This window comes from Acinetobacter sp. YH12136 (genome assembly GCF_013418545.1).
GTDB lineage: Bacteria > Pseudomonadota > Gammaproteobacteria > Pseudomonadales > Moraxellaceae > Acinetobacter > Acinetobacter towneri.
In genome coordinates, this window is sequence record NZ_VPBV01000016.1 from 1 (window position 1) to 56,331 (window position 56,331).

Consider the following 56,331-nt stretch of genomic DNA (forward strand, 5'->3'; position numbering starts at 1 on the left):
AGGGTGGATGCGGTAAAGGTCGCCCTAAGAAGCAGAAAGCAAGCGAAATCCGTGAGGAAGTCGCCTAAGAGCTTTGCTTTTAGAATCCCCCACTTGAGTGAAAACGAAAGTGGTGGGAGTATGTCAAACCATCTGCAACTAATATTAATTCTTCAAGATCTTCTAATAAGCCTGTCTGAGCTGCCTGAGAAGACTTTAAGCATGTGAGTATATATTCAACTTTAATATCGTGTGATCTTTTGCCATTTACTCCTTCTTTAGTTGCACCAATGCCAGTATATTTGGGCTCAGGAAAATGGGAGCATAATTTTCTTGCTTTAATTTCATCTTTTTCTTTAAGAGCTTCCATTAAACATTTCATAAAATTTTGCTGAGTAGTCAGAGCAGACTTGGAATGTATGTTCTCACAACGAGTTAAATAATAACTATCAATGTATAAGCGAGTATCTGTTTCCAGATTAGGGTCAAAGAAGTCAACTTCAAGTAAATTTTTATCTACCTTAAAGTGATTGAGGAATGTTGTCATTGTTTATTTCTCCTTTAATATTTATTTAAAATATCATTTAATTAGGAGTAGTGGGTGGTTTTTTTGATCAATTTGCGACAGATATTGTCGCACACATTTCAACCTCTTTTTTTGATTTAGTAAATTTATCCCTCGAATCTACATTGATTTTTTGACTCTATCTTGGCTCATAGATTGAAATAATTTTGTGCAAGACCCTGCCAGATATGGTTAAATGCCATCATTTTATTGTGTTTCACTCTGAAAGGAAAAATCATGCGCGCGTACAACTTCTGTGCTGGTCCTGCAGCATTACCGACTGCCGTACTTGAAAAAGCTCAAGCTGAAATGCTTGACTGGCATGGCAAAGGTCTTTCGATCATGGAAATGAGCCACCGTAGTGCCGACTATGTTGCCATGGCTGAAAAAGCGGAAGCAGACCTGCGCAAACTCATGAATATTCCTGAGAACTACAAAGTATTGTTCTTGCAGGGTGGTGCATCGCTACAATTCTCTGCGATTCCATTGAATTTGTTGGGTAAAAACAACAAGGCAGATTATATCCACACGGGTATTTGGTCTGAAAAAGCCTTAAAAGAAGCGCAGCGCTATGGCGATATTCATGTCGTTGAAGCGGGTATTCAGATTGAAGGTAAGCATGCCATTAGCGAACAAAGCCAATGGAACTTATCTGCCGATGCTGCCTATGTGCATTATGCAGATAACGAAACAATTGGTGGTTTGCAGTTTGCCAATATTCCAGAAACAGACAAACCGTTGGTATGTGATTTCTCATCAAGCATTTTATCTGCACCTTTAGATGTATCTAAATTTGGTCTGATTTATGCAGGTGCGCAAAAAAATATTGGCCCAGCAGGCTTAACCATTGTGATTGTACGTGAAGATTTGCTTGATCAAGCCAAGCCTGAAATTCCAAGCATTTTGAAATATTCAGCACAGGCAAAAAATGATTCCATGGTGAATACACCTGCAACTTATGCATGGTATTTGTCTGGTTTAGTGTTTGAGTGGTTATTGCAAAACGGTGGTGTAGATGCGATTCATCAAGTTAACCTAGAAAAAGCGAAATTATTATACGGTTATATCGATTCAAGCGATTTCTACGCGAATCCAATTTATAGCGCAAACCGTTCAATTATGAACGTTCCGTTTACTTTGGCTGATGCCGCACTGGAAAAACAATTCTTGCAAGAAGCTGAAGAAAACCGTTTGTTGAACTTGGCAGGTCACCGTTCTGTAGGTGGTATGCGCGCAAGTATTTATAATGCAGTGCCATTAGATGGCGTACAAGCTTTGGTTAACTTTATGGATGACTTTGCAAAACGTCACGGTTAATTGATAGTAGTAAAAAGCAAAAACCCAGCTGAATTAGCTGGGTTTTTTTTTATAGAAATAGGTGAAAAGTCATAGAGGCTTGTTGATGAGTGAAACTCAGAACACAAAATAGTGTAAGCCGTAGGCGGAGAGCAGCATGCCTAATGCAAAAAATAGGCAAGACATTGGGTCGAGCTGATAGCGTTGCTCAAGTTGATGTTCTACATGCTGTAAGTTTTCTTCTTGCACGATTTTCATAGATATTATTTTCCGATGATCTATTTATCGTTAAATATTTAAATACGGCTATATTTTTAGCATAAAAAATTGATTAAATAAAGTACTAATTTTATTTTAAATATAATATCTGCCAATAATGAATTAATTCTGTGTTGATTTTTAAAATCCGCACCACTCAAGGCTTTCAGATTATCTACGGTGCTTGGTGCAGATGTTTGGGTTTTAAAATAACTTATCCACATATTCGATTTAAAATATGGCTGATTTTGAATTTATAATAAATTTAAAGCTGTGGATAACTGCGTTTTTTTGAATTTAAAATGCTTAAATAAGCATCAATATATTCATACTATCAATAGCACGCTTTTAACAATCAGAAATTGATTATAAGCCATCAGTGAAATAAGTATTGAAAGTTCCTTCTCCCTGAGGAGAAGGCGAGGATGGGGGGATGATGAATATGAATTTATTATTTAGACAGCTACTTTGAGGTTTATTTTTAATAAACTACTGTTTTATATTGTGAATATTGGCTTGAATCCAAATATTGCCACGAATGTATTGTCCAATTTCAAAGTTTTGGTGCGCAGGATTTTTAGTTGCAAGACGAATTAAAATCGCAGGCTGATTTTCATCATGAATTAGAGTGACATCATAAACAGTATAGGCTTGATTCATGAATTCAAAACTGGTTTTACCAACAACATTGCCCTGAAACCAAGCTTCATCTTCCTGACCGATATTTTCGCCATATAAATATGCGACCATTTTAGAAAAATCCACCGTTACAGGTGCTTTGTCATCTTCGGACTTAGGTTGCCATGCGTCAATTTGTTCTTGCAGATTGGCAGGTGCAACACCATCATTGGCTGCTAAAATATCATTCAGCGCACGATGGTGTTTAATTGACGCAGGATCATCGACCACCAATTGTTCGCCTTCAGCAACAGCTTCAAGTTCATACGCCCATGCGTTTAAATGCACCCAGTAGGTTTGATCTTTTTGGTATTGTTGATGGTTGACGCTGTATAAACTGTCAAAAGCATAGACAATACTGTTGTTGCCTAAATTGAGTCGAAGCACCGCTTGAGTGTTAGATTTGCAGCTAATGATACGTTCAATTTTAGCTTCAACTTTGTAAGGACTTTCAAAGCAAGGGAAAGCCGTTTTTACAGCTTGTGGTTTGTTATTTTCAACCGCAATCACTTGTGTCAATTGAATTGCCTCTTTGCTTGGGCCTTGAATCAGCCATGTGCTTTGATCCATTTCTGCTTCTTGGCGGCATAAACCCATTGGCATAATTGGTGCATCTAGAGCCAGTCCTAACCATTTTGGAACTTCGGTGCAGGGTTCATCCGTGAGTAAATTCCAATGTTCAACATGGCTGCCGAAGTTCTGATCTTCAATGCGGATGATTTCTGGTCTATTTTGATTGTTCATAAGCACTTTGAGATGTTGGGTTCTTTTCTTTACTCTTAGATCGAGGGTTATTTCGATTTTTCAAGTCTTTGGCTGAAATTTCATGTAATGCCACTGCATTTGTACAGATTGTGGACAGCGATGCAGCAGAAACAAAATCACATCCATCTACACTTTAGCATGCAATTCTGAGCATTTTAAACATACTGCAATGTAATGAGTTTGATACACTAGTCGCATATTATTATCAGGGTTGCACAGTGCTGCCATTTAAACTTTGGGTTGATGCAGATGCATTACCTAAAATTCTAAGAGAAGTCATTTTACGTGCTTCAGATCGTTACCAACTTGAAGTCACTTTTGTTGCCAATCAATCGGTCGGGATTACGCCTTCGGTACGGATTAACTCTATTCAAGTGATGCATGGTGCCGATGCCGCCGATCAGGAAATTGTAGATCGCATGAAGGAACACGACATTGTGATCACGCAGGATATTCCACTAGCGGCACAAGTGATTGAAAAGGGCGGAATAGCGATTCATCCACGTGGTGAAATTTATACTGTTGCCAATGTGAAAGCGCGTCTGCATTTGCGTGATTTTATGGATACTTTGCGTGGTGCAGGCGTACAAACAGGTGGGCCAGCACCTATTTCAGAACGTGATAAACGTGAGTTTTCAAGTAGTCTAGATCAAACCATCCAAAAGCAAAAACGTAAAACTGCTTAATACGAGTCACGCATGCCTTCTAAAACCAATATTATGATGACCTATGCCTTATTGGTTTTCATTTGGGCAACAACGCCTTTGGCAATTGTCTGGAGTGTGTCAGATTTACACATGCTTTGGGCTTTGGTGCTACGTTTTTTCATTGCTTTGCCCTTAGCTATTATTTTATTGCTGCTGTTAAAAGTGAAATTTCCACATCATCTACAAGCGTGGCATAGTTATTTGGCAGGTTCGTTTAGTCTGATCGGTTCACAAATTTTCACCTACATTGCCACCGCTTATTTAAGCTCAGGCATTATCGCCCTGATGTTTGGTCTGACCCCCATCATAGCAGGTTTGATTGGTCGTTTTGTGTTTCAGTTGCATTTGGCACGTATTCAATGGATCGGAATGACAGTGTCCATTTTAGGGCTTGGCATCATCTGCTTTGGCGGCGAAACACAGCATGTGCATCCTCTGGGTATTGTTTTAATGCTGTTTAGTGTATTGACCTACACCATGTCTATTTTCTGGGTGAAAAAAGTTAATGCGCAAGTTGAACCTGTAGCACAGGCAACTGGCTCGATTTTGGTATCAACCATTGCGGCTTTATGTATTGTGCCGTTTATTTGGCAATATGTACCGACTAGTTTGCCGAGTCTTAAATCTATCGCAGCTTTACTTTATACCGTGATCATGGCTTCTTTGATTGCAATGTTCTGTTATTTTAAATTGGTGCAGAATATTCAGGCGACCACCTTATCTTTAACCACCGTCATGACGCCAATGATTGCTTTGTTGATTGGTGCTTTACTCAATCAAGAAGCTTTATCGGTCATGGTATTTGTGGGCGCTTTGGTTTTATTGTCAGGCTTAGTGCTGTATTTTTATCGTGATCTTAAAGCAAGTCGGGCATTGGCTCAGAAAATCAAAACACCATCCTAACGATATGCAAAGATGGCGTTATCCACGTGATTTTATATACGCGAACATGCAGAAATGATTTATTTTATATGGGTTTAGAGTTAATGTTTTTTAAATTTTAATCTAACTAACTTTATAGTGAATAGTATTAAAGATAGAGCTAAGGAAGTTGATATGCTAAAAACTCCAATCCATTTCCATGGAATAGGAAATCCTTTTATTAGATATACAATTCCTGTAAAAGTGACAGATATCGTATAAACAATAGAAAAAGAAATTAGATAAATCAAAAGGGTTGGCAGTTCAACCCTTTTATCATTTTTAGCAACATAATTTGCTAATTCTCCACCAAGCATACCACTTAGAAAAGCAAAGATTAAATTATCCATATGATATTTCTGGTATTTTATTTCTTAGATTATGCTTGTTTTAAAGCAACGGCTTCTGCAAGTTTGACGCGATCTTGAGGGTGTAGAGTAATAAAATACGCCCCAGTACGATATTGTCCATTTTCTTCTTCACGGCTGTAAACCACTTGCGCGGTTGCGGCTATATGGAAAAAGTTTTCAGGATGGCTGAGCGTGACATGAATATAACTGCCCGTGTTTAATTCACGTTCACTATAAAAACTGAAACCACTTTCTGAAAAATTGACCTGTTCAGGGATAGGTAACATGCTTTGTACAATTGCATCGTATAAAGACCCTGTAATAAGGTTTAATTTTTGGTTGAATAAGGATAAGATTCGAGCAATTTGTTGATCTTTTTCAGTTAATTGTTCTAATTCGTAGTTTAATGCATGATCAAATTGATCTAATTCTGCGAGTAGTAGAAAATAACGCGGTAAAACAAAATTAGCATCGTAAGGGTCGTTCAGCGCAACATCGTCAGAAATGATCTGGTAATTGATTCTCAGGGCAGCATCAATTCGTGACATGACACGACGTTCAGACGCGACGCTTTGATGCTGTAAATTTTCCATAATGTATTACCTCGGACTTGATGGTATGTTTAAACCAATCTCGCTATATATAGGGTTGAGATATACGCGCGCTCGGCGCAGTAACCACTTTATTTCTTTTATTGCCTTAGTTTCGATGATCGGTCTAACTTTGGGTGTTGCCGTCCTCATTACCGTACTTTCGGTGATGAATGGTTTTGATCGTGAATTAAAAAATCGTGTCTTGGGCATGATACCTCAAGCCACTGTTTCATCAACACAAATTTTAACAAATTGGCCAGAACTTGCAACGAAAGTTGAGCAACATAAGCATGTTGTTGGTGCTGCACCATTCACGCAATTGCAAGGCATGTTGACCGCACAAGGGCAAGTGTCGGGCATTATGGTCACGGGAATTGAACCCGAATACGAAAAGAAAGTATCCATCATTCAAAACCACATGGTTGCAGGCAGTATCGATAATCTGCAAAAGGGTGAGTTCGGTATTGTTTTGGGCAAACAAATGACCGATGCCTTGGGTTTGGGTTTAAACGACAGCATTACCTTGGTTTTACCTGAAGCGACGCCATCACCTGCAGGGGTTGTACCGCGTTTTAAACGCTTCAAAGTGGTCGGTATTTTTAGTATTGGTGCAGAAGTCGATTCGATGATGGGATATATCGCCCTGAATGATGCTTCGACTTTGCTGCGTTTACCCGATGGTGCGCAAGGTGTACGTTTAAAACTGGATGATATTTTTGCTGCACCACAAGTATCTCGAGATATTGTGCAAGAGCTACCTGCCAATTTTTATGCTTCGGACTGGACTTATACTCACGGCAACTTGTTTAGCGCCATTCAAATGGAAAAGGCAATGGTGAGCCTATTGTTATTCCTAATTGTTTTGGTGGCTGCATTTAATATCGTGTCGTCTTTGGTGATGGTCGTGACCGATAAAAAATCGGATATTGCGATTTTAAGAACTTTGGGTGCATCACCAAGCACGATTACCAAAATTTTTATGGTGCAAGGTACGGTCATTGGGGTTATTGGCACGGTTTCAGGTGCAATCTTGGGGATTATTTTCGCGTCCAGTATCAGTGGCTTTATTGCATGGTTGAATAATGTATTAGGGCTAAACTTATTTGATGCCTACTTTATCAACTACTTACCTTCATATTTAAGATGGCAAGATGTGGTGGTGATTGTGAGCTTGTCATTAATTTTAAGTTTCTTGGCGACGATTTACCCTGCATTACGTGCCGCGAAAATTCAACCAGCAGAGGCATTGCGTTATGAGTAAGATTGTTCTGGAAGCCAAACAAGTTTCTAAACACTTTACCGATGGCAAAACCACTGTTGAAGTGATTCGTGGTCTAGATTTACAAGTTCAGCAGGGGCAGTTTGTGTCGATTGTCGGAGCGAGTGGTTCGGGCAAAAGTACCTTATTGCATGTGTTGGGTGGTTTAGACCGTCCAAGCACAGGCGAAGTATTTTTACATGGGCAGCGTTTTGACAATTTAGGCGAAGCTGAACGCGGCTATTTGCGTAATCGATACCTCGGTTTTGTTTATCAGTTTCACCATTTATTGCCTGAGTTTAGTGCGCTTGAAAATGTGGCAATGCCGTTAATGTTACGTGCAGGCACAAATTACAAAGAGGTGAAGGCACAGGCAGAGTATCTGCTTGAGCGAGTCGGTTTATCGCATCGTTTAACCCACAAACCGGGTGAGCTTTCTGGAGGGGAGCGTCAGCGTGTTGCGTTGGCACGTGCATTAGTAACAAAACCCGCACTCATGCTTGCCGATGAACCCACTGGAAATTTAGACCGCAAAACTGCAGTTAAAATTTTTGAATTGCTGCGTGAATTACGCAGAGAGTTTAATATGGCGATGTTGATTGTGACTCATGATGAAGAGTTGGCAAAATCTGCCGATACCATTTTGCACATGCAAGATGGTGTTTGGGTAGATGCTTAAGGGGCATAGTTCGTAAAGCCACTCAAAAGCGATTGCGTTTAAAACAGTAATTGCTGGAATAAGATTGTTTTGTTGAAGCCCACTTCGGTGGGCTTTATGATGCATGCCAATAAAAATAATAAGTTTAATATTCATGCTGCAATTGATGGGACTAGCTTGGGTGATTGGGATCGCCTGTGTCGGAATACGCTCTTCTTCTTTTTCAATACATACACTGACTGCCATGCCCAGCGCAATGGTTTTACTGATTCTATGCTGTGCCATCGTGCAGTATTTGTTGCAAGCTCGCTTATCTTCAATCTATTGGAAATGTTTGAATGTAGGCGTAGCAGGTGTTTTGAGTTTTGTTCTTGGTTTGATCTATGCCGATACGCAGATGCAGCAGCGTTTGCAATGGCGTGAATTACAACCTGAATTTGCCGAAGTCGTGGTTTATGTCAGACAGTTAAATCAACTGAATGACAACAGCATTTCACAAAAGATCGAGGTGTTAAGCCGACATCCTCAAACAGTGACCTGGTTAGCGACTTTAGCTCAGACCCAAGTATATCATGGGCAAAATTTAGAACTTGGACACTATTACAAATTAAGTGGAAAAATTCGCCCTGCACATAGTTATGCCACAGCAGGGGCATTTGATGTAGAGCGATGGTATTTACAACAAAATATCATGAGTGGTTTTCGGGTGGAGCAGGTTCAACTCATTCCGTCAGAACAAATTTATGCCATGGGCTTTACACAACATTGGCGTGCACAACAAACGTTATGGGCAAAATTTCGTTTATGGATTGAACAGCAGCGTTATCAAATTCGTTTGTTTATTCAGCAGCAACCTTTGCAGCATCAAGGTCTCATCCTTGCACTTCTTACAGGAGATAAAAGCTTATTAGATTCAGAAACCGAAGCACAGTTTCAGCGTTTTGGAATTAGTCACTTATTGGCAATTTCAGGACCGCATGTGCTGATTTTTGCATGCATGCTATGTTGGGCGTTGCATCAGCTTATTCGGTGTTATCGTCCGCATTGGTATTTGTGGATGCCTAAACAATATTTGCTCATGTTGCCATTTTTAAGTTGTGTATTGCTGTATACCGCCTTTGTTGGTTTTGAAATTCCTGCCTTAAGAACCTTGCTCATGTGCAGTCTCGTTACAGCGATGTTGGTGATGAAGCAGAAGCTTCAAGGTTTTGCCTTACTTATTTATAGTGCTGCATTATTGCTATGGTTTGATCCTTTAAGTGTGCTGTCTGCTGCTTTTTGGTTGTCATACGGGGCGTGTTTTATTCTGCTACGTATTTATCAAAGCCTGAGTGAGCAACCTCGTATAGGCCTGAATCGTTGGCAGCAACTAAAACATGCCAGCAAAATTTTAATTGAATCACAATGGAAAATTTTTATTGCCTTATTTCCTTTGGTGATTGTGTTTTTTAAACAAGTGGCGTGGATTGCACCGCTTATTAATATCATCGCAATTCCATTGATTGGTATGCTGATCGTGCCTTTAGATATTTTGGCAGGAATTTGCTTTTTTATTTTTGAACCCTTGGCGTCAATACTGTTTCAATTGAATGATCTAGCTGTGGCTTTATTCGGCTTGATTTTTCGGGAGATGGAAACTGTTTTTGCACCACGGCTACATACTTTGTCGATGTCTGCAACGGTGTATGTTTGTCTTTGTTTAGGCTTATTTCTGCTATTTTTACCACAATCGGTATTGCCTAAAACTTGGGCAATCTTATGTTTTGTTCCACTGATTATAGTCGATAGCCAACGACAACCATTTGAATTAACAGTACTCGATGTGGGGCAGGGACAAGCTTTATTTTTACGTTCAGGTCATTACAACATGATGATTGATGTGGGCGGTTCTTATGATGAAAGTAAGTTTAGTATTGGACAGCAAATTTTACGTCCATTTTTAGCGGTGCATGGTATTAAACAACTGGACTTGGTGGTTTTAAGTCATTTAGACCAAGACCATAGTGGTGCATTTCCTCATTTGCAAAATGAAGTCAATATTCAGCATGTCTTTGCCAATCAGACCGTAGATGTGGCAGTAAATAGCAAGTTTAATTTGTGTCAGCAAGGGCAACAGTGGTCTTTACCACATCAGGTACAGATACAAGTTTTATCTCCTAAACCGAGTCAATTACCCTATGCCGCACAGCAACAAAATGAGTTGTCATGTGTGTTGTATATTTCAGTGCCATCCGCACAGCCATATCAGCATTTTTTAGTGATGGGCGATGCAGGTTGGGCAACTGAATATCAATTATTGCAGGAATATCCTGATTTAAAAGTAGATGTGTTAATTTTGGGTCATCATGGGAGTAAGCACAGTTCTGCCTATGATTTTTTAGCACATTTTAAACCCAAATTGGCCGTGGCATCTGCAGGTTTTGATAATCGTTATGGACATCCTAGTTCTTTAGTTCAGCAACGCTTGGCTGCGCTCAATATTCCGTTCATGAACACCATACAACAGGGCAGCGTACGTTTTTCTGTAGATGCACAACAGCGTATGCTTATACAGCCGTATCGGCAGCAGAAATTGTGGTTGCAGCGTTAGTTTGGTTCTGTGTCTGGGCACGTACAGCCTGCACATCTGCCAAGGCTTCTTGCACAGGTTTATGATAGACCCCGCGTAAATCTGGATGGGCTTTATAGCGTTTATAACTCCAGTGATAATGTGTAGGATAACGACGGATCAAATCTTCAATTGCACGGTGAATAATAGCTGTCCCTGCATTGGCATCACACTGATAAATGTGCTCATCTATCGCTTCGATATACATATCAAAGCCTTGATCTGCATTTCTTAACGCATATAAGAACAAAGCTTTTGCTTTAGTTTTCTGAATCAATTTGGCGCTTAAATTACTCGATTCCAACGGAATACCAAAAAAAGGAATCATCTCACCACCTATATTTGGGGTATGGTCTGGCAAAATGACAGTGGTTCCGCCTTGTTTGAGTGCTTTAAAAATTTGACGTACCCCAGATTCATCTGTTGGGACTAAATGTGCCTGTTCACGGCTACGTGCTTGGCGCACAAAATCATCTGCCGCAGGATTTTTGACAGGTTTATACATGATGGTCATTTGCGTATATTGAGCGATCCACGCATTCATAATTTCCCAAGTGCCAAAATGCGGCACAATTAAGACCAAACCCTTTTGTGCAGCCAGTGCATCTTGTAATAGTTCTAAACCATGTACCTGATGGATTCTTTGAATATTTTTTTGATTGCTTGATCCCCAAATATGAAAAAACTCAAAATAAGAGGTCAGTTCGTTACGAATTGCTTGCTGGGTAATCTGTTCGCGTTGTTGTGAGTTCAGCTCAGGAAGCGCAATTTGTAGATTGAGTTGAATGGTTTGAGAGGTTTTACTCAAACGCAGTGTATTGACCAAAAAAGCCAAAGATTTTGCAAAAAAACGCGCAACTGTTAAAGGTTGTCGACTGACAAAATCAAGCAGGCGCGATAAAGCCATTGTCGGTGCAGGTTCGGTCATAACGACAGCATCAATTGATAGAAAGGATAAAGATGTAAAATATTATAGGAGAAAATACAGGCTTTAGACAGTTTTTGCCAATTCCGCGTATATAATGGAGCAAATTTACTATTTTTTGGATTGTTTCATGTCCGATTGGCCACCAAAACCACAAAATGAATCACAACAAATATCTCCACAAGCACAGCAGCCAACAGGCAATGAGTGGAAACTATTAGAAAAAGCTGTTTTGGCTTCAGTTGAAGAACAACGTCGTGCACGTCGTTGGGGAATTTTCTTTAAGTTTTTAACTTTTGCTTATGTCTTTTTACTGTTGGTGATTATGGGGAAAGGGTGCAGTACCACGACCACGAATCCATCGGCAGCGAGTCCACATATCGCGGTGGTGGATATTGTTGGCACAATTGCATCTGACAAGCAAAGTGTGAACAGCAATGACACCATCAAGTCACTGAAAAAAGCCTATGAAAACAGCAACAGTCAGGCGGTGGTGCTAAATATTAATTCTCCGGGTGGTTCACCTGTGCAGTCAGATGAAATCTGGCAAGAAATTCAATATCTGAAAAAACAGCATCAAGGGAAAAAACTCTATGCCGTGATTGGTGATACTGGCGCTTCAGGTGCGTATTACATTGCTTCCGCTGCAGATGAAATTATTGTCAATCCATCAAGTTTGGTGGGTTCGATTGGTGTAATTATGCCAAATTATGGGCTGAGCGGTTTAATGCAGAAGATGGGTGTGGAAGATCGTACTATGACCTCAGGTGAAAATAAAGCCTTATTGTCGATGACACAACCTGTTGATCCTGAACAGAAAAAACATGTGCAAGCCGTATTAGATAATGTGCATGGCCACTTTATTCAAGCAGTGAAAGATGGACGCGGCGCGAAACTGAAATCACAAGATCCTGCGATTTTCTCAGGTCTGTTCTGGACAGGTGAGCAAGCCGTGACTTTAGGCATTGCCGATAAGATTGGCAGTTTAAATAGCCTGAAGCGTGATTTAAACCTAGATAAAACAGTGAACTATACCATTGAACACAGTCCTTTAGACTCTGTGTTGGGTCGTATGGGTGCAGCAGTGGGAGAGGGCTTTGCCACTTCTTTATCTCAACATATTCAGACTGAGCAAAACGCGAAATTACAATGAAACCACTGATTCATTTTGCGCATGCCAATGGCGTGCCATCGAAGGTTTATCAAAAACTGTTTGATTTACTTAAAGATGATTACGATGTGATTTACGTCCCTTTGTTGGGGCCAGATAAGCGTTATCCGATTGATAATCATTGGCAAAGCTTAACCCAACAAGTGATTGACAGTGTTGTACGTCAAGCTCAGGGACGTAAAGTGATTGCGTTGGGGCATTCTTTAGGTGCAGTGTTGTCGTTTCAAGCCTCTTTACAACGCCCTGAATTATTTGAACAAGTGATCATGCTTGATCCACCTTTAATTATGGGTAAAGCATCGGTGTTTTTACATTTTGCCAAAATGTTTAAGCTTAAAGCAGTAGATCAACTGTCGCCTGCATCTTTGTCTTTGCGCCGTCGTGATCATTGGGAAAGTCGTGAGCAAGCAGCAGACTTATTGCGTCCGAAAGGTTTTTATCAAGATTTCGATGCCGATTGTTTTCAGGCTTATATCGAGCATGCTTTGACTGATGACCATGTGCGAGGCGGAGTACAATTGACCATTCCAAAAATGGACGAAGTCAATATTTTTAGAACCAATCCCTCACTGTGGTGGTTGCCGCAAGCAAAACTGCAAGTGCCGACAGAATTGGTGATTGCAAAAAAAGGTCCGTTCTTAAAAGCAGGTTTCCCACAAATTACCGCCAAGAAATTCAACATTGCTTATCAGGTGGTTGAAGGTGGACATATGTTCCCTTTAGAAAAACCTGAAGCGACGGTGCAGTTGATTAAAGATTTGATTCAAGCACAGCAGAGTAAAGCTGCTTCTGTTTAATTCAGTCTGAACCAAATACGAACCATAAAAAACGCCTGATCAACAGGCGTTTTTTCGTATATATCAAAAGCTACATACTTAAAGAATATTTAAAAATTGCAAAACTGCACAGGTTGTTGTATCAGTTGTTGGCGATACATCACACCTTGCGCAGTGTGCTGAATGGTTCCGTTACAAATCCATTCAACCACTTGCGGATAAATCAAATGCTCCAACACATGCACACGGTTCGCCAAGCTTTCGGCATCATCGTGGATGTTTACTTGCAACACACCTTGTGCCAGTGCTTGACCTGCATCTAATTCAGCAGTGACATAATGCACGGTACAACCATGTAAAGTATCGCCTGTATTGAGTACACGTTGATGGGTGTGCATGCCTTTATAATGCGGCAAGAGTGAAGGATGAATGTTGAGCATTTTACCTTCCCAAGCGTGCACAAATTTGGCACTTAAAATACGCATAAAGCCCGCAAGCACCACCAAATCAACATCCCATGCAAGTAATTGTTGATGCATGACATCATCAAATAATTCACGACTCGGATATTGTTTGTGCTCAATCACTGCAGTTTGAATCCCTGCTTGTTGAGCGCGTTGTAAAGCATAGGCATCAGGCTTATTGGAAATAACCCCAACAATTTGCCCTGAAAGATTGGCATCTATCAGGGCTTGTAAGTTACTTCCGCTGCCTGAAACGAGGACAGCTATTTTGATCATCTGAGTCAAATCACGCAAAAATTACGCGAATTTTTTCATCTGCGCCTTCAACGGATTCGGCGTTGTCTTGAATACGACCCATCTCCCAAGCTTTTTCGCCAAGGCTGTTGAGAAGCTCAACTGTTTTGTCTGCATCGTTGGCATCTACAACAACAACCATACCTACACCACAGTTAAAGGTGCGATACATTTCAAACTGTTCTACACCGCCTTCACGTTGTAACAATTTGAACAGTTCTGGCCATTCCCAAGATGATTCGTCAATCACTGCTTGCGCACCATTTGGCAATACACGTGGTAAGTTACCTGGTAAACCGCCACCCGTAATGTGCGCCATAGCATGCACATCAACTTGTTTGCACAGTTCAAGCATTGATTTGACATAAATGCGTGTTGGTTCCATGGCAACGTCAGCCAGTGGACGACCATCAACCAGTTGAGTTAAATCAACATTTTTTACGTCTAAAATTTTACGAAGTAAAGAGTAACCGTTTGAGTGTGCACCTGAAGAAGCGACACCAATCAGAACGTCACCAGCTTTTACTTTAGAGCCATCAATAATTTTGCTTTGCTCAACCACGCCCACACAGAAGCCTGCAAGATCGTAATCTTCACCTTCATACATGCCTGGCATTTCAGCAGTTTCACCACCTACAAGCGCACAGCCTGCAAGCTCACAGCCTTTACCAATTCCTGTAACAACATTGGCTGCAACGTCTACATTTAAGTGACCTGTTGCATAGTAGTCTAAGAAGAATAAAGGTTCAGCACCGCACACCAGTAAGTCATTTACACACATTGCCACCAAATCTTGACCAATTGTGTCATGGCGGTTTAGGTTCAACGCTAAACGTAATTTAGTTCCTACACCATCTGTGCCAGATACGAGCACAGGTTCTTCATAACCTTTCGGAATTTTACAAAGTGCGCCAAAGCCGCCTAATCCACCCATCACTTCAGGACGAGTCGTGCGCTTAGCGACAGATTTGATACGATCGACTAACGCGTCGCCCGCTTCAATATCGACACCAGCATCTTTATAGCTTAAACCAGTGGTTGGGTTAGAAGTTGAGTTGCTCATAATGAAGTCTCCGCATTCGCGGGGCGATTATACCTGAATATACGAAACTCTTATGTTATTTATGCGCTAAAATGCTATCTTTATTCAAATATTTTAACTTCTATAACGAATAAACTGAAAAAAGGCGAATTTCTATGGTCGATCGTACCTTGCGTCGCATTTTTATCCTGTCTGGGATAGTTCTGCTCCTTTGGGTGCTGTACTTATTAAAACCGGTTGTCATTCCTTTTGTTGTTGCATTTTTCATGGCTTATTTATTTAGCCCATTGGTTGAACAATTTTGCAAAGTCGGTTTGCCACGTTGGCTATCTATCAGTTTGGTTTTTATTGGGATTGGCATCGCGCTGACTTTGGCAGTTTGGTACATCATTCCTTTGGTTTGGAAGCAGTTGATGATTGCGCGTGACAGTATTCCTGTCGGTATTAACTGGATCAATTCGACCTTCTTGCCGTGGGTATCATCCACTTTCAATATTGAAGAAATGGAAATTGATACCTCGCACATGAGCAGCATCGTCATGGATTATGTGCAAACCAATTATAGCGCCGATAGTATTCAAGCCATGTTATTGCGTGTCGCACAGTCTGGTCTGAATTTTATTCAAATTGGCGGCACCGTGGTGCTGATTCCAATTATTGCTTTCTATTTCCTACTCGACTGGCAGCGTATGCTCGACAGCCTGCGTCGCTTAATTCCGCGTCCTTATGAGCAAAGCACGTTGGCTGTGGTACAAGAATGTCACAGTGTGTTAGGCGCTTTCGTTAAAGGTCAGTTTTTGGTGATGATCTTGTTGGGCGTCGTTTATGCGACTGGATTGCAACTGATTGGTTTAGAAGTCGGCTTGATTATTGGGATGGTTGCGGGACTTGCTAGTATTATTCCGTATTTAGGTTTCGCTGTAGGGATTGTTGCAGCCATTATTGCCACTTTCCTACAATTTGGCATTGACTGGATGCAATTGGTTTTAGTCCTTGTGGTCTTTATGATTGGACAGGCGGTGGAAGGCTATATTCTACAACCGTTTTTATTGGGTGATAAAATCGGACTTTCGCCAGTCGCGGTGGTGTTTGCTGTTTTAGCAGGTGCACAACTGGCTGGATTCATGGGTATGTTGATTGCTTTACCTGTAGCAGCGGTGATTGTGGTTTTACTGCGTCATTTACGTGATTTTTACGAAAAAAGTTATTTGTATGGGCAGCCTGTGGTGGTGTCTGAAGATGGTGCATCGGGTGACATTAGCATTGATACAGCACAAGTTCATATTGATATTGAGCTTGATCCTCAGTCAGCAAATTCACTGCAACAGACTGAAAAATCAAGTAAGATAAAGCCCTCAGATCAGCAAAACTCCTAGGTGATTACAATTCTATGCGTCAACTGCAGTTAGATATCGAGCCTCAATTAGATGCACGGATCAGTGATTTTTCTGGTCCGGGTTGGGGGCATGTGATTGATGCAGTTCGACAGCTTCATGCAGGATTGGTCAATCGCTTTTATGTCTATGGTGGTGCGGGCACAGGCAAAAGTCATTTATTGTCTGCAATTTGCGATTCCTATTTAGAAATTGGCAAATCAGCTATTAAAGTATCTTTACTTGAATTATTGGATGCCCCAACAGAAGCAATTACCTCTTTAGACCGTTATGATTTGGTTGCTTTAGACGATATTGAAGCGATTAGTGGTGTACCACATTGGCAACGTGCGGTGTTTCACTTAATCAATTACAGCAATGAGGTTGGTGGTCAGTTGGTGTTTTCATCACGTTTTGCACCGATTGAATTAAAGCTTGAATTGCCCGATTTGCAATCACGTTTGACGCAGGCAGTGAGTGTTAAAGTGCCTTCAGGCAGTTTGTATGCAGACCGACAAGCTTTAGTGAGTTCCGTGTTAGAGCGTCGCGGGATTATCATCGACCCACAAATTATTGATTACTTATTGTTACATGGCCCACAGCAGACCTCGATTTTGCTGCAAAGCCTTGAACAGTTGGTGCAATTACTTAAAGGAGAGAAAACGAAATTAAGTGGCGCAAACCTGCGTCAGATTTATGCTTTAATTGACGAATATCGGTAAAAATTAAAATTACTTGAGAATTTGCGCAAGCTATGCCAAATTATTCGGAAAATAATTCGAAGTTGCAGGGAATTTGCAACTAAAGAAGAAAAAAAACAAAGAAAATTACAAGGAGTACGCTTATGCTCAAGCAGAGCATCGGCATTGGTATGCTGTTTATCGCAGGTCATGCATATAGTAGTAATATCATTGTCACCACCACTGCTGACACCAAAGCAGATGATCAACAATGTTCTTTGCGTGAAGCCATTGAGTATATTAATTTAGGCATGCCTGAAGAAGGCTATTTGGGCTGTGGCGGCAAAAATGCCTCAAGTGTGATTTTATTAGAAAAGAAAGCCGTCTATCAAATTGATACTCAACTTAAAATTACAGAAAACCTTGAAATTAAAACCACCTATGACAGTAGTCTGAATGATAAAACTGCCCCAGGTTTGAATAATGCCACGATTCAGATGCGCGGCAATGAGCGAATTTTCCACATTGAAGATAGCAAGGATCGTTTCTTAAAAGTTTCTTTAAAAGAATTAACTTTACAGGGCTGCGGTGAGGAGCGCTGTCGTCAGCAACAAGGTGGTCTGATTTATAATAATGAACATTTAATTTTAGACTATGTGAAACTGAGTCAGGGTGTAGCCAATCAAGGTGGGGCAATTTATAACCTCGCACAAATGACTGACGAGAAGATCCCTGCAGGTTTTATTGAGATCAAAAATAGCTTGCTTGAAGCTAACCAAGCGCAGGAAGGTGGCGTCATTTATACGCAATTCCCCCGCTTTGTGATTACAACTTCAGTATTTAAAGGCAACAAAACCATATCAGTTGCTTCAGCCAATCTCTATTCTGCAGCAAGTTTGGCAGATGAAGAAATCAAAGCCTTTCCTAGTATGGGGAATATGATCGCGAGCAGTACTTTTACTGCAAATGAAGGCTATGTCATGAATGTGCTGGATGATATTGGTGTCAATAACATTAGCTTGATTGGTAACAGCCGTGGTGTGTATCTCAACGCACCTTTGGGTAAAGCCTATATTGCCAATAGTGTGATTTTGGGTAATCCACATCCTGTCAGTGTCAATACTGCAGCAAACTGTGTGCAAGCAGGTTCAGATGCAACAAGATTGCAAAATAATTTAGTCGGCGCAGGCTGTGGAGCAGGCGATAGCAACTATCCAAATACGCTATGGACTGCAAATTCGGTGCTTGCAGGTAATCTGCTTGAAGGTGCATGCCAAACCCTCAGTCAAGATAAAACGGCACTCTTTTGTCCATATCAAGTTCCTGAAAACTCATTCTTGGGCTTTATGCGCCCACGCGTATTGCTCAGTTATAACAGCCTGAAAGATTCTGTGGTGTTGAATCAGGGGCAATTACAACTGGGGGATAATACGGTAGTCGGTTGTGCTGCTTCAGATCAGCGCGGTAAAAACCGTCAGTCAGATATTACCTTATGTGACCGTGGTGCAATAGAGGTGATGGTTCCTGAAACTATGGGGCTTATAGGTCAAGATATTTTGGCGGGTCAAATTGCTAAAATGTCGGTGAGTGATTTGTTGGGTGATAGTGATTTGGTGCCTAAAGAATTTTGTGATCAAGTCTATCCAAACAATCCGACAGGCCAAGCATGGCAAGCAGGTTGTGTGCAAATTGAGCAACTCGATACACGTTCTAAAGGAAAATTGACCGTAGATGAGTTGGGGAATTTGGTATATACCCCAGATTCTGCTTGGCATGGTGCAGATGTCTTTAAAATTAAATTAGTTACCAGCACCACACGCTTTAACAGCACAACACCTTATATGGAAGTGAAAGTCCAAGTTATTCAAGAACATGAAAATCGTATGGAAAGCGATAAAATAAAAGTTTCTGGTGGTGCATGGAGCGCTTACGGATTAATGACTTTATTGGGTTTGTTGGGTTTACGCCGTAGAAAAGCATAAAGGATGAATATGAAAAATAATAAAAAAACACTATTAGGGATAATGGTGCTGTCTGCTATGTCGCTTATGGCAGCAGATAATCGTGTGATTCAGGTCACGACCTTTGAAGATCAAAATGGTGAAGACTTAAGCAAATGTTCATTACGTGAAGCGTTAGTTGCGGCCAAGCAGAATATTGCGTTCGGTGGATGTAGCGCAGGCAATACCAACCGTGGTGCAACCGATATGATTCAGTTGCAGGCTGGGGAATATATCTTAAACTCAGAATTACGCCCGCAATCTATGGTGCGTATTTATGGGGCGACAGCGGTCGACTATAACCAAGTAGATCCAATTACACATCGTTATCCTTCAATTGCACCGTTAAAAACCACTATTAATGCACATGGCAATAGCCGCATTATCAATACTTCAGATACCCAAGCCAGCGTGGCGCTATACGATGTCATTCTAAAAAATGGGAATGCCCATGGTGGTGGTAATGCAAACCCTGCAGATGCAGGCAAGGGTGGTGCATTATTTGTGGCAGGCCCATTAGCTGCGAACAATGTCGAAATTCAAAATTCGCATGCAGAACAAGGTGGTGCAATTTACGTTGTTGCTCATCAAGCGGAGCGTCAAGTCAATTTAGAAAATGCTTATATCCATGCGAACCAAGCCAAAGTAGGTAGTGTGTTGGCAATGGATTGTAGTGCCAACTTGGTCAATACACGCTCTATGGTGAAAATTGACCGCAGCAGTATTGTGAAAAATGGTGCTGCAAATAGTCTTAGTACTTTTGATCTTTGCGGCCAACCAGATCTTGCGTTGACTGCCAGTACGATTGCACAAAACCAAGCTGATACCAGCAAAGGTCATATCTTTAACTTAAGTAATGCAGAAAATCATCCGCTTAGCACTTTGTCACAGGTGTATTTGCAAAGTAATACCATTGTTGAAAATAAAGCATTGAGTACTTTGTTTTATGACAATTATCCACGTATTGTCCTCTCTTTTAATATGTTGGCCTTTAACCAAGGTAAATCTTGTCGTTATGCATTCCCTGCGAGCTTAGAGCAGGCGCGCAACATCAACACAATTCGCAATGCCTTATTCGCAATGGGATCAGCGACAGAGCAAGGCGAGTGTGATTTGCCTGAAACAGCAAATAGTTCTTATGATGGTGCTAAAAATTTGGATTTGACAGGGCTTAGCTTTGATCAAGTATTGCAGCCCTTGCAAGAACCATCTGCTTATAATTTATTCCTGCCGTTGTATTATCCAAAACTTGGTTCAGACCCTGCGAAAGATTTGATTGATGTAAACAGCATGGGGTGTAGTGATTATGAACAACGTGGTTTAGCGCGGGTGAGTAATGCAACTTTAACTTTAAATCCTGATGCAAAAAATACCTGTGAAATTGGCTCTGTAGAAGTGATGCGCTTAAATGCAGCCGATATTCAAAGCTTGCGTAATGTCTCTTATGAAAGTTTATTTGCCAATTATCAGCAACAAATTGACCGTATTCAGTCTGCGATAGATCAAAGTAAAGATGCTGCATCTTCGGTCGTTTCTCAATCGCGTACTGATTTGAAAACGATGCAGGATTTGTTGGCGAATACCAAAGCTAAGCAGCAATATCGTGCCATTTATGTTGATCCATTTGCGATGGCATTAAAGCAAGATGAACCAACTGCAGATGGGAAATTTGTTCAGTTAAGACAGCTTAATTCTGACAACTTTAGCATTAGCACTGAAGTATTGGGGATTGGTGCAATTTCGGGTTCAGGTACCACATTTAGTACCGATAAATTGACCCAAGATCCACTATTCAAATGTGAATGGGATGCACAGTTGCAACGGATTGTGATGTATCGACTGAATGATAAAGTCACAGAAGCAACCGATTCAGCGTATTGTAAATACACCATTACCTCAAAATTAGACAGCAATTTGCATTCTTCGGGCTTACTTGAAGGTAAATTTAGCAATATTGCCCCAATTGCAAAAGATGATCGTGTACGACTTGAATATGGTACAGACCTCAAAGTGAGTTTTAATCCATTGCTGAATGATAGCGATGCAGGCGATGGTTCTATCAGCACTTTGAAAGAAAATACCAATAAGCCTGCATTCTATAAAGATAGTACAGGACAAGAACTGGCAATTCGTTTTACACAAGTACCTTCAGGTGTGGTACTTACGGCAGATCGTCAAGCACCTTGTCCTGGGGATTATGCACGTGAAATTTGTTATGGTGGCAATATTCAGGTTCAAGTACGAAATAGCTTTAGCCCATTTGATTATGAGCTGAAATACACGATTTTCGATCATGAACTGGAATTATCGCCTGAAGCGACCATTACTTTAGAAAATACAGCGAAAAATACCAATTATGAAGCCAGTGGTGGCGGTGGGGGAAGCTTAGGTTTCTGGGGTATGTTTGGTTTAATCGGATTGGCGTTCTATCGTCAACGTCCAAGAAAATCGTAATCTACCGACTCTTTATTGCAAAAGCCTCATCTGTTTTACACGATGAGGCTTTTGTTATTGGTGACTTCAAGTACTTTCTATTATCCATGAACAGATAAAATTAGTGACTCATTGCAGGCTGTTGATATTTAAGAATGTATTCTTGACGAATCAAGGGCCGTTGTTCAGGTGTTGCTCGTTGCAAGCGTTGTCCTAATTCACGACGTTCTTGCGTACTCATTTTTTGCCAAGTTTCACGCATTTTTTGCTTTTCGCTATCAGGCAGTTGGGTAAACCAATCCATCCGCTGCTGCAAAGCCAAGCTTTTCTCAGCAGGAATTTCTTTTAAGTTTTGATAGCGCTTAATTAACGCCAATTGTTCTTCTTCAGAAAGAGTTTCCCAGGTTTCTGAAATTTGCGTATCTGCATCTTTGGAAAAAATCCAAAAACGCTCAAACCCTGCAAAACTGGTTTGTAAAAAACTGAGCGCACAACACGCAATCACAATTCGTTTAGCTGCCATGTGGAACTTTGTCCTCACCCAACACCATTAACATTTCTAAATCTTCCACCATTTGTGGAGAAAGTTTAGGAACAGATACAGCTTGATTCTGCGGCTGTGTGGTCATTTCCATTGAATTTGGCAAGACCACAAAACCTGCAATTGCCGCAGCCAATGCAAAACCTGACATTTTCCAAAGCCCATAGCGCGATGTTTTCTTGTCTTGAATATTGTCCAAGACATGATTCATGACCGCGGCTTTGTCTTGATGGTGGCGAGCCAATCGATCAAGTTTAGATGTCACTTGTTTTAAGAAATCATCTTGTTTCATTCTGATGATCCTCCCAGATACGGATTCATATGTGCCAAACTGTTGCGTAAAGCTTGAATAGCACGGTGATAATGCGTTTTTACACTGCCTTCAGTGCAGTTCATAATTTGTGCGGTGGTTTGCGTATCAAAACCTTCCCAAGCACGTAACATAAAAGCTTGTTGTTGCCGCACAGGAAGCCCCGCAATTGCTGCCTGAATTTCTTCTACAGTCACAGCTTGATCTAAAAACTCTGCAGGATTGAGTGCTTGCTCATCGACAATATCAAGTTGTTCAACATCGTCATCATCTAAACTGATTTTTTTGAACCATGAAAACGGTTGAGCGCGGCGAGCTTCTTTACGACGCCAATCTTGTAATTTGTTATTTAAAATGGTGTAAAACAGGGGATACCATTCCTCTGTGGCTTTGTCAGCATAAGATTTATGCAAGGAAATAAAGGCTTCTTGCACTAAATCCATAGCAATGCCGTGCTGTCCTTGCGTTGCACTTTCCATCATCACTAAGGCACGCCCCGTTACGTCTTGCATGAAATTCTTCAGACGTTGCTCAGCCGTACTCTTAAGAGCACTCAAATTTTCCGAGTGTGACGACTTCGGGTTTAAATCCATAGAGATGGAAAATCCTGTCATTGGATACCCACCATTATTTTTAACATCATATTTTTATAACGCTAAAAACAATGGTTTGGTTGACATTGCAAGTTATTATTTTCAGTCTAATCTATTTTTTTTGCAGGGCTAGTCTTTTTAAAATAAATTAACCATTTACAGACGTTGGCGTACCATTTCAAAGAAACAGATTGAGCCTGCAATTGCCACATTCAAAGATTCCTGTCCACCTGGTTGTGGAATACTTACCGCTTCTGCATGCTGTAAGGCATAATCGGACACACCTTGACCTTCATTGCCTAGAATCCAGACGCAAGCCTTACGCAGATTTTTGGAATAGAGACTTTCTGCATGGTGTGAACTGGTCACATATACAGGAATCTGAAATTGTGCTAAGACATCTTCGAGTTCAATATTTTCAAAGGTATGCAAGCTAAAGTGTGCGCCCATGCCTGCACGTAACACCCGTGGCGACCAAAGTGAGGCAGAACCTTTGGTACAAATAATTTGTTCAATACCTGCTGCTGCTGCAGAGCGCAATAAGGTGCCGACATTACCCGGATCTTGCACATTTTCTAAAATCAGTGTGTCTGCTTTAAAGTCTAAAGCTTGGCTTGAACTTGGCACGTCGACAATGGCTAAACAGGCAAGGGAAGTGCCTAAAGTGCTTAAATCTTTATATAAAGATTCGCCAATGACAAAGACCACGCCTGTGTATTTAGCCAAAATACGCTCATAGTCAGGATGGCTTAGTGCATGTTCGGTGGTAAAAATCGAATTGATTTTTTTATTTTCATGTAACCACGCCAGACACAAATGTGTACCTTCAAGTACCGTTTGTCCCTGTTTTTTGCGATAGTTATTTTGTTCAATTAAACCACGTAAGTGTTTAATTTTCGGGTTATCTTTTGATTCTAAAAAAATCGTAGGCATGCGATAAAATCCACAGCAGTCAGCGAATGGCCGACTGCTGTTGTTAAAAATTATTGATGGTAGCTGCTGACCAAATCGACTTCATTTTTTGAGCCAATGATGACAGGCACACGTTGATGTAGGTCTGTGGGTTGGATGTCTAAAATACGCACACGACCTGTGGTTGCCGCACCGCCTGCTTGTTCCATGAGCATACTCATTGGATTGGCTTCATACATTAAACGTAAACGACCTGCTTTTTTCGGGTCTTTTAAGTCGTATGGATACATGAAAACCCCGCTACGGCAAAGGATACGGTGAATATCGCCCACCATACATGCAACCCAACGCATGTTAAAGTCTTTTTCGCGTGGCCCAGTTTTACCAGCCAAAAGTTCATCAATATAGCGTTTTACAGGTGCTTCCCAATGGCGTTGGTTTGAAGCATTGATCGCGTATTCTTTTGTATCGGCAGCAACTTGAATGTTGTCTGCAGTCACCAAAAACTCTTGGCTTTCTGGGTCAAAGGTAAAGAATACCACGCCTGCACCAACAGTGAGCGCCATCATGGTAGATGGGCCATACAGGACATAACCTGCAGCAACTTGTTGTGTACCTGCTTGCATAAAGTCTGCAGCTTGGGTCACGGCATTTTTTGCAGGTAAAATTGAGAAAATGGTACCCACACACATATTGATGTCGATGTTGCTTGAACCATCCAGTGGGTCAAATAACACTAAATATTGACCATTTTCCTGAGCAGGAGTGAATTCGTCTAATTCTTCCGACGCCAAACCACCCACATTAGGATGTTTTTGTAACGCATCAATTAAATAATCATTTGAAATAACATCTAATTTCTTTTGTTCTTCGCCTTGTACGTTTTCATTTTGTGCACTGCCTAATACGCCCGCCAATGCACCTTTTTGTAATGTTTGGTCAATTGTTTTGCAAGTATTGGCTATAGTTTCAATTACTTGAGCAAGTTCGGGTGTTAAATTTCCAGTTTGTTGTTGTAGAAATTGGGAAAGGGTGCGGTATGACATGACTGGAAAACTCCGAATGACTGCAAAAATGAGGATAACAATATGCTGCAATAGTTTAGATGAGAACGCGTTAAAAGAAAAATTAAACTCGACTATTTGCTGTGATTTTACCCTTGCAAGTCCTGCAGAAAGTGCTATGTTGATGTGAAGGATTTAATTTGAGATAGGAGCACAGATATGACAACGTTAAAGTTTGATGCGACTCCAACGCCAAGCGAAGGGATTAGTTTAGACGATATTTCTGAGGACAAGATGAAAGCCGCTTGGAAAGATTACGAGTCTAAACCTGAATATAAAAAGTTTAACAAGCATGATTTGATTGAATCTATGCAAACTGCAAAAGCTGATGCCGAGTCGGAATAACTGAAGCAAAGCTGTATTTCTGCACTTATCTGTTAGTTTTTAAAATATTCGTTCGCCCAGTTTTTTATGTCATAAAAAAGCGCCCTTGTAATAAAGAGCGCTTTTTTCGTATTGGGGAAACACGTTCTAAACGAGTTTTTCCCAAACAGCAAATTATTATTTCAATAATGGTGGAACAGCTTCGTAGTTAATTTCTACGCGACGGTTTTCTTTCCATGCATTTTCATTATGTCCAGGGTTGACTGGCATTTCTTTACCATAGCTCACTGCTTCAAGCTGACCTGCGTTAACGCCGCTGGTGATTAAGAAGCTCTCAACCGCTTTGGCACGACGCTCGCCTAAAGCCATGTTGTATTCGCGTGTACCGCGTTCATCGGTATGACCTGTAAGCGCTACTTTAGAGTTGGCATTCGCCATTAGAAACTGTGCATGTGCTTGTAGGGTCTGGTAATCATCATTAGATAATTCGCTGCTGTCGTAGTCAAAATGCACCACGCGCTTTGCCAAGAAAGCTTTGTTGGCTTCGGTTACACCTTTGGCAGATGCACCTGCAAGGTTTTGTGCATTTAAAGCTGCATCTTCACTCAAACCTTGGGTGTTGACTGTAGTTGCACCACTTGGTGTTTGACCTGCTTGTGAGTCAGTCGTTGGTTTGCGGTTTGCACAACCTGTCATCACTAAAGCCGATGCCAAAACAGGGAGTACCAATAATTTAACTGCGTTCATCCTCATCTCCATGAAGCTTGATTTTTGGTTTTAAAACAGAACTGAAAAGTGTTTACCTTGCGGGTACTCATTATTTTGGTGCCCACGCAGGTTCACGCACTTCACCTTGTTCACTAGGTAAGTTCATGCGGAAGCGACCGTCTAAAGACATAATTGACAATAAGCCACGTGCGCCTTCGCGCGTTGCATACACCACCATTTGCCCATTTGGTGAGAAGCTTGGCGACTCATCCAAACTGGTTGGGGTTAAAATATTGGTGATATTGGTGTTGATGTCTTGAATTGCGACTTTGTAATTACTGCCACTTGGGCGATGCACCAATGCCAGTTTACGACCATCGGCACTGAGCGTACCACGTGCGTTAAATGCACCGCGGAAGGTTAGGCGTTTGCTGCTGCCTGTGGCAAAGTCATAACGATAAATTTGTGCGGAACCACCACGATCTGAAGTGTAAATAAATGATTTACCATCTGGTGCATAACGTGCTTCGGTATCAATCGCACTGTCATTGGTCATGCGTCGCAGTTCACGGGTGCTTAAATTCATTTGATAAATTTCTGGATTGCCATGCATGGATGCGGTAAACAACATACTTTGACCATCTGGTGAGAAGCTTGGAGCACCATTTAAACCACGGAAACTGGCTAATTTTTCACGCTGACCTGTCGCCAAATCTTGCACATAAATAGCAGGGCGTTTGGTTTCAAACGACACATAGGCAATTTTTTTGGCATCTGGTGTCCACGCAGGCGATAAAATAGGATCACGCGAAGTCAAAATGGTTTTAGGCTGTTCACCATCAGTATCGGCAATTTGCAGGGTATAGCGTTGTTCAGGTGTTGCAGGGTTGCGCAGTACATAAGCAATGCGTCCGCTAAAGTCACCTTTAATGCCCGTGAGTGCTTCATAAATGGCATCACTGATCATGTGTGCAGCAGAACGTACGCGTGACGCAGGCACGCTTAATAATTCATTCAATAAGTATTGCTGTTTTTGCACATCATAAAGTTGGTAATGAACTTCATAACCGCCTTCTGCAGTGGCTTTGACATTTCCCGTCACCACATAAGGTACACCTGCGGCTTGCCATACAGCTGCATTTGGATTGTTCATGCTTGCAGTTGCAGCAAGGTTTTTAGATGAACTGGTGAATTTGCCTGAACGGTTTAAATCGTTTTCTACAATAGGATAAATACTTTGATCATTGCCAAACGGCACAATCGCAATTTTAGGTGCTTCTTCTGGTGCTTTGGCAATTTCTAAATGCAGTTGTGCAAAAGATTGTGTGCTTAAAACTGGGCTAAGCGCAGTTAAAATAGCAAGACAAAGTAGGTGTTTACGCGTTGTTTCCATCATTCGCTATTTTCTCAAATCAACATAACTTTTTTGGATGTAATTGTGGTACATAATGGCATGCTTTAGCAGGAATGAAAGCATGAATTTATAATAAAACTGTTATAACACTGTGAAAATTTAAATTTATTTATACTCGTAAATATTTTGAGAAGGAGTTAGCCGAATAGATGTTACTCGGCTAACTGGTAACTTATTGTGCCGTAAAGGTAGAGGTGAAGCTACGTGCTTCGCGTCGTGCATCTGGGTCTGATGGCATTGGATAAGGTGCAGCAGCACGAACGGCAGCTTCTACACTGGCTTTCATATCAGGATCGCTAGAATTAACCACGACAGACTGAACTGCGCCACTGTCACTTAAAGTCACACGGGCAGTTGCACGTTGACCTGAGGAACCTGCTGGGGTATCCCACGCTCGTCTAATTTTATTTTCAAAATCACGTTTAGCTGTGGATGCAATACGTCGTACTTCTGCCTTTTTCTGAGCGGCTTCTTCTGCAGCTTGTTTGGCAGCTGAAGCTTTGGCTTCAGCGTCGGCACGCGCCTTCGCTTCGGCATCAGCTTTGGCTTTTGCATCTGCAGCAGCTTTACGTTTTGCTTCGGCATCTGCTTTGGCTTTTGCATCTGCGTCAGCCTTACGTTTTGCATCGGCATCAGCTTTGGCTTTTGCATCTGCGTCAGCCTTGCGTTTTGCTTCGGCATCAGCTTTGGCTTTTGCATCCGCTGCAGCTTTACGTTTTGCTTCGGCATCAGCTTTGGCTTTTGCATCTGCAGCAGCTTTACGTTTTGCCTCAGCATCTGCCTTGGCTTTTGCATCTGCTTCAGCTTTGCGTTTTGCTGCTGCATTGGCTTCGAGTTGACGTCTTTCTGCCGCTTCTGCTTTTTTCAGGGCTTCGGCTTCTTTACGACGTACAGCATCTGCTTCAGCACGTGCTTTGGCATCGGCTTGGGCTTTTGCTTTAGCATCGGCTTCTCGTTGAGCACGTTCTTCAGCGCGTGCTTGTTGTGCTTTTAAGCGTTCAGCTTCTAATTTTTGTCGCTCGGCAATTTGTTTGGCTTCAGCAGCTTGTCGTTCTGCACGTGCTTGAGCCTCTGCCGCTTGTGCTGCTTTTTGCGTATCAACTTGAGGAGCGGGTGGCGTAGGAGAAGCTGCAGGTGTCGGAATGACAGGTGCAGGTTCAAGAACAGGCTCAGCAGTTTGAGTAATTTGCTCTGCTACATTTTCATGTGTGGTTTCAGCAGATTCAGTTTCTAATAAGGGTTTTAAATCTTCTGGTTTAATCAGTACGGTTTTAATGGGTTTAGGTGGCTCAGGTGCTTTACTCATGCCCAAATAAAGCAAGCCAACCACTGCGATAAGGTGGACACCTACGGTGAACCCAATCGCGATGGCTTTTTGTTGAAAAGGTGGCTTTTTAAAATCTTTCATAAATTACTTTAAAGGCTCGGTCAGCAATCCAACTTGGGTTAAACCCGCATCTTGTAAGTCAGACATTAACGCAATCACATCACCATAAGGGCGTGTATTATGACCGCGAATAACAACCTGAAACTCTTTGTTTTCAGCTTTGGCTTGAATTTGAGCATCGGTCAAAATTTGTTTCAGTTGGGCTAATTCCAAAGGTTCGGCTTTGTGTTCTTTGTATTCTAAAAAATATTGCCCATCTTTATTTAAAGTCACCAAAGCAGGGGCATCTTTCGATTCAATTGGATTACCATTGGCTTGAGGTAAATCGACTTGAATCCCACTGGTAATCATCGGTGCAGTAACCATAAAAATCACCAATAACACCAACATGACATCAATATAGGGCACTACATTCATGTCACTTTTGAGTGGTTTCTTAATGCGCTCGAAGCGTCCTGAGCGTTGAATGGCCATTAGTCGTGATCCTTAGTATTGCCTAAAGATTGACGTTGTAATAAAGCCACCATTTCTTCGGCAAATAAAGCACGATCAGAATAAACCGCTTCACCTTTGGCGGTGTAATGGTTAAAAGCAAGTACTGCAGGAATAGCGGCAAATAAACCAATGGCTGTGGCAATCAGGGCTTCGGCAATCCCAGGTGCGACTGTTGCTAATGTGACTTGATCGACATCTGCCAGTCCAATAAAGGCATTCATAATACCCCAGACGGTACCAAATAAACCCACGTATGGCGCAACCGAACCAATGCTGGCCAATGCACCTAAGCCTTGTTCAAGTTGGGCTTGGTCGCGACTTAAACCGACACGTAAGATACGCTCTGTGCCTTCAATGGTTTGTGAAGCATGCGCTTGGCGCTTTTTCAGTTTTAAAAACTCACCTAAGCCTTGATAAAAAATATCTTCTAAACCGACACGTTTTGAATTGAGCTGTGCGTTGTTGTAAAGCGTATTCAGTTCTGCACCAGACCAGAAGATTTTCTGGAAATGCTGATCCTCTGCCTGTGCTTTTTTATAGCTCATGTGTAACTTGGCAATCAGATACCAGCTGTATAATGATGCTAAAAGTAGCGACAGCATTACCAGCTGAACAACAGGACTAGCTTGTAAAATAAGATCTGATACTTGAAGAGATGATTCGAGTTGTGTTGCCATAGTTACTACATGTGCCAATTCATTTTTTTAATCTTGTCCTAATTCTTTCAGAATAAGGCTACGAATTTCATCTGGCAGACGACGTGGTTTCATATCTGAACCAAGACAGGCCAATTCAACCTCGCCAGATGCAAGCATGATTTCACCACGATAAATATTTTGTTGCAATACAAATGATGACGCTTTACACGAAACTACACTTGCTGTAACAGTAATTAGGTCATCCATTAAGATTGGACGTGAATATTTCACGTTAATTTTATGCACGACAAAGTTGTAATCTTGTTGATGCCAATAATGATCAACACCCGATGCACGAAGCCATTCGGTACGGGTACGTTCCATAAAGCGAATATGGTTGGCGTGGTAAACAATGCCGCCTGCATCAGTATCTTCCATATAGATACGAATTTTAAATTCAAATTTATTCGCCATGATGATGTTCCGCTTCAATGTTGCAAAGTTGTTTGATAAGCAATACTTATAGCTTACGCCGTGTCTGTGAAATTGACGTGAATCGGGGCTATAAGTCAAGCTGTGTATAGCGTGGCAGTTTATCATTCTCAACGCTTCGTCCAATGGCACAAGATTTCAAACATGCTTTTAAGTTAAAATTAGCTGCCTGCCTGATACATGCAGATGATCCACCCCAATGAGCAGCACATGAGCCGTTTAGTTAAATTTTTTGTGGTAATTGCCATATTGTATTTGTTGTGGATGACGCTGTTCCAGCCAGATGGAGGAATTGCGGATAGCACAACCTATCAGTCATCGCAGCAAGTGCATCAATTTAAAGACTATACCATTCAAGCTTTGGAAACCTATGAAGGTGAGTTTCGGGTATTGTCACGTGAAAATTATAATTTTGGACGTGAAGCCGAACTTAGCCCTGTCGATTTTGCTTTGGGATGGGGCGAAATGGCCAAGCCTGAAGTGTATAAACAGTTGTCTATTCGTCAAAGCAACCGTTGGTATCATTGGCGTTATGAACAAGCACCACCGATTCCTGTGCAAGAGATTGCAAGTTTGAGCGCTAATACGCATTTAATTCCTGCCACACCCGCGATTGCGACACAGTTAAAACAGATTGATGAAGATGATTTGATTTATTTGAAAGGTAAATTGGTTGAAGTTACTGCCGCAGATGGGTGGCAGTGGCGCAGTTCTTTAAGCCGTCATGATACAGGGGCGGGCGCGTGTGAATTAATGCTTGTTGAAGATGTGCGTATTATTGAAAATTAGGGTCTATCTACAGACCCAATTGACCTAAATATTTAATAACTTAAAGGGAGATAGCTCCCTTCAAGCTATTTTTTCCTTTGAGCTATTTTTCTTTTGGCTCTGGCGGTGTCATCCCAAATTGTAAATACGCCATATTGGTCGCAATACGCCCGCGAGCGGTTCGCATTACATAACCTTGTTGAATTAGGTATGGTTCAATTACATCTTCCAAAGTGCCAGAGTCTTCAGCCATAGCAGCGGCCAAAGCTTCCACACCTGCAGGCCCACCATCAAAACGCTCTAATAACATTGATAAATAACGACGGTCTAAGGTATCTAAACCATCTTTATCGACATTCAGCATATCTAGCGCACGTTGTGCCATCTCTTGCGTGACTTCACCTGTGCCTTTGACCTGCGCATAGTCACGAACGCGACGCAATAATCGGTTGGCAATACGTGGTGTACCGCGCGAACGACGAGCGACTTCATTGGCTCCTGCATCGGTCATTGGCACATCCATTAGACTTGCCGAACGTTTGACAATATGGGTCAAATCTTCAACCGAGTAAAATTCCAAACGCTGCACAATACCAAAACGGTCACGCAACGGTGAGGTGAGTAAACCTGCGCGTGTGGTGGCGGCGACAAGGGTAAATGGTGGCAAGTCCAGTTTAATGGAGCGTGCTGCAGGCCCTTCACCAATCATGATGTCCAGTTGATAATCTTCCATCGCTGGATACAAAATTTCTTCAATCACAGGTGAAAGACGGTGAATTTCATCAATAAATAACACATCGCCTTCTTCAAGATTGGTCAGCATGGCGGCTAAATCGCCTGCGCGCTCTAAGACAGGCCCTGAAGTAGATTTAAGATTGCCGCCCATTTCACGGGCAATAATATTGGCGAGTGTGGTTTTACCTAAACCTGGTGGTCCAAAAATCAGGGTGTGGTCCAATGCTTCTGCGCGTCCACGGGCTGCACCAATGAAAATTTCCATTTGTTCACGCACTACAGGTTGCCCAATATAGTCATCGAGTGAAGTGGGGCGAATGGCGCGATCAATTTGATCTTCGGGTTTTTCAGAACCACTGATTAGACGGTCTTGCATATCGTGTTAACTAATCTCTTGAGCTGGGCATTTTGATGCTGCATGCACAGCCTCAAAGTATGAGTTGCGTTTAAATGCCTTTGCGAAGGCATGATTTTACTTTTGAAAGATCAAAAGTAACAAAAATCTTATGTTGAGTTGAGGGTATATCCCTATACCCCAACTCAACGGGCGACATCTATGTCGCCAGTCATGTATCCAATATTGGAAAGATGAACTTACGCTAGGTTTGTTGGCATCTTTTATTTATTCATCGACTTTAATGCTGCACGGATAATATCACTGGCTTCGGTAAAATCGGCCTTGACTGCATTAATCAGTTTTTGTGCTTCGGCAGGTTTATAACCTAAAGACTGTAAAGCGGCTTCGGCTTCGGCAACAGCAGAATTGCCCGTAAAATGGATTTGAGTCGCAGTGGAATTGCTGCTGCTGACTTCGTTGGACATGGCTTTAAAGCGATCACGCAATTCAATCATCAGGCGTTCAGCGGTTTTTTTGCCCACACCTGGCACTTTAATCAGGGTGTTAATATCTTCATGTTCTACGGTGTGAATCAGTAACTCGACACTCAAGGTCGATAAAATACCCAGTGCCATTTTCGGGCCGACACCATTGACTTTGAGTAAGGTACGGAAAATGGTTTTTTCTTGGGCTTCTAAAAAGCCATATAACAATTGAGCATCTTCACGCACAGCTAAATGCGTCCACAGGGTAATTTTCTGCCCCTTTTGTAACTGGCAAAATGTGGTGAGTGGCGTGTCAATTTCATAGCCCACACCATTCACGTTCAGTAACACGGTTGGTGCTTCTAAAGCCAATACTTCGCCAATAAGACATCCGATCATATTTGTGATTCACTGATTAATTTAAAATAAGTTGCTGTTCGCATAGTAGAGCGCATTTTCACAAAAGGCAAAATCTGCGCTTAAATCCTACTACTATTTATATACAAGTATTGATATGCAAATTATTCATTACAGCAAGCCGACCTTATTGCCTTGTAATTCTTGCGATAAGTTATAGGCTTGGTGATCTGAAAACTTAGAGATAATATCCAAGACTTGCATAATATTGTCATAGTGATTATGCGCAAAATCTGCCCCTGAGCGTTGCAAGATTGACATTAAACGCTGCTCTTTAAAACTTAGGGTTTTATGTGGCGTGGTGAGTGGAATAAACGCATCCAAAATGTTTTGTAAACTTTGATGCGCAATAATTTCCAGCCCTGCCTTTTGTGGATGCTCGAAAATTTTCTCACGGGCTAAGTCTTTGGCGCGATTAATACCAATTTCAATATCTGCCGAGCAATATTGTAAAAGACTGCCTTTGAGCTGTCCCATCAGAATTTCCAAATGGTGTTTGGCAAATGCTGTAGTGACTTCATCGACCAAACGCTTCATGACCCGACCACGCAAAGCGGCAATTTTTTGTTGCCATGTGGTACGTGCCATCGCCAGTTCTGCTGGAATACCGTAGTCACCAATCAAGTTTAAAAAGATCGGTTCAACTTCTTCATAGCTGAGCATGTTTAAGATAATGCCATCTTCCAAATCAATTAAGGCATAGCAAATATCATCTGCTGCTTCCAATAAATATGTCAGTGGATGACGGCAATAGTGATAATCGCCCAATTGAATCAGACCAAGCTGTTCTGCAATTTGTTTGAGAATTTCTTTTTCGGCTTGGTAACAACCAAACTTATCACGTTGATTGGCAGGGCGGTTGCCTTGTTCGGCAATGGTTTTGGAGAGCCATGGATATTTTAAATAAGCGCCTAAAGTGGCATAGGTTAAACGCATGCCGCCATCATTTGGATGATAGTCAATTTTGGTGAGTAGACGTAAACCTTGTGCATTGCCTTCAAACTGACGGACATCAGCTTCTTCTTCATCGCTGAGTTTGGCGAGGAAATTGCCGTGTGAAGCATCATCAAACCATTCACGAATGGCATATTCGCCTGCATGCCCGAAAGGTGGATTACCAATATCATGTGCCAAGCAAGCAGCTTGAATAATCGCACCGACATCGGCAGGGGAAATCCACATAGGCAAATGGTCTTTGATTTTTTCTGCAGCCAGCATCCCTAATGAACGTCCAATACAAGACACTTCTAAAGAATGGGTCAGGCGAGTGTGAATACCATCGTGTTGAGTCAGTGGATGGACTTGGGTTTTACGGTTTAGTTGTCTAAAACTTTGCGAAAAAATAATACGGTCATAATCTTTATGAAAAGGGCTGCGCGCCTGTTCTGTACTTTGTTTTTTACTACCAATTCGAACTGTGGAAAGCAGTTCTAACCAACGCATTTGAGTCATTTATCATTATTCACTATGTGCTTGTTTTGCATCATGCCAAAAAAATGACAAAAGCTCTAGGGGCGTGCGACATGGCTTGTCTTTTTAAATCTAAATTCATACAAAATGGGGGATAAGTTTGTGGCGAAGCGTACTTTAAAGTTTTTTTGGGGAACTGTATAAATTGAGGATTGGATGATGCGTATAGGTTGCCAAAATAGCAACAATGCTCAAATTTTTATGCTAATTTCTAATTAATTGTGAAATGGATAGCGAAGTTTAAATATGCTCAAACTGATTTACTATGTGCCTGAATCTCATCTTGAAGAAACTAAACTGGCGGTTTTTGCAGCGGGTGCAGGTGGAATTGGCAATTATGAACATTGTGCATGGCAGGTTTTAGGCACAGGGCAATTTAAGCCTGTCAAAGGAGCAAATCCGTTTATTGGTGAGTTAGATGCTTTGGAACACGTTGCCGAATGGCGCGTGGAAACCATTGTACCTGAGCAAAATGCTCAGGCAGTCGCAAAAGCGCTCAAGGCAAGCCATCCTTACGAAGAGCCTGCCTTTGAGTTTATGCAACTTTTAGATATTAATTTTTAAAGACTTAAATACCAATTTTTAAAGAAAAATAGAATTGTACGATCACTCATATATGGATTGGGGCAAATATAAGTTGCGTAGATAGATTTTACTTTTCACGGGCGAAAAGTAACAAAAGCCCTCTGTTAGACTGATGGTACGTCCTGTACCACAGTCTAACGGGCGACATCCTTGTCGCCTTATCACGAGTCAAAATGTGGCTAGGTTTTAAAATACAGTTGAAATATTAGGGTCTGTTGACACTTCTTCTATGTTTGCGACGTGAGAGATATATCTCGCAAGGTTTTTTAGCTGATATAAGGCATGGGGCAGGAAATTTAGTTATTCTAAATGACTGACTCATAACGCAATAGCAGCAAAAAATATGCTCGTCCCTTTGCGCAGCAAACAAAGCAGCGCTTTGTTCTTGCTCATGTGGCTAAAACTTTCTCAGATTACGTTATGAAACTTGGCAATAGTCTCGCTATTCCTTGCGTTTCATGCCTAATCTGCTCAGTTTTAGCCTACAGCGCAAGCCATTTATGAAATGTTAACAGCCCCTAGACTTTCTGAATAAACAGGTCACGGTCAAAACGGTATTGCGGGAAAAAGACACCATCTTCGGCACGTTCACCTGCAGCAATCACCATCACTGGAAATTGTTGTTCATTCAGTTTTAAGAGTTTGCGTACCATCGGCTCATCAAAACCTTCCATCATACAGCTATCAAAACCGTGTGCGCGAAGGGCCAAGACCATATTTTCACAAGCGAGTGCAGTGGTTTTACTCGCCCAAAGTTTGGCATCGGCAGGGTTAAATGCAGTTACAGGTAATTGTTTATCTAAACTACGTGCAATTTTGAAAGCGACTTTCTTAAAGTTACCTACTGCGTTTAAGTAGCCAGTCATGTAGTTATAAGGAATAAACTTGTAATATTTTTTGACTGCTGCAGGTGCTTCAGGAAAAGGAAACTCGCTGATGTTCTTTTTTGCCATTTCATCAACACGGTCTGTGCGTGCAATACACACAATTAGCTCTGCTGCAGTGCGAGCAGCAAGCTGTCCTAAGCAGGCTTTAACCAGTTGTTTCTTCTTGGCAGGGTTTTGCACCACGACAAAAGTCCACGGTTGTAAATTAGATGAGTTCGGTGCCAATAAAGCCATATCTAAATAATCATCCAACACTTCAACAGGAATGGCTTTGTCGGTAAATTTACGCACCGAACGACGGCTTTGAATGACTTTTTTAAAGTTTTCTATATCAATATCTTGTGGTGCAGGCTCAAAATAACGTTCTTTTTTTTCAGCTTTAACATCAGCTGGATTTGGATTAGACATTACAATTTTCCTCAATTTTTTAATGATTGATAGCACATTGCAGAATATGGGGGCGAATAAAGAAAAAACCACATTCAGCCAAAATGAATGTGGTTTTAAAACGTCTAGTTTACTTGAAATGGGTGTAAGTACATTTCAGCTAAACAGCGCTTAATTAAATTGGCTGAAATCAGGTTTACGTTTTTGCATAAAGGCCTGCACTGCTTCCATCATTTCTGCTGAGCCGACACGTTGCATAAAAATCTCTGCTTCATGGTCAATCCACGCCACAATTTCATTGACATTATGTTTCATGAGGGCTTTAGATTGTTTAAGTGATGCCAATGGTAAAGCTGCCAATTGTGCTGCTTTTTGTTGCGCCGTTGCATAGACATCGGTTTCAATGCTATTAACTAAATTTGCCGATAATGCCGTTTCGCTATTGAATTTTTGTGCAGTTAGCAACAGTTCAGCCGCTTTGTGATAGCCTGCTTGTTCTACTAGAAGTTTGCTTGATGCACCTTCAGGCGATAAGCCCAAGCTCACAAATGGAATTTGGAATAGGGCAGTATTGTCGCTATATACCAAATCTGCATGTAATAGAATTGTGACACCAATGCCAATTGCCACCCCACGTACAGCTGCAATCAGCGGTTTAGAAAACTTAGCTGCAGATTTTAATAAGATGAATGGAGGGCCTTCGGCAGCAGGTAGTTGTCCTTTAAGTGCAGCAGACTTCATAAAGTCTTGCATGTCATTGCCAGCACTAAAATCTGCATCTGTGCCACGTAAAATTACACAACGTACTGCGTTGGACTGATCTGCTTCATCTAAGGCTTGTGCAATCCACAAATACAATTCACCATACAGCGCGTTTTTTGCTTCTGGTCGGTTGATGGCTAAAGTCAGTACGCCATTGTCTAAATTCGCATTCAAATGTGGGTGAGGTTGTTGAATACAGCTCAGTGTCATCGTACTATCCTTGCTTTGATTGGTTTGAATTTATGGCTCATTATGTCGCAAATTCGCAGCGCTGGCACAACTCATGAGTTCATAAAAAGTTAGTGAATGATGAGATTTGCGTTCCTAATTCAATGTGAAATTTATTTAGAATTTGGGGTTGTTCATTTAAAAAATGAATAAGCAAGGCGGAATCTTAACGTCTATTAATTCTATTTTAGGATTAACCTTCGGTTCGACCTACTTTTGTTTTGGCAAAAGTAGGCAAAACCATTTGTCATCCACGAAACCTGCCCAATTATTGTTTTTGATTTATTATCTTGCAAAAACAATAATGAGTTGATACCACGCAGGTTGTGGATGACATTTCCGCGTATCAGATAACATCATGTTGTTATCAAAATTAGGATTGGCGTATTTATTATGCAATATACGTTTGATTATTTGGTTTTCATTGGCCGCTTTCAGCCATTTCATTTGGCGCATTTGCAAACCATTCAAATTGCGTTAGCACGTAGTCATTATGTGATTTTGGCATTAGGTTCTGCACAAAATGAGCGCAATTTAAAAAATCCGTTTTTAGCCAAAGAACGTGAGCAGATGATTTTGTCTAACTTTTCACCTGAGATGCAAGAACGGATTAAGTTTGTGCATGTCGTAGATGTCTACAATGATGAAAAATGGCAAAAACTAGTCAAATCTTTAGTCGGTGAATTGATTCAACCGCAAGATCGTGTTGGTTTAATTGGGCATTTTAAAGATGACTCGTCTTATTATTTAAAGTTTTTCCCTGAATGGGAGATGGTAGAATTAGACAGCTTGCAAGATGCCATGTCTGCTACGCCTGCACGTGAGGCTTATTATCGTGGGGAAATACAGCCTAATTTTTTCCCTCAAGGCACAATTGATTTCTTAACCGCATTTCAAAACACGGAAATTTATCGTCAATTACAAGACAAATACCAGCAGCAGGACAGCAGTAATTTGACGGAGTAATCCAGTTTTTAAATGAAAAAGGATGATTGAAAAAGCTTTCAATCATCCAGAACATTGTGTTTTTTTAGAGGCTGAAAATTAAGCCTGTAAAGCGGTTAAATCCGCAAGCACTTGCTCGGCATGTCCTGCAGCTTTGACTTTACGATATTCTTTCAGTAATTGACCTTGATGGAAAATAAAAGTAGAGCGTTCAATGCCCATAACTTTTTTGCCATACATATTTTTTTCTTTAATCACATCAAACAACTGACACAATACTTCTTCTTTATCGCTAATCAAGTTGATGCCTAAAGATTGTTTTTCGGTAAAGTTTTGATGGGCTTTGACTGAGTCGCGCGAAATGCCAATGATGGTGGTATTAAGCGCATCAAATTGTGGCTTTAGCGCAGTAAAATCGACAGCTTGTGTGGTGCAGCCTGGGGTAGAATCTTTCGGGTAAAAATACACCACTAACCAATCTGTACCAAGTTCGGTTAAATTGACTTCGCCTGTGGTTGCAGGAAAAGCTTGATTTGGTAATTGAATTGTCGTGCTCATATTTTTCTCCAAAATCATGCACATAAAAAACTAGCCACATAAAGTGGCTAGTTGAAATTGTTAAGAAAAATTATTTTTTCTCAGCCGCTTTCATTGCTTCTTCAGTTAAGGTTTTTAATTTACCTGTAAGCTGAGGACCAAAACAAGTTTGCAAATCTTTATTTTGCTTTTGTACAAAAGCTAAAGTCGCAGGGCTCTTTTTCTGGTTAATTGCGCTTTGAATTTCCCATTTTTGAGCGTTGGTTAATTTACCATCTGCTTCTACTGCACAAGTACAATATTTGCTTACTTCAGCTGTAGTCAGTTTTTTGCCTTTTGCAGTTTCTTCTTTACAAACATTAATTAAAGCTGCTTTTACATTGGTGCTTTTATATGCTTGTTGCAACTTGTCATTATTTGCGTGTGTCGTTGTTGCGAATAATGCAGCAACAGACATAATCGCAGAAACTATAATGTTTGATTTTAAATTTTTCATACACTTTACCTTGTTATGACGGTATATAACGCGTTGGGTCTGCAACACCGGCATCGGCAAAACCTTGTTTGCGTAAGCGACAGCTGTCACATTTACCACAAGCACGTCCTTGGTCATCTGCTTGGTAGCAAGAAACCGTTTGACTATAGTCTACGCCATGTTCAATACCTAAGCGAATAATATTTGCTTTGGATAAATGTAACAAAGGTGTCTCAAATTTTAACGGTTTGCCTTCTACGCCAACTTTGGTTGCCAAGCGTGCCATATTGGCAAAAGCATCAATAAATTCAGGACGACAGTCAGGATAGCCCGAATAATCTACCGCATTAATACCAATCACAATTGCTTCTGCATCAAAAACTTCGGCAGCTGCCAAAGCATAAGACAGGAAGATGGTATTACGCGCAGGCACATAAGTCACAGGAATACCTTCTTGCTCATGATCAGGTACTTCAATGCTGTGATCGGTCAGGGCAGAACCGCCCAAGTTGCCTAAATCAATATTAATCACACGATGCTCAATGCCTGTATTTTTAGTCAAGGCACGTGCAGCATCTAGCTCTGTAGTCGAGCGTTGACCATACATAAAACTAAGTGCAATACATTCATAACGCGCTTGTGCCCATGCCAAACACGTGGTTGAGTCTAATCCACCAGATAACAATACAATGGCACGAGGGCGCATAATTGAACTCCAAATTTTAAAATATAGCGATAGAACTTGAGCAAAAGTGTGAAGATTGACGTCAATACGAATGGGGATTCGTGAGGAGATTAACGACCTGTTTCATCATTCCAAAGCAATTTATGTAATTGCAATTGGAAACGAACAGGGAGATGGTCGGCTAAAATCCACTGTGCCAAATCACGTGCAAGTTGTGGCAAGGCGACTGCACCTTTTTCGACAGCAAATGCAGGGGAGAACCACACTGTATCGACTTTTTTATGCAACTGATATTGCTCAACTTGCTGCTTCGCCCAAAGATAATCGTCATGATTGCAAATCACAAATTTGATTTGATCATGTGGGTTTAAAAAATCTAAATTTGATAATAAGTTGCGTGACATTTCACCCGATGCAGGGGTTTTTAAATCCAGCACCTTCGACACACGGTTATCCACTTTAGAAATATCTAAAGCTCCACTGGTTTCCAAAGACACTTCACAACCTAAATCTGCCAAGCGTTGCATGAGTGGCAGTGCATTCGGTTGAGCCAGAGGTTCACCGCCCGTCACACATACATACGGTGTTTTAAATTCTAGCGTGGTTTGGATGATGTCATCTAAAGATTGACGTTCGCCACCTTCAAAAGAATAAGTGGTATCACAGTAATGGCAACGCAATGGACAACCCGTTAAACGAATAAACACGGTTGGCAAGCCCGATGTATTGGCTTCGCCCTGCAATGAATAGAAAATCTCCGTAATGCGTAAACCCGCAGACGGATCAGAAACAGGAATAGCGGAAGATCGCAGCGTACTCATAATATTCATCACAGTATATAAAAAACAAAAATCCCTACGATCATTGCTGATCGTAGAGATGCTGAAGACTGAAAGGAAATTAGTCTTCGCGTAATAAATCGTTCAAGCTGGTTTTTGCACGTGTTTTGGCATCCACCTTTTTCACGATGATAGCCGCATATAGGCTGTAAGTGCCACACTTAGATGGCAAGTTACCTGATACGACAACAGAGCCAGCAGGTACACGACCGTAGTGGATTTCGCCCGTTTCGCGGTCATAAATTTTGGTCGATTGACCAATATAAACGCCCATAGAAATGACAGAACCTTCTTCCACAATCACGCCTTCAACAATTTCAGAACGTGCGCCAATGAAGCAGTTGTCTTCAATAATTGTTGGATTTGCTTGAAGTGGCTCAAGTACTCCACCAATACCTACACCACCCGATAAATGCACGTTTTTACCAATTTGTGCACATGAACCTACCGTTGCCCATGTATCAACCATGGTGCCTTCATCTACATAAGCGCCAATATTGACATAAGATGGCATTAACACCACATTTTTGGCTTGGAATGAACCTTTACGTGCAACTGCTGGCGGTACAACACGCACACCTGCTTGTTTGAATTGCTCGTCAGTCCAACCTGTAAATTTCGTGTCTACTTTGTCGTAGAAACGCAAATCGCAAGATTCAATTGGCTTGTTATCATTGAGTTTAAAAGATAACAAAACTGCCTTTTTTAACCATTGGTGAACGATCCACTCACCATTAATTTTTTCAGCAACGCGTAATGTGCCGTTATCTAAACCTGCAATTGCTTGTTCAACTGCCTGACGAATTTCAGAGGGACAATCTGCAGCGCTGAAATTAGCGCGGTCTTCAAATGCTTGTTCAATGATTGTTGAAAGCTGAGACATCGATGTTCTTACCAGAAAAAAATTTTCCAAAGATTTTACACTATATTGAGTGAGGAATAGATAAAAATTGGAACAGATTGGAATTTATCCTTAGTAAGATAAACAAGTTAAGTTGCGCGCTAAATTGTTGAAGTTTTGAAAATAAATGCTTTTGCAATAAACAATAAAAATAAATTTGTATCAAAAGATAACATAAACCTAGCAAATCTTGCATAAATACTGAGCGCAATAAGCTTTATAGTTTTCACATGAAAAACGAACGAATGAAAATTCAAAAAAGCTTTAGTTTGAGGAGAAACACAATGAAAACTTTACATACAATTTTAGCCGCTTCGGTATTGGCAGCAGTTGCAGGTTCTGCAATGGCAGATACAGCTGTGGTAAAAGATGGCTATGCGTTTGATCGTAACCAATTAATTCCAACAGGTGTACGTGCTGAAGTAGGTACAACTGGTTATGGTGGTGCATTGCTTTGGACTGCAAACCCGTATGTGGGTTTAGCACTGGGTTATAACGGTGGTGATATTTCTTGGTCGGATGATGTCAAAATTGATGGTTCTGAATATGACCTAGATATGGATAACAACAACGTTTATTTAAATGCTGAACTTCGTCCATGGGGTGCAAGTGCTAACCGTTGGGCACAAGGTGTTTATGTAGCTGCGGGTGTAGCTTATTTAGACAATGATTATGGTCTTGAGCGTCGTGTTCAACCAGGTGAGGCCTTTAAAGTAAATAATACTAACTTTATCGCTGATCAAAATGGCAATGGTGTCGATATTAAAGGTCATATGGAATATAAAAATGACATCGCACCTTACTTAGGTTTAGGTTTTGCTCCAAAGATTAACAATAACTGGGGCGTGTTTGGTGAGGTTGGTGCATATTATACAGGTAATCCAAAAGTATCTTTAACAGGTAGTGGTGATGCTTTGACTGGCGGTCAAGACTTCCAAGATGCCTTACGTGCTGAAGAGCGAAAAATTGCCAATGATGACAAATACGAATGGATGCCAGTAGCGAAACTAGGTGTAAGTTACCACTGGTAATATCCATTAGTTTTAGCTAAACCTTAAAAAACGAGCTTCGGCTCGTTTTTTGTGTCTTAAAAGCGATGTGCTAATTTCAAGTGATAAACCCAAGCCTCACGTTGTTCGAGTGAAGAAAAACTTGAAATTTGAGTGATCAATGACTGTGGTTGTACCGTGTCTGGCTTGGTAAAGTGCAAATAATGCAGACCTGCAATCATAAACGTTTTGGGGTTAAAGTGATAAACTGCGCCCGTACCAACACCAACATAACCATCTACAGGGTTTAAACTTGAGGCAGGATTACCTGCACCAGAATCCCATAATCCTTCCACCGCAGTGATCCACTTGGGTGACCATTGATGGGCAAAACCCAAACGCGTAGACCATTGATTCTTTTGATAATCAATCAGGTTGAACTGATTACCTAGTCCTTCAGATTGCAGAATTGCTGCAAATTGAGTGGGTTGAATTTTAAAATATTGCCAATTGACCCATCGCAATGATCCATACAGAAAATTTTGTGCAGGTAAACCTGTGTGAAAATCTAAATTCACCGATTCAGGTGTCTGAATTTCAGTTGCTTGTTGTGGTGCAATCTCTAAAGGAAATCCCCAAATACTTTCGCTTGCATTGGTACTGTGCTTGATTTTAGAGCGATAGGTAATTGCTGTATTAAATGCATATTCAGGAATTTGGTAGCTTACACCTGCCAACCAACCCCACGCATGGTCTTTTGGAAAATGTACGTGATAATCAAAAAAGGTATAGTCAACTTGTGTACCAATTTTCAGATCACCTGAAAATGACTGGTAACTCAGACCTGTAAAGAGGTTCCAATGTTGTGTGGGTTGATAGCCAATAAGCGCTGTAATATTTCTTGAGTCAAACTTAATATCTGCATTTTCTATAGGTAAAGGTTCGCCTGAAAGAATAGGACTATAGTGATAATCCACATCAACAAAATAAGGTTGGTCAAATAATAACGCCACAGAAATTTGTGGATGTGGTTGTAATTTTAATGCAGCTTGGATGAAGTGTTGATTATTGACTAAATTGCCTGTTGAAAAATCTTGAACGCCTAATTCGGCAATATTTTGTTGATGCTGTACCTGACCTGAAATATTGGTATCCACGTGTAGCAAAGCGACTTCCGCATAATTTCCTTTTTCAAATAATGCATGTACCGATTGACCGCTACGTTCTAAAGCGGCAGCAGAGGCATAACCTAGCGGCAGGACACACAGCAATCCAACAAAAATGTGAAATTTCATGTTACGTCCTTGGTCTAAATTATACAATTGTGTTTAAAATCAAATTACGTTTTTTATTATTGATTATATTTTATTCATGTTTCTGATAAATTAAAATCATTATTTTGATTATTTCTAGGCATTTAGATCAGCAAGAATTTTGCCAGAGAACTAAAAGAGAGCCTAGGCTCTCTTATGCATTATTGTTTTATTCTTCAGGATAGGCGATACGTTTTAAAGCTTTAATATCGGCATTCGGTGCACATAAAGAAATAAACTCATAGCCATAGCCACGTAGTAAATGTCCTTTGCGAACCGCAATCCATGTGGTGTTTACCCCAAAAATATCGGTCTGGATTTGTTTTAGACGGTAATCGCGTTCTGCATCGTATGCCACATTGTTTACCACGCCTACGCCCATGCCCAATTCAACATAGGTTTTAATGACATCTGCATCAAGTGCAGACATAACGATATTGACATCAATTCCTGCATCGGTAAATGCTTTGTCAATTTTAGAACGTCCCGTAAAGCCGCCGTGATAAGTGATGATTGGATATTCTGCCAAATCGGTCAGGCTAATCTCAGTTTTACTGGCTAAAGGATGATCTTGCGGGGTAATAATGCTGTGGCGCCAGTCATAATAAGGCACACTTGCCAAGTTCTCTTCAGTGGTTAGAGATTCGGTTGCAATACCAATATCGGCTTCACCTTGCAGCAGCATTTCGGCAATTTCAACAGGGCTGGCTTGTTGCAAAATCAAATGTACTTTAGGGAATTCTTTCTTAAACAAATTCACAATAGGCGGCAGCACATAACGCGCTTGGGTATGTGTAGTCGCAATGGTGAGCGTGCCTTCATCGACTTTATTAAAGTCATCGGCAAGGCGTTTAATGTTATCTGCATCAACCAACATGCGTTCGACAATACTCAGCAAAGCTTGTCCTGGCTCGGTTAAACCTAGTAGACGTTTGCCTTTGCGCACAAAAAGCTGCACACCAAGCTCATCTTCAAGGTCTTTAATGTGCTTACTCACGCCCGATTGAGAGGTGTATAGTGCTGCAGACGCTTCGGTTAAATTAAAGTTTTGCCGAACGGTTTCTCTAATAATTCTAAGTTGTTGGAAATTCATAGTGGTGCAACCCTAAAAAGGATGGAGCGGGTTAGGCTCCATCTTGATGTCCTTATGCGACTTGATTTTCAAATAAATGTAAAGTGATTACACTTAACCAAACCGTTTGATTTGGGCGGAATTGGTGCAGTTTCGCTTCATCTGCGGTGAGTGCAATTTCAATCAAATTCCCTTGACGATCTTGCAATTCTGCAACTACTTTACCAGCAATCCAAACCTCACGTAAGAAGGTCGCTTGAATGGTATTTTCCTGTGGTTGGGCATGAATATGCAACTCATCTGGACGTGCAAATGCAATCACTTTGCCTTGAGGCGCATTCGGTTGATTGAGAAGCTGTACGCGATCTTCACCAATTTGCACAATCCCTTGATGATGTTGTCCTTCAAAACGGTTGGCTTGACCTAAGAAGTCAAATACAAACGGAGTTGCAGGCTGTTCATACACTTCACGCGGTGAACCAATTTGTTCGACATTACCTTTGTTCATGACAATAATTTGATCGGCAACTTCGAGTGCTTCTTCCTGATCGTGGGTCACGAAAATTGAAGTGATGTGTAATTCATCATGCAAAGTTCTTAACCAACGACGTAATTCTTTACGCACTTTGGCATCAAGCGCACCAAAAGGTTCATCCAATAACAATACGCGTGGTTCTACCGCTAAGGCACGTGCCAAAGCAATACGTTGACGTTGTCCACCCGATAATTGTGCAGGATAACGGTCTGCTAAAAAGCTTAACTGTACCAAGTCGAGTAAACGCATAACACGCTTTTTAATCTCGGCTTCTGAAGGTCGGGTTGCACGTGGACGTACCCGTAAACCAAATGCGATATTGTCAAATACGGTCATGTGGCGGAATAGGGCATAGTGCTGGAAAACGAAACCGACTTGACGTTCGCGTACATGCACTTTGGTTGCGTCCTGACCTTCTAAAATCACTTGCCCACGATCTGCCGATTCTAGCCCCGCAATAATACGCAACAAGGTGGTTTTACCACAGCCTGAAGGCCCAAGCAGTGCTACCAATTGACCATCTGGAAAATCGAGGGAGATGTCTTTAAGTGCATGGAATGCACCAAAATTTTTTTCAATATTTTTAACTTGAATACTCATGCGGTCATTCCTTAAGAAACAGTTGAATCTTCATTGCGTTGGTTTTGCTTTTCTTGGCGAATTTCAACCCAAGTTTTTAAAATCAGGGTCACAATCGCGAGAAGTGCCAAGAGAGAGGACACCGCAAACGCAGCACTAAAGGTATATTCGTTATAGAGAATTTCGACGTGCAGCGGTAGGGTGTTGGTTTCTCCGCGAATATGCCCCGATACCACAGATACCGCGCCAAACTCACCCATTGCGCGGGCATTACACAGAATCACGCCGTAAATTAACCCCCATTTTATGTTTGGCAAAGTGACTTTCCAGAAGGTCTGCCAACCCGATGCACCTAATACAATCGCAGCTTCTTCTTCCTCTGTGCCTTGCGCTTCCATTAAAGGAATCAATTCACGCGCCACAAAAGGTACAGTAATGAAGATGGTGGCAATCACAATTGCAGGCACGGCATATAAAACTTTGATGTCGTGTTCCATCAACCAGCCGCCCATCCAGCCTTGTGTGCCAAAAATCAGGACTAACATTAAACCTGCAATCACAGGAGAAACTGAAAAAGGCATATCAATTAAGGTGATGAGAATTGACTTGCCACGGAAATTGAATTTCGCCACTGACCACGCTGCGGCAATACCAAATACCACGTTTAAAGGTACGGCAATGGCTGCAGTGAGTAAGGTTAATTTCACTGCCGATAAAGTGTCAGGATGCACCAATGCTTGTGCATAGACACCAATGCCTTGTTTAAAGGCTTCTACAAAAACCAAAATCAGCGGCAAAATCAGACAGCTTAAGAAGAAAATGAAGGCAATTGCAATCAGGGTATAGCGTACCCAAGTCGGTTCACGTGTTGCATCGCGTGATTGTAGTTTTTCAGCCAAAGCATTGCTGTTGGTATTTAAACTCATCGTGCAGTTCTCCCTGTGCGACGACTTGCCCATGCTTGTAATAAGTTAATTAAGAACAGCATGACAAAAGAAATCAGCAACATCACCACAGCAATTGTGGTTGCACCTGCGTAGTCATATTCTTCTAAACGAGAAATAATCATTAAGGGTGCAATTTCAGTTTTAAATGGTTGGTTACCTGCAATGAAAATCACCGAGCCATATTCACCCACGCCACGCGCAAATGCGAGGGCAAAACCTGTAATCAGTGCAGGCAATAAAATAGGGAAAATCACTTTGGTGACAATTTGAAAGCGGTTAGCCCCTAGCGCAGATGCTGCTTCTTCCAACTCGGTTTCTAAGTCACTGAGTACGGGTTGCACGGTACGCACAACAAATGGAATACCAATAAAAATCAGGGCAAGGGTAATCCCGATAGGGGTATACGCGACTTTAATGCCTAATGGTTCTAAATATTGTCCAATCCAGCCAGTCGGTGCGTATAAAGAAGTCAGGGCAATACCCGCAACTGCAGTAGGCAATGCAAAAGGTAAATCGACCAAAGAATCTATAATACGTTTGCCCGGAAAGCTGTATCGTACCAAACACCATGCCAATAATAAGCCGAAGACGACATTAATAAAGGCTGCAATGAGCGCAGCGCTAAAACTGAGTTGCAAAGATTTTTGGATACGTTCTGAACTTAAAATTTCCCATAAACCATCCCAACCGATACCCAGCGATTTAATAAATACAGCCGATAAGGGAATAAGAACAATTAAGGATAAATACGCTAGGGTAAAGCCTAGAGAAAGACCAAATCCTGGCAGCACTTTGGATCGCTGCGACATGATGACTCCTCAAAAGAGAGAATGAGTGTTTGAAAACAAACAGATAAAAGTAAAAGATAAATTCGGCACAAGCATAATTTGCGAAGATTAAATTGCAAATTTGAATAAATACTTGTTGTTATCAGAAATACTGATATGTGATTGCATATTTTCTGCAATCAAATAATCATAAATTTCAGGAAATGCCCCAAAGCCTGATGCAACATTAATATGACCCACTTGTCCTAAATTAATCGGTGTTAATTGCCATGCTTGGGCAAGTGCCTGTGCATCTGCAAAACTTAGCCACGGGTCATTTTCACTGATCAATAAGCGTGTCGGTACAGCCAATTTAAGTTGCTGAAAATAAGCCGAATAATTGCTTTGGCTGTGTTGTGCAAAACCAGATTCACCAAAACGGGCAGGGTTAGCAGGTGCAACCAAAACCACATTTTTAATTTTCGCCTGCAATTTAGGTTGCTGTGCTAAGGCTGCCACTGTGGTCAGACAACCAAAGCTGTGCGCCACAATTTGAATATCGTTCTGAATCGGGGCAACTGTTTTGACAAATTCAGCAACCCAGTTCTGTAAAATTGGGCTATTCCAGTCTGACTGTTGTACACGCGAGCAAGACATGAGTTGTCGTTGTAACCAAGATTGCCAGTGCGCATATTCACTGCCACCTACACCTGGAACAATTACGGTATGAATCATGTCGATGCTCCTTCGCATATTTCAGCCTGAAATAATGATCTGAATAACGCTTGAATATGAATTGAACCCATCATTTTCAGCTTTGGCTGTGATCACTTGGATTCAAAACTCAGTAAGATAATGCTGTAAAATTCATGTTTTAAATAATCTGCAACAAGGATAACGAGAGTTTCTATGCAAAAAAAATAATTAAAAATGAATTTTATATGAATAAAAGAGATATATGTGAATCAGGTAAAAATGCGTTTGTGAAAACACCCGCATTTTTCAATTTGGGTGTTTTCAGCTAGAGCTTTGGTATGATTTACCTTTCGGAGTATTATTTGGTTTGGTTGGCTTTGATAATCTGATCGAAAATGCCATCATTTTCAAAGTGTTGCTTCTGAACTTTGCTCCATCCACCAAACTCTTGATCAATAGTCACCAACTTCAATGGTTTAAATTGCGACTTATATTGTGCCAACACCGTAGCATTACGTGGTCGGTAATAATTCTTCGCAGCAATGTTTTGACCCGCAGGCGAATAGAGATAGTTTAAATAGGCTTTGGCTAAGTGTTGATTGCCATCTTTTTGCACATTTTTCTCTACAATCGCCACAGGCGGTTCAGCCAAAATAGATAGAGAAGGCGTGATGATCTCAAATTTACCCGGTTGTTCACGCACGGCTAAATAGGCTTCATTTTCCCAAGCTAACAAAACATCACCAATGCCACGTTCTGCAAAAGTGGTGGTTGAGCCACGTGCGCCTGAATCCAATACTTTGGTTTGTTTATAAATTTGGCGAACAAACTCTTGCGCTTTAGCATCATTGCCCGCAGGTTGATGTTTTGCCCATGCCCACGCTGCCAAATAGTTCCAGCGTGCACCGCCAGATGTTTTTGGATTTGGAGTAATGATTTCCACACCAGGTTTGACCAAATCGCCCCAATCTCGAATACCTTTCGGGTTGCCTTTACGCACTAAAAATACAATTGTGGATGTATAAGGGGGCGAGTTGTGCGGAAATTTCTTTTGCCAGTCTTTAGGTAATAGACCGCGTTTGGCAATTTCATCAATATCGGCAGCCAGTGCCAAAGTCACGACATCGGCACCTAGACCATCAATCACCGCACGTGCCTGTTTGCCCGAACCGCCATGTGATTGTTTAAAGTTAATGTTTTGCCCGGTGGCTTTTTTCCAGTACGCACCGAAATCTTTGTTAAAGTTATCGTATAATTCACGGGTTGGATCGTAGGAAACATTCAGAAAGTCTTTTGCAGAAACGCTCAAGGTTGTTGCCGAAAGTACTGCCGCCAGTAGTCCAATTTTCAGTTTTGTAAAGTTCATGTTTGACCTCAGGTATTAAATCTGTTGTTGAATGAGGCAAGCATATCGGTAGTCTATTTGCTGAAAAAATAATTTAAAATGCGGTGAATATCAGTAAATGATAAATATAAATTTCTTCATTGTTTTCTATATTTAGAGATAAATAACGAGTACTTCTTCCATGCAGTGTTATAAAAATGCCAAGCCTACCGAGCAGATTCATGTGTTAGATCGCGCGTTTCATTATGGTGATGGATGCTTTAGCACTGCACGTATTCGCCAAAATCAAATTGAATTACTTGACCGCCATTTGGCGCGTTTGCAATATGCTAATCGCCAACTTTCTTTAAATGCCAATCTTGAGTTAATCACTGAAACGCTGACACTTTTAAAGCAGGCGCATGGTGAATTAAACGGTACTTTAAAGATTGTTTTAAGTCGTGGTGTGGGGCAGCGAGGTTACAGTTTGCCTGATCATCCTGCCGATGTTTGGGTGTTTTTCTATCCACAAGTGCAAGCATCTTTAGATATGGCATATCATTATGACATCATTCAAAGTGGCGTCTTGACTCAAGCGATTGGACTGAGCATGCCGAATTTAGTTGGGCTGAAAAGTCTAAACCGAATTGAACAGGTATTGCTCAAACAAGAAGCCGATCAAAAAGGCTGGACAGAAGCTTTGGTTACTGATGTACAGGGCAGTGTGGTTGAAGGTGTGAGTAGTAATTGTTTCATTCGTATAAACAATACATGGATTACTCCGCAACTTGGTTATAATGGCGTGCACGGTGTCATGCGGGCAGAAATTTTATCGCGCATGCAACAACAGAATTTGCATTGTGAACAGCGTGATATTCATGCTGCGGAAATTGCGCAGATTCAAAGTCTGTTTTTCTGTAATGCTTTAACGCCCATGAAAATTGTCAGCCATTTAGGGCAGCAGGTTTTAGATGTGCAGCCGTGTGTGGAATTATTTAAGCAACTTCAACTGAATCAGATTCATTCTTATGTCTAAGCGCCCATCAAAATCTAAAAAGAAAACCAAAACTATGTGGTCTAAGCGTGCTATTCAGGGCACGCTTATTTTTATACTTGGACTGTTTTTGGTCATTGGCATGATCTTATGGTCAAGCTTATTCAAAGATTATCCTGTTGAAGGCAAAAAACAATTATTGGCCATTAATGATGGTGATACCTATTCGCGCTTTATTGATCGTTTGGCAGAGCAAGATCATGTGAATTTTCCTATAGTTTTAAAGCTGTATCAACGGGTGATGATTCACGACAGCATGAAAAAAGGCGTGTATGAAGTCCGTCAGGGCATGAGTGTGCGTCAGGTTATGGAAATGATCGCCAATGCTGAAAATGCACAAATGAACCGTATTTTGGTGATCGAAGGTACGACCTTTAAACAATTGATTGATGCGTTAAAGAAAGATGAACTGGTCACCAAAGAAGTGTCGCACTTGCCGTATGATCAAATGCTAAAAGCTTTAAATATCCCTTTTGCACATCCCGAAGGTTTATTTGCGCCGAATACTTATTTCTTTGCCAAAGGTGAAACTGACCGTAAAATTTTAACCGATTTGTATCAGCGTCAAATGAAATCATTGGATGATGCTTGGAATAATCGTGCGGCAGATTTGCCCTATAAAAATAAATATGAAGCTTTAATCATGGCGTCCATTATTGAAAAAGAAACCAATGTTGATGCGGAATTAGAGCAAGTTTCAGGTGTGTTTGTACGTCGTTTAAAACTGGGTATGCGTTTACAGACTGACCCAACCGTGATTTATGGTATGGGAGATCGTTATCAGGGCAATATTACCCGTCAGGATTTACGCACTCCAACGCCATACAACACCTATACCATGAGTGGTTTAACGCCAACGCCAATTGCATTGCCAAGTCAAAAAGCCATTGAAGCGGCGATGCATCCAGACCAATCTGACAACATTTATTTTGTCGCGACAGGTAATGGTGGACATAAATTTAGCACCAATTTGCAAGATCATAACCGTGCCGTGCAGGAATATTTAAATGTACTGCGCGCGAAAAAATCAGGGGAATAAGCATGTTTATCAGTTTTGAAGGCACCGAAGGGGTAGGCAAAACGACACTCATTCGCCGTATTCATGATTATTTTACTGCACAAGGTCAAGAGGTGGTTTTAACCCGTGAGCCAGGTGGAACCCCTATGGCAGAGCAAATTCGTGCTTTGTTACTCGCGGTCAACCATGAAGAAAAAATGTGTTCAGACACTGAGTTATTGTTGATGTATGCAGCGCGTGCTCAGCATTTAGATCAGGTGATTTTACCAGCAATGGCTGCAGGAAAAACTGTACTATGTGACCGTTTTAGCGATGCCAGTTTTGCTTATCAATGTGCGGGACGTGGTTTAAGTGAAAGCAAGTTGATGACTTTAAACAATAACTTTGTCGCACGTATGCCTGACTTAACTTTTTGGCTCGATGCACCGATTGAACTGGGTATGACCCGTGCACGTGCGCGTGGAGCGCTTGATCGTTTTGAGCAAGAGAAAGCCACTTTTTTTGAGAAAGTAAGGGGTGGCTATCAATCTTTGTGGGAGCGACATCCTGAGCGGGTGAAGCGCTTAGATGCAACACAAAGTCCAGATCAAGTCTTTGCACAGGCAATGCAATATTTACAGCCAAATACTTAACAAGCGAATCAGTCATTCTTGCGCATTTGATTGAATGGAAAAATCTTCTATAGTGGAAATGCTTTAGAAGATTTTTTTAAAAAATAGCGAATAGTAAATATGACCAAAGACGAAATTATTGAATTTTTAAAAGTTGAGTTTCCGCAAAGTTTGGAAAAATGTGAAATTGTGTCCATCACCCCACGTGGGGCATTGGTAAATTATCACATCGATGAACGTGATTTACGTCCAGGCGGCACAGTATCGGGGCCGACCATGATGACCGTTGCAGACTATGCACTTTATATCGCCATTTTAGGCGAATTAGGTTTGGTGGCTTTGGCGGTGACCAGTAATTTAAACATCAACTTTTTACGCAAGCCCGCAGCAGGCCGTAATTTACGTGGTGAATGTCGCTTAATGAAAGTAGGGAAAAACCTCGTGGTCGGTGAGGTTTGGGTATATTCCGAAGGTGTAGATGATGCCGTGGCGCATGTCACAGGGACGTATTCGATTCCACAGATTGGCTGAGAATAAAGTCAGCTTTATCTTAATTTTAGTTACTTATATTTACCATGTGGTTACATATGTACACATACTACATGAAAATCAGGGTTTGATTGGTTAAAAAATAATCACAAATATTTCATTTTATGTTTTTCATATAGATCAAATCTGCTTTTGTCTAAGCTAGCAACCCGTAAGTAATAAAACAAGGGAGCTAAATGCTTAAATTTAAGAACAATATTGTTCATGGAGCAATCTTTGATATGGATGGAACAATGTTTGATACTGAACGATTACGGTTTCAAACATTGAAGCAGGCATCTCAGGAGCTCATTGGCGTTGAATTTTCAGACGTATACCTCATGCAATGTTTGGGTTTGAGTGCAAAGAGCGCTGAACAACTGGCTCAAGCAGAATATGGTGCAGACATTCCTTACCGTGAGATCCGTCAGCGTGCTGATGAACTAGAACTAGAAAGTGTGCGCAATTTTGGTGTGCCCATTAAAAAAGGTTTGTTGCAGGTATTAGAGCGGTTACGAAAGTCTGGCTTGAGAATGGCGGTTGCTACGTCTAGTCGTCGTGCCATTGCCGAAGAATATTTGATTAATGCCAATGTCTATAAGTTTTTTGATGTATTAGTTTGTGGCGATGAGGTGCAACAGGGCAAGCCACATCCTGAAATTTTTATAACAGCCGCACAAAAAATTAATCTAGAACCCAGCGAATGTTTCATGCTGGAAGATTCTGAAAATGGAATCAAATCTGCACATGCAGCGGGTGGCATAACCATACTATTTCGGGATATCAAAAAACCTAATGCTAATATGTTGTCACTCACGCAGCATTATTACGCAAGTATGCAAGCTTATTTAGATGACTTAAATCAAGTTATTCCTGTATTGGAAATGCCGAGTTTACAAGAGACCTTCCCGCAAACTTTAAATCAGTTGAGTGTGGGGATTCATGGTTTTGGTGCAATAGGTGGGGGCTATTTGGCCCAAATTTTATCGCACTGGGATGGCTATACCCGTCCTAAACGTATTTATGCTTCTACACGGAATACCTTATATCGTTCTGCAGTAAACGCCTTTGGAACGTATTCAATTCGTTATGGACAATGTTCTTATGATGAACGAATTGAAAATATGCACATCATTGATGCGGAGAACTTGCAGCAGATGCAGCAAATGTATGTGGAGTCGAGCCTAATTGCATTATGTTTGCCTGAACATGCCTTACAGCAAGAGGCTAAAGTAATTGCGCAGGGCTTATATGCCCGTTTTATAGCGCAAGTTGAACTCCATCAGCCTTTAACTATTTTGGTAATTTTAAATAAAGTTGGGGCAAAACAGCTCTTGATGACGCATATTCATCAGGCGTTAGAGACGTTGTTGGATCCCGATACGGCAGCCAAAATTATGGCGCAGCATTATTTTTGCGATACTGTCGTAAATAGAATGGTCTCTAAATTAAGCGATCAAAACTTATATCGCCAATTACGCATCAAGTATAATATTTTTAAGCAATTTCAGTTGGATGACGAAGCAGAGCCAATTGAAATTGAAGACAATACTCGATTGCAGCCTGAGCAAGAGCGTCAAGCCACCTTATATGTAGAAGATTTAAGACGCAATTTTCAGCCCAGTCACATTTTGCAAAGTATGGATTTAATTTTATTTCATGCTGAAAGTGACATGCCTATTTATGTGGAAAATGCTAGTCCATTATTGCAACACATGCGTCAAATGATTTTGGTAGATGATATTGCCGAAATCCAACTCATTAAAAATCGTTTATGGAATGGTGTACATGCCATGATGGCTTGGTTATCCAGTTTAATAGGGCATAACAGTATTGGTGTCGCAATGGCAGACCCATTGGTTGCAGATTTTACCCGCGCTGTTTCGGCACAAGTAGCGTTGGGATTAGCTGCACAGTTGCCGCATCGTCAGCAAAACTTAAAGCATCTGGCACAGAGCTTTCTGGACTCATGTGAACATGCCTATAAAGACCCGTGTCAGCGTGTGGCACGTGACCCTTTGCGTAAACTCTCAGCCAATGAACGGGTGATGGGTGCTTTGATTTATCATCTGCAGCATGATTTAGCTGCAAATTATGTGCAGAAAGGAGTGGTGTTGGGCTATCTGTATGCGATTAAAATGCAGCAGTTGGGGGCTCAAGCAGCATTACAGCATTTGTCAAAACAATTGCAAAATGCGCCTATAGACGAACAGACACGGCAGCAATTGCAGTACATAATTAGCCACCAATTACAGCAACTATTGGCTGGTCAAGTTCGCTTAGAAGCATTTATTCAAGATGGTACTCAAGTTGCAGCCGTAATCTAAAACTCAACTTGATGAATTCTTGGGGGGAGGTTTAGTAAGTTAACGTCATCATATTCAAAATGATAAAATATCGAATCGTGTTATGGAACACGATTCGGTGCTTTCTTGCATTAGAATTCAAATGCACTTTATTCACAGATACTTTTATGCAAATGCTGTTGTGTAACAAGCAATCAGATCACTCATTCACCAATGGAGTTTCCACTTGGAAATTTGGTGGGATAAGCACAGTTTTACGCAATTCAGGCGCAAGTTCAGGATAATCTAGCGTGAAGTGTAAACCGCGTGATTCCTTACGTTGCATGGCACAGCGCACAATCATTTCAGAAACCAGAACCAAATTACGCAGCTCAATCAAGTTTTTACTGACTTGATAGTCCTGATAATACTCGGTGATTTCACGTTTTAGCATTTCAATACGGTGTAAGGCACGCTCTAAACGCTTAGTGGTGCGTA

General features: G+C 41.2%; 59 protein-coding genes (1 of these 59 only partly in view). 22 read left to right on the plus strand and 37 right to left on the minus strand.

Translation table 11 applies throughout. The annotated features are described in order from the left end of the window. Positions 1 to 79 precede the first annotated feature (79 nt). Positions 80 to 526, minus strand: a complete 447-nt coding sequence (locus FTU71_RS08595; RefSeq protein WP_180111822.1) for a hypothetical protein — start codon at positions 524 to 526, stop codon at positions 80 to 82. 255 nt (positions 527 to 781) lie between these two features. On the opposite strand from FTU71_RS08595, the gene serC reads away from it, so the two are divergent. Next, positions 782 to 1,861: a 3-phosphoserine/phosphohydroxythreonine transaminase gene (gene serC, locus FTU71_RS08600; protein ID WP_180111824.1), complete on the plus strand. Its 1,080-nt coding sequence runs from the start codon at positions 782 to 784 to the stop codon at positions 1,859 to 1,861. A gap of 96 nt (positions 1,862 to 1,957) precedes the next feature. Here the strand turns inward: serC and FTU71_RS08605 are convergent, their stop codons facing one another. Then, entirely contained in the window at positions 1,958 to 2,098 is a 141-nt protein-coding gene (locus FTU71_RS08605) for a hypothetical protein (RefSeq protein ID WP_004971840.1), read from the minus strand. Between the two features lie 489 nt (positions 2,099 to 2,587). After that, on the minus strand, positions 2,588 to 3,520 hold the full coding sequence (locus tag FTU71_RS08610) for a hypothetical protein (protein WP_019837949.1): 933 nt from the start codon (positions 3,518 to 3,520) through the stop codon (positions 2,588 to 2,590). Between the two features lie 239 nt (positions 3,521 to 3,759). Between FTU71_RS08610 and FTU71_RS08615 the strand changes: the two genes are divergently transcribed. Together FTU71_RS08615 and FTU71_RS08620 are read left to right on the plus strand one after the other, a co-directional pair. Further along, on the plus strand, positions 3,760 to 4,227 hold the full coding sequence (locus FTU71_RS08615) for a YaiI/YqxD family protein (protein WP_004971836.1): 468 nt from the start codon (positions 3,760 to 3,762) through the stop codon (positions 4,225 to 4,227). A gap of 12 nt (positions 4,228 to 4,239) precedes the next feature. Beyond that, positions 4,240 to 5,151 (plus strand): DMT family transporter, encoded by a 912-nt coding sequence (locus tag FTU71_RS08620; protein WP_104853213.1) that lies wholly within the window; start codon positions 4,240 to 4,242, stop codon positions 5,149 to 5,151. 80 nt (positions 5,152 to 5,231) lie between these two features. Here the strand turns inward: FTU71_RS08620 and FTU71_RS08625 are convergent, their stop codons facing one another. Further along, positions 5,232 to 5,519, minus strand: a complete 288-nt coding sequence (locus tag FTU71_RS08625; protein ID WP_136144316.1) for a hypothetical protein — start codon at positions 5,517 to 5,519, stop codon at positions 5,232 to 5,234. 29 nt (positions 5,520 to 5,548) lie between these two features. Then, a complete protein-coding gene (locus FTU71_RS08630; RefSeq protein WP_004971830.1) occupies positions 5,549 to 6,112 on the minus strand; it encodes a PilZ domain-containing protein in 564 nt (187 codons plus the stop codon). A 25-nt stretch (positions 6,113 to 6,137) separates the two neighbouring features. Here FTU71_RS08630 and FTU71_RS08635 point away from each other — a divergent pair, with 25 nt between their 5' ends. The 3 genes from FTU71_RS08635 (at position 6,138) to FTU71_RS08645 (ending at position 10,618) form a co-directional block, all read left to right on the plus strand. Next, positions 6,138 to 7,373, plus strand: coding sequence for a lipoprotein-releasing ABC transporter permease subunit (locus tag FTU71_RS08635; RefSeq protein WP_004971828.1), 1,236 nt, complete (start codon positions 6,138 to 6,140; stop codon positions 7,371 to 7,373). After that, on the plus strand, positions 7,366 to 8,049 hold the full coding sequence (gene lolD, locus FTU71_RS08640; RefSeq protein WP_167845882.1) for a lipoprotein-releasing ABC transporter ATP-binding protein LolD: 684 nt from the start codon (positions 7,366 to 7,368) through the stop codon (positions 8,047 to 8,049). The genes FTU71_RS08635 and lolD overlap by 8 nt, the downstream gene beginning before the upstream one ends. Before the next feature lie 133 nt (positions 8,050 to 8,182). Further along, positions 8,183 to 10,618 (plus strand): DNA internalization-related competence protein ComEC/Rec2, encoded by a 2,436-nt coding sequence (locus FTU71_RS08645; protein ID WP_180111826.1) that lies wholly within the window; start codon positions 8,183 to 8,185, stop codon positions 10,616 to 10,618. Here the strand turns inward: FTU71_RS08645 and FTU71_RS08650 are convergent. Beyond that, positions 10,575 to 11,564 carry a lysophospholipid acyltransferase family protein gene (locus FTU71_RS08650; protein ID WP_096901133.1) on the minus strand — a complete coding sequence of 330 codons (990 nt, stop codon included), beginning with the start codon at positions 11,562 to 11,564 and terminating at the stop codon, positions 10,575 to 10,577. The two genes, FTU71_RS08645 and FTU71_RS08650, sit on opposite strands and share 44 nt — an antisense overlap. Positions 11,565 to 11,691: 127 nt before the next feature. On the opposite strand from FTU71_RS08650, the gene sppA reads away from it, so the two are divergent. Then, complete coding sequence (gene sppA / locus FTU71_RS08655) at positions 11,692 to 12,714, plus strand: signal peptide peptidase SppA (RefSeq protein ID WP_096901132.1); 1,023 nt, start codon at positions 11,692 to 11,694, stop codon at positions 12,712 to 12,714. Next, complete coding sequence (locus tag FTU71_RS08660) at positions 12,711 to 13,529, plus strand: alpha/beta fold hydrolase (protein WP_004971819.1); 819 nt, start codon at positions 12,711 to 12,713, stop codon at positions 13,527 to 13,529. The genes sppA and FTU71_RS08660 overlap by 4 nt, the downstream gene beginning before the upstream one ends. A gap of 89 nt (positions 13,530 to 13,618) precedes the next feature. Here the strand turns inward: FTU71_RS08660 and purN are convergent, their stop codons facing one another. After that, positions 13,619 to 14,248: a phosphoribosylglycinamide formyltransferase gene (gene purN / locus FTU71_RS08665; protein WP_104853305.1), complete on the minus strand. Its 630-nt coding sequence runs from the start codon at positions 14,246 to 14,248 to the stop codon at positions 13,619 to 13,621. Positions 14,249 to 14,258: 10 nt separating this feature from the next. Then, the gene (gene purM, locus FTU71_RS08670; RefSeq protein WP_180111828.1) at positions 14,259 to 15,329 is read right to left on the minus strand and encodes a phosphoribosylformylglycinamidine cyclo-ligase; all 1,071 of its coding nucleotides are present in this window, start codon (positions 15,327 to 15,329) and stop codon (positions 14,259 to 14,261) included. A gap of 134 nt (positions 15,330 to 15,463) precedes the next feature. Between purM and cxpE the strand changes: the two genes are divergently transcribed. From cxpE to FTU71_RS08690, 4 genes are all read left to right on the plus strand, one after another. Continuing rightward, positions 15,464 to 16,684, plus strand: coding sequence for a chloramphenicol efflux transporter CxpE (gene cxpE, locus FTU71_RS08675; protein ID WP_104851731.1), 1,221 nt, complete (start codon positions 15,464 to 15,466; stop codon positions 16,682 to 16,684). Between the two features lie 14 nt (positions 16,685 to 16,698). Next, on the plus strand, positions 16,699 to 17,403 hold the full coding sequence (gene hda, locus FTU71_RS08680) for a DnaA regulatory inactivator Hda (protein ID WP_004971812.1): 705 nt from the start codon (positions 16,699 to 16,701) through the stop codon (positions 17,401 to 17,403). A 122-nt stretch (positions 17,404 to 17,525) separates the two neighbouring features. Further along, complete coding sequence (gene rbtA, locus FTU71_RS08685; protein WP_179993876.1) at positions 17,526 to 19,343, plus strand: rhombotarget A; 1,818 nt, start codon at positions 17,526 to 17,528, stop codon at positions 19,341 to 19,343. A 57-nt stretch (positions 19,344 to 19,400) separates the two neighbouring features. Continuing rightward, positions 19,401 to 21,815 carry a CSLREA domain-containing protein gene (locus FTU71_RS08690; protein ID WP_228153770.1) on the plus strand — a complete coding sequence of 805 codons (2,415 nt, stop codon included), beginning with the start codon at positions 19,401 to 19,403 and terminating at the stop codon, positions 21,813 to 21,815. Positions 21,816 to 21,915: 100 nt separating this feature from the next. On the opposite strand, the gene FTU71_RS08695 is transcribed toward FTU71_RS08690, so the two are convergent. From FTU71_RS08695 to FTU71_RS08715, 5 genes are all read right to left on the minus strand, one after another. Then, the gene (locus FTU71_RS08695) at positions 21,916 to 22,317 is read right to left on the minus strand and encodes a DUF3106 domain-containing protein (RefSeq protein ID WP_179993877.1); all 402 of its coding nucleotides are present in this window, start codon (positions 22,315 to 22,317) and stop codon (positions 21,916 to 21,918) included. After that, entirely contained in the window at positions 22,307 to 22,627 is a 321-nt protein-coding gene (locus tag FTU71_RS08700) for a hypothetical protein (protein ID WP_179993878.1), read from the minus strand. Before FTU71_RS08700 ends, FTU71_RS08695 begins: the two co-directional genes overlap by 11 nt. After that, a complete protein-coding gene (locus FTU71_RS08705) occupies positions 22,624 to 23,238 on the minus strand; it encodes an RNA polymerase sigma factor (protein ID WP_004971803.1) in 615 nt (204 codons plus the stop codon). Before FTU71_RS08705 ends, FTU71_RS08700 begins: the two co-directional genes overlap by 4 nt. A gap of 156 nt (positions 23,239 to 23,394) precedes the next feature. After that, positions 23,395 to 24,171: an RNA methyltransferase gene (locus FTU71_RS08710; RefSeq protein ID WP_004971802.1), complete on the minus strand. Its 777-nt coding sequence runs from the start codon at positions 24,169 to 24,171 to the stop codon at positions 23,395 to 23,397. A 50-nt stretch (positions 24,172 to 24,221) separates the two neighbouring features. Continuing rightward, positions 24,222 to 25,196 carry a class 1 fructose-bisphosphatase gene (locus FTU71_RS08715; protein WP_179993879.1) on the minus strand — a complete coding sequence of 325 codons (975 nt, stop codon included), beginning with the start codon at positions 25,194 to 25,196 and terminating at the stop codon, positions 24,222 to 24,224. Between the two features lie 177 nt (positions 25,197 to 25,373). Here FTU71_RS08715 and FTU71_RS08720 point away from each other — a divergent pair, with 177 nt between their 5' ends. Then, a complete protein-coding gene (locus tag FTU71_RS08720) occupies positions 25,374 to 25,559 on the plus strand; it encodes an NF038105 family protein (protein ID WP_004971800.1) in 186 nt (61 codons plus the stop codon). Between the two features lie 156 nt (positions 25,560 to 25,715). Here the strand turns inward: FTU71_RS08720 and pal are convergent, their stop codons facing one another. The 6 genes from pal to ybgC all read right to left on the minus strand — a co-directional run bounded on the left by pal (position 25,716) and on the right by ybgC (position 30,654). Next, a complete protein-coding gene (gene pal / locus FTU71_RS08725; RefSeq protein WP_180111830.1) occupies positions 25,716 to 26,285 on the minus strand; it encodes a peptidoglycan-associated lipoprotein Pal in 570 nt (189 codons plus the stop codon). 70 nt (positions 26,286 to 26,355) lie between these two features. Further along, positions 26,356 to 27,639 carry a Tol-Pal system beta propeller repeat protein TolB gene (tolB, locus tag FTU71_RS08730; RefSeq protein WP_180061974.1) on the minus strand — a complete coding sequence of 428 codons (1,284 nt, stop codon included), beginning with the start codon at positions 27,637 to 27,639 and terminating at the stop codon, positions 26,356 to 26,358. Between the two features lie 193 nt (positions 27,640 to 27,832). Continuing rightward, positions 27,833 to 29,068: a cell envelope integrity protein TolA gene (tolA, locus tag FTU71_RS08735; protein ID WP_180111832.1), complete on the minus strand. Its 1,236-nt coding sequence runs from the start codon at positions 29,066 to 29,068 to the stop codon at positions 27,833 to 27,835. Positions 29,069 to 29,071: 3 nt separating this feature from the next. After that, the gene (gene tolR / locus FTU71_RS08740) at positions 29,072 to 29,521 is read right to left on the minus strand and encodes a protein TolR (RefSeq protein ID WP_070154130.1); all 450 of its coding nucleotides are present in this window, start codon (positions 29,519 to 29,521) and stop codon (positions 29,072 to 29,074) included. Further along, entirely contained in the window at positions 29,521 to 30,219 is a 699-nt protein-coding gene (tolQ, locus tag FTU71_RS08745) for a protein TolQ (RefSeq protein WP_180111834.1), read from the minus strand. The genes tolR and tolQ overlap by 1 nt, the downstream gene beginning before the upstream one ends. Positions 30,220 to 30,246: 27 nt before the next feature. After that, positions 30,247 to 30,654 carry a tol-pal system-associated acyl-CoA thioesterase gene (ybgC, locus tag FTU71_RS08750; protein ID WP_004971791.1) on the minus strand — a complete coding sequence of 136 codons (408 nt, stop codon included), beginning with the start codon at positions 30,652 to 30,654 and terminating at the stop codon, positions 30,247 to 30,249. Positions 30,655 to 30,882: 228 nt separating this feature from the next. On the opposite strand from ybgC, the gene FTU71_RS08755 reads away from it, so the two are divergent. Then, the gene (locus FTU71_RS08755) at positions 30,883 to 31,461 is read left to right on the plus strand and encodes a hypothetical protein (RefSeq protein WP_004971789.1); all 579 of its coding nucleotides are present in this window, start codon (positions 30,883 to 30,885) and stop codon (positions 31,459 to 31,461) included. Positions 31,462 to 31,543: 82 nt separating this feature from the next. Here FTU71_RS08755 and ruvB read toward each other — a convergent pair whose 3' ends face one another. The 3 genes from ruvB to FTU71_RS08770 form a co-directional block, all read right to left on the minus strand. Further along, positions 31,544 to 32,551, minus strand: coding sequence for a Holliday junction branch migration DNA helicase RuvB (ruvB, locus tag FTU71_RS08760; protein ID WP_004971787.1), 1,008 nt, complete (start codon positions 32,549 to 32,551; stop codon positions 31,544 to 31,546). Positions 32,552 to 32,793: 242 nt separating this feature from the next. After that, complete coding sequence (ruvA, locus tag FTU71_RS08765) at positions 32,794 to 33,396, minus strand: Holliday junction branch migration protein RuvA (protein WP_179993882.1); 603 nt, start codon at positions 33,394 to 33,396, stop codon at positions 32,794 to 32,796. Between the two features lie 129 nt (positions 33,397 to 33,525). Continuing rightward, positions 33,526 to 34,866 (minus strand): deoxyguanosinetriphosphate triphosphohydrolase, encoded by a 1,341-nt coding sequence (locus FTU71_RS08770; protein ID WP_104851741.1) that lies wholly within the window; start codon positions 34,864 to 34,866, stop codon positions 33,526 to 33,528. Positions 34,867 to 35,130: 264 nt separating this feature from the next. On the opposite strand from FTU71_RS08770, the gene FTU71_RS08775 reads away from it, so the two are divergent. Then, a complete protein-coding gene (locus FTU71_RS08775) occupies positions 35,131 to 35,448 on the plus strand; it encodes a YqfO family protein (RefSeq protein ID WP_104851742.1) in 318 nt (105 codons plus the stop codon). 539 nt (positions 35,449 to 35,987) lie between these two features. Here the strand turns inward: FTU71_RS08775 and FTU71_RS08780 are convergent. Beyond that, entirely contained in the window at positions 35,988 to 36,764 is a 777-nt protein-coding gene (locus FTU71_RS08780) for a nitroreductase family protein (RefSeq protein WP_180111837.1), read from the minus strand. 150 nt (positions 36,765 to 36,914) lie between these two features. Then, positions 36,915 to 37,715, minus strand: a complete 801-nt coding sequence (locus tag FTU71_RS08785) for an enoyl-CoA hydratase-related protein (RefSeq protein WP_096901116.1) — start codon at positions 37,713 to 37,715, stop codon at positions 36,915 to 36,917. A gap of 411 nt (positions 37,716 to 38,126) precedes the next feature. Between FTU71_RS08785 and FTU71_RS08790 the strand changes: the two genes are divergently transcribed. Continuing rightward, entirely contained in the window at positions 38,127 to 38,699 is a 573-nt protein-coding gene (locus FTU71_RS08790; protein ID WP_096901115.1) for a nicotinate-nicotinamide nucleotide adenylyltransferase, read from the plus strand. A gap of 78 nt (positions 38,700 to 38,777) precedes the next feature. On the opposite strand, the gene FTU71_RS08795 is transcribed toward FTU71_RS08790, so the two are convergent. The 5 genes from FTU71_RS08795 to dapD form a co-directional block, all read right to left on the minus strand. Continuing rightward, positions 38,778 to 39,236, minus strand: a complete 459-nt coding sequence (locus FTU71_RS08795) for a peroxiredoxin (RefSeq protein ID WP_096901114.1) — start codon at positions 39,234 to 39,236, stop codon at positions 38,778 to 38,780. A gap of 70 nt (positions 39,237 to 39,306) precedes the next feature. Further along, positions 39,307 to 39,711 (minus strand): hypothetical protein, encoded by a 405-nt coding sequence (locus FTU71_RS08800; protein ID WP_004971768.1) that lies wholly within the window; start codon positions 39,709 to 39,711, stop codon positions 39,307 to 39,309. A gap of 13 nt (positions 39,712 to 39,724) precedes the next feature. Further along, positions 39,725 to 40,396: a 7-cyano-7-deazaguanine synthase QueC gene (gene queC, locus FTU71_RS08805; protein WP_180111845.1), complete on the minus strand. Its 672-nt coding sequence runs from the start codon at positions 40,394 to 40,396 to the stop codon at positions 39,725 to 39,727. An 89-nt stretch (positions 40,397 to 40,485) separates the two neighbouring features. After that, positions 40,486 to 41,196, minus strand: a complete 711-nt coding sequence (gene queE / locus FTU71_RS08810) for a 7-carboxy-7-deazaguanine synthase QueE (protein ID WP_096901112.1) — start codon at positions 41,194 to 41,196, stop codon at positions 40,486 to 40,488. Between the two features lie 79 nt (positions 41,197 to 41,275). Then, entirely contained in the window at positions 41,276 to 42,097 is an 822-nt protein-coding gene (gene dapD, locus FTU71_RS08815) for a 2,3,4,5-tetrahydropyridine-2,6-dicarboxylate N-succinyltransferase (protein WP_131261166.1), read from the minus strand. 302 nt (positions 42,098 to 42,399) lie between these two features. On the opposite strand from dapD, the gene carO reads away from it, so the two are divergent. Next, positions 42,400 to 43,146, plus strand: a complete 747-nt coding sequence (gene carO, locus FTU71_RS08820; RefSeq protein WP_179989038.1) for an ornithine uptake porin CarO — start codon at positions 42,400 to 42,402, stop codon at positions 43,144 to 43,146. Positions 43,147 to 43,202: 56 nt separating this feature from the next. Here carO and FTU71_RS08825 read toward each other — a convergent pair whose 3' ends face one another. The 7 genes from FTU71_RS08825 to FTU71_RS08855 all read right to left on the minus strand — a co-directional run bounded on the left by FTU71_RS08825 (position 43,203) and on the right by FTU71_RS08855 (position 50,379). Beyond that, a complete protein-coding gene (locus FTU71_RS08825; RefSeq protein ID WP_179989037.1) occupies positions 43,203 to 44,399 on the minus strand; it encodes an outer membrane protein transport protein in 1,197 nt (398 codons plus the stop codon). Positions 44,400 to 44,586: 187 nt separating this feature from the next. Continuing rightward, entirely contained in the window at positions 44,587 to 45,510 is a 924-nt protein-coding gene (locus FTU71_RS08830) for a CysB family HTH-type transcriptional regulator (protein ID WP_096901109.1), read from the minus strand. Between the two features lie 52 nt (positions 45,511 to 45,562). Then, positions 45,563 to 46,624: a sulfate/molybdate ABC transporter ATP-binding protein gene (locus FTU71_RS08835; protein ID WP_154320896.1), complete on the minus strand. Its 1,062-nt coding sequence runs from the start codon at positions 46,622 to 46,624 to the stop codon at positions 45,563 to 45,565. Between the two features lie 11 nt (positions 46,625 to 46,635). Continuing rightward, positions 46,636 to 47,529 carry a sulfate ABC transporter permease subunit CysW gene (gene cysW / locus FTU71_RS08840; RefSeq protein WP_179993883.1) on the minus strand — a complete coding sequence of 298 codons (894 nt, stop codon included), beginning with the start codon at positions 47,527 to 47,529 and terminating at the stop codon, positions 46,636 to 46,638. Next, positions 47,526 to 48,359, minus strand: a complete 834-nt coding sequence (cysT, locus tag FTU71_RS08845) for a sulfate ABC transporter permease subunit CysT (protein WP_004971748.1) — start codon at positions 48,357 to 48,359, stop codon at positions 47,526 to 47,528. Before cysT ends, cysW begins: the two co-directional genes overlap by 4 nt. Before the next feature lie 87 nt (positions 48,360 to 48,446). Next, positions 48,447 to 49,052: an alpha/beta hydrolase gene (locus FTU71_RS08850; RefSeq protein ID WP_096901106.1), complete on the minus strand. Its 606-nt coding sequence runs from the start codon at positions 49,050 to 49,052 to the stop codon at positions 48,447 to 48,449. A gap of 319 nt (positions 49,053 to 49,371) precedes the next feature. Continuing rightward, positions 49,372 to 50,379: a sulfate ABC transporter substrate-binding protein gene (locus tag FTU71_RS08855; RefSeq protein WP_179993884.1), complete on the minus strand. Its 1,008-nt coding sequence runs from the start codon at positions 50,377 to 50,379 to the stop codon at positions 49,372 to 49,374. Positions 50,380 to 50,539: 160 nt separating this feature from the next. Here FTU71_RS08855 and pabC point away from each other — a divergent pair, with 160 nt between their 5' ends. The 5 genes from pabC to mtlD all read left to right on the plus strand — a co-directional run bounded on the left by pabC (position 50,540) and on the right by mtlD (position 55,875). After that, positions 50,540 to 51,373 carry an aminodeoxychorismate lyase gene (gene pabC, locus FTU71_RS08860; RefSeq protein WP_179993885.1) on the plus strand — a complete coding sequence of 278 codons (834 nt, stop codon included), beginning with the start codon at positions 50,540 to 50,542 and terminating at the stop codon, positions 51,371 to 51,373. Continuing rightward, positions 51,366 to 52,430: an endolytic transglycosylase MltG gene (gene mltG, locus FTU71_RS08865; RefSeq protein ID WP_179993886.1), complete on the plus strand. Its 1,065-nt coding sequence runs from the start codon at positions 51,366 to 51,368 to the stop codon at positions 52,428 to 52,430. Before pabC ends, mltG begins: the two co-directional genes overlap by 8 nt. A gap of 2 nt (positions 52,431 to 52,432) precedes the next feature. After that, on the plus strand, positions 52,433 to 53,041 hold the full coding sequence (tmk, locus tag FTU71_RS08870; protein ID WP_179993887.1) for a dTMP kinase: 609 nt from the start codon (positions 52,433 to 52,435) through the stop codon (positions 53,039 to 53,041). A gap of 99 nt (positions 53,042 to 53,140) precedes the next feature. Next, positions 53,141 to 53,551 (plus strand): PaaI family thioesterase, encoded by a 411-nt coding sequence (locus tag FTU71_RS08875; protein WP_096901103.1) that lies wholly within the window; start codon positions 53,141 to 53,143, stop codon positions 53,549 to 53,551. Positions 53,552 to 53,745: 194 nt separating this feature from the next. Next, the gene (gene mtlD / locus FTU71_RS08880) at positions 53,746 to 55,875 is read left to right on the plus strand and encodes a bifunctional mannitol-1-phosphate dehydrogenase/phosphatase (protein WP_179993888.1); all 2,130 of its coding nucleotides are present in this window, start codon (positions 53,746 to 53,748) and stop codon (positions 55,873 to 55,875) included. A 178-nt stretch (positions 55,876 to 56,053) separates the two neighbouring features. On the opposite strand, the gene nadB is transcribed toward mtlD, so the two are convergent. Next, positions 56,054 to 56,331, minus strand: partial view of an L-aspartate oxidase gene (nadB, locus tag FTU71_RS08885; RefSeq protein WP_180111846.1) — the 3' portion only. Its footprint extends 1,357 nt past the window's final position; the window shows 278 of its 1,635 coding nt (coding positions 1,358-1,635); its start codon lies off the right edge, out of view; it ends in the stop codon at positions 56,054 to 56,056.

What these genes read in the sequence shown, in the direction of transcription:
- FTU71_RS08595 (WP_180111822.1), bottom strand. Translation starts at nt 526, where the DNA reads ATGACAACATTCCTCAATCACTTTAAGGTAGATAAAAATTTACTTGAA.
- serC (WP_180111824.1), top strand. Translation starts at nt 782, where the DNA reads ATGCGCGCGTACAACTTCTGTGCTGGTCCTGCAGCATTACCGACTGCC.
- FTU71_RS08605 (WP_004971840.1), bottom strand. Translation starts at nt 2,098, where the DNA reads ATGAAAATCGTGCAAGAAGAAAACTTACAGCATGTAGAACATCAACTT.
- FTU71_RS08610 (WP_019837949.1), bottom strand. Translation starts at nt 3,520, where the DNA reads ATGAACAATCAAAATAGACCAGAAATCATCCGCATTGAAGATCAGAAC.
- FTU71_RS08620 (WP_104853213.1), top strand. Translation starts at nt 4,240, where the DNA reads ATGCCTTCTAAAACCAATATTATGATGACCTATGCCTTATTGGTTTTC.
- FTU71_RS08625 (WP_136144316.1), bottom strand. Translation starts at nt 5,519, where the DNA reads ATGGATAATTTAATCTTTGCTTTTCTAAGTGGTATGCTTGGTGGAGAA.
- FTU71_RS08630 (WP_004971830.1), bottom strand. Translation starts at nt 6,112, where the DNA reads ATGGAAAATTTACAGCATCAAAGCGTCGCGTCTGAACGTCGTGTCATG.
- FTU71_RS08635 (WP_004971828.1), top strand. Translation starts at nt 6,138, where the DNA reads ATGTTTAAACCAATCTCGCTATATATAGGGTTGAGATATACGCGCGCT.
- lolD (WP_167845882.1), top strand. Translation starts at nt 7,366, where the DNA reads ATGAGTAAGATTGTTCTGGAAGCCAAACAAGTTTCTAAACACTTTACC.
- FTU71_RS08645 (WP_180111826.1), top strand. Translation starts at nt 8,183, where the DNA reads ATGCTGCAATTGATGGGACTAGCTTGGGTGATTGGGATCGCCTGTGTC.
- FTU71_RS08650 (WP_096901133.1), bottom strand. Translation starts at nt 11,564, where the DNA reads ATGACCGAACCTGCACCGACAATGGCTTTATCGCGCCTGCTTGATTTT.
- sppA (WP_096901132.1), top strand. Translation starts at nt 11,692, where the DNA reads ATGTCCGATTGGCCACCAAAACCACAAAATGAATCACAACAAATATCT.
- FTU71_RS08660 (WP_004971819.1), top strand. Translation starts at nt 12,711, where the DNA reads ATGAAACCACTGATTCATTTTGCGCATGCCAATGGCGTGCCATCGAAG.
- purN (WP_104853305.1), bottom strand. Translation starts at nt 14,248, where the DNA reads ATGATCAAAATAGCTGTCCTCGTTTCAGGCAGCGGAAGTAACTTACAA.
- purM (WP_180111828.1), bottom strand. Translation starts at nt 15,329, where the DNA reads ATGAGCAACTCAACTTCTAACCCAACCACTGGTTTAAGCTATAAAGAT.
- cxpE (WP_104851731.1), top strand. Translation starts at nt 15,464, where the DNA reads ATGGTCGATCGTACCTTGCGTCGCATTTTTATCCTGTCTGGGATAGTT.
- hda (WP_004971812.1), top strand. Translation starts at nt 16,699, where the DNA reads ATGCGTCAACTGCAGTTAGATATCGAGCCTCAATTAGATGCACGGATC.
- rbtA (WP_179993876.1), top strand. Translation starts at nt 17,526, where the DNA reads ATGCTCAAGCAGAGCATCGGCATTGGTATGCTGTTTATCGCAGGTCAT.
- FTU71_RS08690 (WP_228153770.1), top strand. Translation starts at nt 19,401, where the DNA reads ATGTCGCTTATGGCAGCAGATAATCGTGTGATTCAGGTCACGACCTTT.
- FTU71_RS08695 (WP_179993877.1), bottom strand. Translation starts at nt 22,317, where the DNA reads ATGGCAGCTAAACGAATTGTGATTGCGTGTTGTGCGCTCAGTTTTTTA.
- FTU71_RS08700 (WP_179993878.1), bottom strand. Translation starts at nt 22,627, where the DNA reads ATGAAACAAGATGATTTCTTAAAACAAGTGACATCTAAACTTGATCGA.
- FTU71_RS08705 (WP_004971803.1), bottom strand. Translation starts at nt 23,238, where the DNA reads ATGGATTTAAACCCGAAGTCGTCACACTCGGAAAATTTGAGTGCTCTT.
- FTU71_RS08710 (WP_004971802.1), bottom strand. Translation starts at nt 24,171, where the DNA reads ATGCCTACGATTTTTTTAGAATCAAAAGATAACCCGAAAATTAAACAC.
- FTU71_RS08715 (WP_179993879.1), bottom strand. Translation starts at nt 25,196, where the DNA reads ATGTCATACCGCACCCTTTCCCAATTTCTACAACAACAAACTGGAAAT.
- FTU71_RS08720 (WP_004971800.1), top strand. Translation starts at nt 25,374, where the DNA reads ATGACAACGTTAAAGTTTGATGCGACTCCAACGCCAAGCGAAGGGATT.
- pal (WP_180111830.1), bottom strand. Translation starts at nt 26,285, where the DNA reads ATGAACGCAGTTAAATTATTGGTACTCCCTGTTTTGGCATCGGCTTTA.
- tolB (WP_180061974.1), bottom strand. Translation starts at nt 27,639, where the DNA reads ATGGAAACAACGCGTAAACACCTACTTTGTCTTGCTATTTTAACTGCG.
- tolA (WP_180111832.1), bottom strand. Translation starts at nt 29,068, where the DNA reads ATGAAAGATTTTAAAAAGCCACCTTTTCAACAAAAAGCCATCGCGATT.
- tolR (WP_070154130.1), bottom strand. Translation starts at nt 29,521, where the DNA reads ATGGCCATTCAACGCTCAGGACGCTTCGAGCGCATTAAGAAACCACTC.
- tolQ (WP_180111834.1), bottom strand. Translation starts at nt 30,219, where the DNA reads ATGGCAACACAACTCGAATCATCTCTTCAAGTATCAGATCTTATTTTA.
- ybgC (WP_004971791.1), bottom strand. Translation starts at nt 30,654, where the DNA reads ATGGCGAATAAATTTGAATTTAAAATTCGTATCTATATGGAAGATACT.
- FTU71_RS08755 (WP_004971789.1), top strand. Translation starts at nt 30,883, where the DNA reads ATGAGCCGTTTAGTTAAATTTTTTGTGGTAATTGCCATATTGTATTTG.
- ruvB (WP_004971787.1), bottom strand. Translation starts at nt 32,551, where the DNA reads ATGCAAGACCGTCTAATCAGTGGTTCTGAAAAACCCGAAGATCAAATT.
- ruvA (WP_179993882.1), bottom strand. Translation starts at nt 33,396, where the DNA reads ATGATCGGATGTCTTATTGGCGAAGTATTGGCTTTAGAAGCACCAACC.
- FTU71_RS08770 (WP_104851741.1), bottom strand. Translation starts at nt 34,866, where the DNA reads ATGACTCAAATGCGTTGGTTAGAACTGCTTTCCACAGTTCGAATTGGT.
- FTU71_RS08775 (WP_104851742.1), top strand. Translation starts at nt 35,131, where the DNA reads ATGCTCAAACTGATTTACTATGTGCCTGAATCTCATCTTGAAGAAACT.
- FTU71_RS08780 (WP_180111837.1), bottom strand. Translation starts at nt 36,764, where the DNA reads ATGTCTAATCCAAATCCAGCTGATGTTAAAGCTGAAAAAAAAGAACGT.
- FTU71_RS08785 (WP_096901116.1), bottom strand. Translation starts at nt 37,715, where the DNA reads ATGACACTGAGCTGTATTCAACAACCTCACCCACATTTGAATGCGAAT.
- FTU71_RS08790 (WP_096901115.1), top strand. Translation starts at nt 38,127, where the DNA reads ATGCAATATACGTTTGATTATTTGGTTTTCATTGGCCGCTTTCAGCCA.
- FTU71_RS08795 (WP_096901114.1), bottom strand. Translation starts at nt 39,236, where the DNA reads ATGAGCACGACAATTCAATTACCAAATCAAGCTTTTCCTGCAACCACA.
- FTU71_RS08800 (WP_004971768.1), bottom strand. Translation starts at nt 39,711, where the DNA reads ATGAAAAATTTAAAATCAAACATTATAGTTTCTGCGATTATGTCTGTT.
- queC (WP_180111845.1), bottom strand. Translation starts at nt 40,396, where the DNA reads ATGCGCCCTCGTGCCATTGTATTGTTATCTGGTGGATTAGACTCAACC.
- queE (WP_096901112.1), bottom strand. Translation starts at nt 41,196, where the DNA reads ATGAGTACGCTGCGATCTTCCGCTATTCCTGTTTCTGATCCGTCTGCG.
- dapD (WP_131261166.1), bottom strand. Translation starts at nt 42,097, where the DNA reads ATGTCTCAGCTTTCAACAATCATTGAACAAGCATTTGAAGACCGCGCT.
- carO (WP_179989038.1), top strand. Translation starts at nt 42,400, where the DNA reads ATGAAAACTTTACATACAATTTTAGCCGCTTCGGTATTGGCAGCAGTT.
- FTU71_RS08825 (WP_179989037.1), bottom strand. Translation starts at nt 44,399, where the DNA reads ATGAAATTTCACATTTTTGTTGGATTGCTGTGTGTCCTGCCGCTAGGT.
- FTU71_RS08830 (WP_096901109.1), bottom strand. Translation starts at nt 45,510, where the DNA reads ATGAATTTCCAACAACTTAGAATTATTAGAGAAACCGTTCGGCAAAAC.
- FTU71_RS08835 (WP_154320896.1), bottom strand. Translation starts at nt 46,624, where the DNA reads ATGAGTATTCAAGTTAAAAATATTGAAAAAAATTTTGGTGCATTCCAT.
- cysW (WP_179993883.1), bottom strand. Translation starts at nt 47,529, where the DNA reads ATGAGTTTAAATACCAACAGCAATGCTTTGGCTGAAAAACTACAATCA.
- cysT (WP_004971748.1), bottom strand. Translation starts at nt 48,359, where the DNA reads ATGTCGCAGCGATCCAAAGTGCTGCCAGGATTTGGTCTTTCTCTAGGC.
- FTU71_RS08850 (WP_096901106.1), bottom strand. Translation starts at nt 49,052, where the DNA reads ATGATTCATACCGTAATTGTTCCAGGTGTAGGTGGCAGTGAATATGCG.
- FTU71_RS08855 (WP_179993884.1), bottom strand. Translation starts at nt 50,379, where the DNA reads ATGAACTTTACAAAACTGAAAATTGGACTACTGGCGGCAGTACTTTCG.
- pabC (WP_179993885.1), top strand. Translation starts at nt 50,540, where the DNA reads ATGCAGTGTTATAAAAATGCCAAGCCTACCGAGCAGATTCATGTGTTA.
- mltG (WP_179993886.1), top strand. Translation starts at nt 51,366, where the DNA reads ATGTCTAAGCGCCCATCAAAATCTAAAAAGAAAACCAAAACTATGTGG.
- tmk (WP_179993887.1), top strand. Translation starts at nt 52,433, where the DNA reads ATGTTTATCAGTTTTGAAGGCACCGAAGGGGTAGGCAAAACGACACTC.
- FTU71_RS08875 (WP_096901103.1), top strand. Translation starts at nt 53,141, where the DNA reads ATGACCAAAGACGAAATTATTGAATTTTTAAAAGTTGAGTTTCCGCAA.
- mtlD (WP_179993888.1), top strand. Translation starts at nt 53,746, where the DNA reads ATGCTTAAATTTAAGAACAATATTGTTCATGGAGCAATCTTTGATATG.